General features: G+C 71.4%; 47 protein-coding genes and 1 riboswitch (2 of these 48 cut by a window edge). Of the genes, 25 read left to right on the top strand and 22 right to left on the bottom strand.

Annotation, left to right across the window (positions count from 1 at the left end):
* Positions 1 to 1840, bottom strand: partial view of a tetratricopeptide repeat protein gene (locus LG388_RS05860; protein WP_225781931.1) — the 5' portion only. Its footprint begins 791 nt before the window's first position; the window shows 1840 of its 2631 coding nt (coding positions 1-1840); it begins with the start codon at positions 1838 to 1840; its stop codon lies beyond the left edge, outside the window.
* Positions 1841 to 2287: 447 nt separating this feature from the next.
* On the opposite strand from LG388_RS05860, the gene LG388_RS05855 reads away from it, so the two are divergent.
* The 4 genes from LG388_RS05855 (at position 2288) to LG388_RS05840 (ending at position 5399) form a co-directional block, all read left to right on the top strand.
* The gene (locus LG388_RS05855; RefSeq protein ID WP_225781930.1) at positions 2288 to 3199 is read left to right on the top strand and encodes an SMP-30/gluconolactonase/LRE family protein; all 912 of its coding nucleotides are present in this window, start codon (positions 2288 to 2290) and stop codon (positions 3197 to 3199) included.
* A 13-nt stretch (positions 3200 to 3212) separates the two neighbouring features.
* On the top strand, positions 3213 to 4079 hold the full coding sequence (locus tag LG388_RS05850) for a LysR substrate-binding domain-containing protein (protein ID WP_225781929.1): 867 nt from the start codon (positions 3213 to 3215) through the stop codon (positions 4077 to 4079).
* A gap of 196 nt (positions 4080 to 4275) precedes the next feature.
* Positions 4276 to 4779 (top strand): GNAT family N-acetyltransferase, encoded by a 504-nt coding sequence (locus LG388_RS05845; RefSeq protein ID WP_225781928.1) that lies wholly within the window; start codon positions 4276 to 4278, stop codon positions 4777 to 4779.
* Between the two features lie 146 nt (positions 4780 to 4925).
* Positions 4926 to 5399 carry a GNAT family N-acetyltransferase gene (locus LG388_RS05840; RefSeq protein WP_225781927.1) on the top strand — a complete coding sequence of 158 codons (474 nt, stop codon included), beginning with the start codon at positions 4926 to 4928 and terminating at the stop codon, positions 5397 to 5399.
* A gap of 117 nt (positions 5400 to 5516) precedes the next feature.
* Here the strand turns inward: LG388_RS05840 and LG388_RS05835 are convergent, their stop codons facing one another.
* A complete protein-coding gene (locus LG388_RS05835) occupies positions 5517 to 5774 on the bottom strand; it encodes a hypothetical protein (RefSeq protein WP_225781926.1) in 258 nt (85 codons plus the stop codon).
* A 278-nt stretch (positions 5775 to 6052) separates the two neighbouring features.
* Between LG388_RS05835 and LG388_RS05830 the strand changes: the two genes are divergently transcribed.
* The 5 genes from LG388_RS05830 (at position 6053) to LG388_RS05810 (ending at position 11555) form a co-directional block, all read left to right on the top strand.
* Positions 6053 to 7573: an FAD-linked oxidase C-terminal domain-containing protein gene (locus LG388_RS05830; protein ID WP_225781925.1), complete on the top strand. Its 1521-nt coding sequence runs from the start codon at positions 6053 to 6055 to the stop codon at positions 7571 to 7573.
* A 7-nt stretch (positions 7574 to 7580) separates the two neighbouring features.
* Entirely contained in the window at positions 7581 to 8768 is a 1188-nt protein-coding gene (gene glcE, locus LG388_RS05825; RefSeq protein WP_225781924.1) for a glycolate oxidase subunit GlcE, read from the top strand.
* A gap of 16 nt (positions 8769 to 8784) precedes the next feature.
* Positions 8785 to 9627, top strand: a complete 843-nt coding sequence (locus tag LG388_RS05820; RefSeq protein WP_225781923.1) for a YoaK family protein — start codon at positions 8785 to 8787, stop codon at positions 9625 to 9627.
* 29 nt (positions 9628 to 9656) lie between these two features.
* On the top strand, positions 9657 to 10898 hold the full coding sequence (gene glcF, locus LG388_RS05815) for a glycolate oxidase subunit GlcF (RefSeq protein ID WP_225781922.1): 1242 nt from the start codon (positions 9657 to 9659) through the stop codon (positions 10896 to 10898).
* A gap of 135 nt (positions 10899 to 11033) precedes the next feature.
* Positions 11034 to 11555 (top strand): carboxypeptidase regulatory-like domain-containing protein, encoded by a 522-nt coding sequence (locus tag LG388_RS05810; RefSeq protein ID WP_225781921.1) that lies wholly within the window; start codon positions 11034 to 11036, stop codon positions 11553 to 11555.
* A gap of 84 nt (positions 11556 to 11639) precedes the next feature.
* Here the strand turns inward: LG388_RS05810 and LG388_RS05805 are convergent, their stop codons facing one another.
* From LG388_RS05805 to metH, 4 genes are all read right to left on the bottom strand, one after another.
* Positions 11640 to 12074, bottom strand: a complete 435-nt coding sequence (locus LG388_RS05805) for a GtrA family protein (protein ID WP_225781920.1) — start codon at positions 12072 to 12074, stop codon at positions 11640 to 11642.
* Positions 12067 to 13032 (bottom strand): glycosyltransferase family 2 protein, encoded by a 966-nt coding sequence (locus LG388_RS05800; RefSeq protein ID WP_225781919.1) that lies wholly within the window; start codon positions 13030 to 13032, stop codon positions 12067 to 12069. Before LG388_RS05800 ends, LG388_RS05805 begins: the two co-directional genes overlap by 8 nt.
* A complete protein-coding gene (locus tag LG388_RS05795) occupies positions 13029 to 14918 on the bottom strand; it encodes a hypothetical protein (protein WP_225781918.1) in 1890 nt (629 codons plus the stop codon). The genes LG388_RS05800 and LG388_RS05795 overlap by 4 nt, the downstream gene beginning before the upstream one ends.
* Positions 14919 to 15116: 198 nt before the next feature.
* Positions 15117 to 17855 (bottom strand): methionine synthase, encoded by a 2739-nt coding sequence (gene metH, locus LG388_RS05790; RefSeq protein ID WP_225781917.1) that lies wholly within the window; start codon positions 17853 to 17855, stop codon positions 15117 to 15119.
* Positions 17856 to 17882: 27 nt separating this feature from the next.
* Positions 17883 to 17978, bottom strand: a riboswitch (S-adenosyl-L-homocysteine riboswitch).
* Positions 17979 to 18178: 200 nt separating this feature from the next.
* Here metH and LG388_RS05785 point away from each other — a divergent pair.
* The 4 genes from LG388_RS05785 to LG388_RS05770 all read left to right on the top strand — a co-directional run bounded on the left by LG388_RS05785 (position 18179) and on the right by LG388_RS05770 (position 21848).
* Positions 18179 to 18973, top strand: coding sequence for an ABC transporter ATP-binding protein (locus tag LG388_RS05785; protein WP_225781916.1), 795 nt, complete (start codon positions 18179 to 18181; stop codon positions 18971 to 18973).
* Positions 18970 to 19749: an ABC transporter permease gene (locus LG388_RS05780; protein WP_225781915.1), complete on the top strand. Its 780-nt coding sequence runs from the start codon at positions 18970 to 18972 to the stop codon at positions 19747 to 19749. Before LG388_RS05785 ends, LG388_RS05780 begins: the two co-directional genes overlap by 4 nt.
* Before the next feature lie 28 nt (positions 19750 to 19777).
* The gene (locus LG388_RS05775; RefSeq protein ID WP_225781914.1) at positions 19778 to 20776 is read left to right on the top strand and encodes an ABC transporter substrate-binding protein; all 999 of its coding nucleotides are present in this window, start codon (positions 19778 to 19780) and stop codon (positions 20774 to 20776) included.
* Between the two features lie 88 nt (positions 20777 to 20864).
* Positions 20865 to 21848 carry a LysR family transcriptional regulator gene (locus LG388_RS05770; RefSeq protein ID WP_225781913.1) on the top strand — a complete coding sequence of 328 codons (984 nt, stop codon included), beginning with the start codon at positions 20865 to 20867 and terminating at the stop codon, positions 21846 to 21848.
* Here the strand turns inward: LG388_RS05770 and LG388_RS05765 are convergent.
* The 3 genes from LG388_RS05765 to LG388_RS05755 form a co-directional block, all read right to left on the bottom strand.
* Positions 21827 to 22828: an aromatic ring-hydroxylating dioxygenase subunit alpha gene (locus tag LG388_RS05765; protein WP_225781912.1), complete on the bottom strand. Its 1002-nt coding sequence runs from the start codon at positions 22826 to 22828 to the stop codon at positions 21827 to 21829. The two genes, LG388_RS05770 and LG388_RS05765, sit on opposite strands and share 22 nt — an antisense overlap.
* An 88-nt stretch (positions 22829 to 22916) precedes the next feature.
* Positions 22917 to 25220: an ATP-dependent DNA helicase DinG gene (gene dinG, locus LG388_RS05760; RefSeq protein ID WP_225781911.1), complete on the bottom strand. Its 2304-nt coding sequence runs from the start codon at positions 25218 to 25220 to the stop codon at positions 22917 to 22919.
* 323 nt (positions 25221 to 25543) lie between these two features.
* Positions 25544 to 25984, bottom strand: a complete 441-nt coding sequence (locus tag LG388_RS05755; protein ID WP_225781910.1) for a PACE efflux transporter — start codon at positions 25982 to 25984, stop codon at positions 25544 to 25546.
* 100 nt (positions 25985 to 26084) lie between these two features.
* Between LG388_RS05755 and LG388_RS05750 the strand changes: the two genes are divergently transcribed.
* On the top strand, positions 26085 to 26966 hold the full coding sequence (locus tag LG388_RS05750) for a LysR family transcriptional regulator (protein ID WP_225781909.1): 882 nt from the start codon (positions 26085 to 26087) through the stop codon (positions 26964 to 26966).
* Positions 26967 to 27098: 132 nt separating this feature from the next.
* Here the strand turns inward: LG388_RS05750 and LG388_RS05745 are convergent, their stop codons facing one another.
* Both LG388_RS05745 and LG388_RS05740 read right to left on the bottom strand, forming a co-directional pair.
* Positions 27099 to 27944, bottom strand: coding sequence for an SH3 domain-containing protein (locus tag LG388_RS05745; protein WP_225781908.1), 846 nt, complete (start codon positions 27942 to 27944; stop codon positions 27099 to 27101).
* Between the two features lie 107 nt (positions 27945 to 28051).
* Positions 28052 to 29131: a homocysteine S-methyltransferase family protein gene (locus LG388_RS05740; protein WP_225781907.1), complete on the bottom strand. Its 1080-nt coding sequence runs from the start codon at positions 29129 to 29131 to the stop codon at positions 28052 to 28054.
* 79 nt (positions 29132 to 29210) lie between these two features.
* Here LG388_RS05740 and recC point away from each other — a divergent pair, with 79 nt between their 5' ends.
* The 3 genes from recC to recD are packed head-to-tail and all read left to right on the top strand — an operon-like array spanning position 29211 to position 39006.
* The gene (recC, locus tag LG388_RS05735; protein WP_225781906.1) at positions 29211 to 32867 is read left to right on the top strand and encodes an exodeoxyribonuclease V subunit gamma; all 3657 of its coding nucleotides are present in this window, start codon (positions 29211 to 29213) and stop codon (positions 32865 to 32867) included.
* Positions 32864 to 36769 carry a UvrD-helicase domain-containing protein gene (locus LG388_RS05730; protein WP_225781905.1) on the top strand — a complete coding sequence of 1302 codons (3906 nt, stop codon included), beginning with the start codon at positions 32864 to 32866 and terminating at the stop codon, positions 36767 to 36769. Before recC ends, LG388_RS05730 begins: the two co-directional genes overlap by 4 nt.
* The gene (gene recD, locus LG388_RS05725) at positions 36766 to 39006 is read left to right on the top strand and encodes an exodeoxyribonuclease V subunit alpha (RefSeq protein ID WP_225781904.1); all 2241 of its coding nucleotides are present in this window, start codon (positions 36766 to 36768) and stop codon (positions 39004 to 39006) included. Before LG388_RS05730 ends, recD begins: the two co-directional genes overlap by 4 nt.
* Positions 39007 to 39028: 22 nt before the next feature.
* On the opposite strand, the gene LG388_RS05720 is transcribed toward recD, so the two are convergent.
* The 6 genes from LG388_RS05720 to LG388_RS05695 form a co-directional block, all read right to left on the bottom strand.
* Positions 39029 to 39922, bottom strand: coding sequence for a class I SAM-dependent methyltransferase (locus LG388_RS05720; protein WP_225781903.1), 894 nt, complete (start codon positions 39920 to 39922; stop codon positions 39029 to 39031).
* Between the two features lie 275 nt (positions 39923 to 40197).
* Entirely contained in the window at positions 40198 to 40701 is a 504-nt protein-coding gene (gene msrB, locus LG388_RS05715; protein WP_225781902.1) for a peptide-methionine (R)-S-oxide reductase MsrB, read from the bottom strand.
* Between the two features lie 29 nt (positions 40702 to 40730).
* Positions 40731 to 41477 (bottom strand): peptide-methionine (S)-S-oxide reductase MsrA, encoded by a 747-nt coding sequence (gene msrA / locus LG388_RS05710; protein ID WP_225781901.1) that lies wholly within the window; start codon positions 41475 to 41477, stop codon positions 40731 to 40733.
* Positions 41478 to 41528: 51 nt separating this feature from the next.
* Complete coding sequence (locus LG388_RS05705) at positions 41529 to 41765, bottom strand: pentapeptide MXKDX repeat protein (RefSeq protein WP_225781900.1); 237 nt, start codon at positions 41763 to 41765, stop codon at positions 41529 to 41531.
* 102 nt (positions 41766 to 41867) lie between these two features.
* The gene (locus LG388_RS05700) at positions 41868 to 42668 is read right to left on the bottom strand and encodes a molybdopterin-dependent oxidoreductase (RefSeq protein ID WP_225781899.1); all 801 of its coding nucleotides are present in this window, start codon (positions 42666 to 42668) and stop codon (positions 41868 to 41870) included.
* On the bottom strand, positions 42665 to 43327 hold the full coding sequence (locus tag LG388_RS05695; RefSeq protein WP_225781898.1) for a cytochrome b/b6 domain-containing protein: 663 nt from the start codon (positions 43325 to 43327) through the stop codon (positions 42665 to 42667). Before LG388_RS05695 ends, LG388_RS05700 begins: the two co-directional genes overlap by 4 nt.
* 98 nt (positions 43328 to 43425) lie before the next feature.
* Here LG388_RS05695 and LG388_RS05690 point away from each other — a divergent pair, with 98 nt between their 5' ends.
* The 3 genes from LG388_RS05690 (at position 43426) to LG388_RS05680 (ending at position 46564) form a co-directional block, all read left to right on the top strand.
* Positions 43426 to 44193, top strand: coding sequence for a response regulator transcription factor (locus LG388_RS05690; protein WP_225781897.1), 768 nt, complete (start codon positions 43426 to 43428; stop codon positions 44191 to 44193).
* Positions 44190 to 45674 (top strand): HAMP domain-containing sensor histidine kinase, encoded by a 1485-nt coding sequence (locus tag LG388_RS05685; protein ID WP_225781896.1) that lies wholly within the window; start codon positions 44190 to 44192, stop codon positions 45672 to 45674. The genes LG388_RS05690 and LG388_RS05685 overlap by 4 nt, the downstream gene beginning before the upstream one ends.
* Before the next feature lie 89 nt (positions 45675 to 45763).
* Positions 45764 to 46564, top strand: coding sequence for a hypothetical protein (locus tag LG388_RS05680; protein ID WP_225781895.1), 801 nt, complete (start codon positions 45764 to 45766; stop codon positions 46562 to 46564).
* 49 nt (positions 46565 to 46613) lie between these two features.
* On the opposite strand, the gene LG388_RS05675 is transcribed toward LG388_RS05680, so the two are convergent.
* Positions 46614 to 47612 (bottom strand): bile acid:sodium symporter family protein, encoded by a 999-nt coding sequence (locus tag LG388_RS05675; protein ID WP_225781894.1) that lies wholly within the window; start codon positions 47610 to 47612, stop codon positions 46614 to 46616.
* A gap of 70 nt (positions 47613 to 47682) precedes the next feature.
* On the opposite strand from LG388_RS05675, the gene LG388_RS05670 reads away from it, so the two are divergent.
* Positions 47683 to 48603: a LysR family transcriptional regulator gene (locus LG388_RS05670; RefSeq protein ID WP_225781893.1), complete on the top strand. Its 921-nt coding sequence runs from the start codon at positions 47683 to 47685 to the stop codon at positions 48601 to 48603.
* A gap of 42 nt (positions 48604 to 48645) precedes the next feature.
* Here LG388_RS05670 and LG388_RS05665 read toward each other — a convergent pair whose 3' ends face one another.
* Both LG388_RS05665 and LG388_RS05660 read right to left on the bottom strand, forming a co-directional pair.
* A complete protein-coding gene (locus LG388_RS05665; protein WP_225781892.1) occupies positions 48646 to 50034 on the bottom strand; it encodes an FAD-binding oxidoreductase in 1389 nt (462 codons plus the stop codon).
* Positions 50035 to 50228: 194 nt separating this feature from the next.
* A protein-coding gene (locus LG388_RS05660; RefSeq protein ID WP_225781891.1) for an IS5 family transposase occupies positions 50229 to 50995 on the bottom strand; the annotation gives its coding sequence in 2 pieces (ribosomal slippage) (positions 50229 to 50680 and positions 50680 to 50995; 768 coding nt in all).
* Between the two features lie 184 nt (positions 50996 to 51179).
* Here LG388_RS05660 and LG388_RS05655 point away from each other — a divergent pair.
* Complete coding sequence (locus tag LG388_RS05655) at positions 51180 to 53255, top strand: PhoX family phosphatase (protein WP_225781890.1); 2076 nt, start codon at positions 51180 to 51182, stop codon at positions 53253 to 53255.
* Positions 53256 to 53361: 106 nt separating this feature from the next.
* On the opposite strand, the gene LG388_RS05650 is transcribed toward LG388_RS05655, so the two are convergent.
* Positions 53362 to 54552 (bottom strand): murein transglycosylase A, encoded by a 1191-nt coding sequence (locus tag LG388_RS05650; protein ID WP_225781889.1) that lies wholly within the window; start codon positions 54550 to 54552, stop codon positions 53362 to 53364.
* Between LG388_RS05650 and LG388_RS05645 the strand changes: the two genes are divergently transcribed.
* The 3 genes from LG388_RS05645 to LG388_RS05635 all read left to right on the top strand — a co-directional run bounded on the left by LG388_RS05645 (position 54551) and on the right by LG388_RS05635 (position 56500).
* Entirely contained in the window at positions 54551 to 54724 is a 174-nt protein-coding gene (locus tag LG388_RS05645; protein ID WP_225781888.1) for a hypothetical protein, read from the top strand. The two genes, LG388_RS05650 and LG388_RS05645, sit on opposite strands and share 2 nt — an antisense overlap.
* Positions 54725 to 55082: 358 nt before the next feature.
* Positions 55083 to 55742 (top strand): OmpA family protein, encoded by a 660-nt coding sequence (locus LG388_RS05640; RefSeq protein WP_225781887.1) that lies wholly within the window; start codon positions 55083 to 55085, stop codon positions 55740 to 55742.
* 170 nt (positions 55743 to 55912) lie between these two features.
* Entirely contained in the window at positions 55913 to 56500 is a 588-nt protein-coding gene (locus LG388_RS05635; RefSeq protein ID WP_225781886.1) for an OmpA family protein, read from the top strand.
* A gap of 139 nt (positions 56501 to 56639) precedes the next feature.
* Here LG388_RS05635 and LG388_RS05630 read toward each other — a convergent pair whose 3' ends face one another.
* A protein-coding gene (locus LG388_RS05630) for a response regulator transcription factor (RefSeq protein ID WP_225781885.1) crosses the window boundary here: on the bottom strand, positions 56640 to 56684 show its 3' end. 588 nt of this gene lie beyond the right edge of the window; the window shows 45 of its 633 coding nt (coding positions 589-633); its start codon lies off the right edge, out of view; it ends in the stop codon at positions 56640 to 56642.

Below are 56684 nucleotides of genomic sequence, written 5' to 3'. Positions count from 1 at the left end.
GGCGGCCCTCGAACAGCCAGACACGGTCTGCGGAAGCGAGGTTGCCGGTCTCGCGCGCGGTGTCGAGCTCCAGCCGCGGCGCCACGGCCTGGCGGTGCCGCGCGGCGGTGCGCTGCACGACGCCCTCGTCGTCGGCGTCGTGCGTGAGCGAGGCCAACACGCTGCGCGCGGCGCGCCATTCCTGGGCGGTCATCAGGGCGTCGGCCTGGCTGGCGCGCGCATGCAGGCTCTGCGGGTCGTCGGCCAGCACGGCCCGGTACTGCGCCATTGCTGCTTCGGGCCGCTGGCGCCGCAGCGCCGTGGTGGCCGCGCCGGCGCGAAAGCCGGTGTTCATGCCAGCGGCCGCCTGCAGGCGCGCGAAAAGCGCCTGCGCCTGCTGCAGCTGGTCGCCCATCAGCAGCAGCTGTCCCTGGGTGTCCTGCAGCAAGGTGTAGTCGGGGTTGGGTGTCTGCGCCAGCGGCGCCTGGCGCAGGAACAGGGGCGTCTCGGCGCCCAGGCGGTCCAGCAGCGCCTGCGCGTCGTCGAAGCGGCCCGCGTCCGCATAGGCGTAGACCAGGCCCACGCGGGCTTCCCACACCGCGTAGTCCGCCGGGTTGGCGCCGGCCAGCGCCTGTTCGTACCGCCGGACCGCGTCGTGCGAGCGGCCGGCCAGGGCCAGGGCGCGCGCCGCCGCCACCTGGGCGTGGAAGGGCGGCTGCACGCCGGGGCGGGCCAGGCGCTCGTACAGCGCGATGGCGGCCGGCGCCCGGCCGCGCTCCACCTCGCCCAGCACCTGGTCCGCCTGCAGCTGCAGCAGCAGGGCGTCCCAGGCGGCCCGCTGCGCCGCCGGGGCCTGGGCCGCCTGTGCCGCATGCCGCGCCTGAGCGTCCTGCAACTGCGCCACCACCTCGTCCAGCGGCTGCAGGCGCTGCGGGCCCAGGCGCAGGTCGCGTTCGGTCACGGCCCAGCCCAGCCGCTGGCCCAGCGCGCCCTGCTCCAGCGTCGCCAGTTCCAGGGCCGAGAACAGGCTCGGGCGCGCCTGCTGCAGGTGCTGCGCCTGCGGCCAGGCCGCCGCCTTGCCGCCGCTTTGCGCCAGCAGCAGCACGCTCTGGCGGCGGGCATAGGCATGGTCCGGCGCCAGTTCGAGCAATTGCTGGTACAGGCCGAGGGCCTGGATCCGCTGCTGCTGCGCCAGTGCCAGCGCGGCCTGCAGTTCGAGCAGCGACACGCGTTCGTGCGTGGGCACGGGCGCGGGCCGGGCCAGCCGCTGTTCCAGCTGGCGGGCGCCTTCCACGTCGCCGGTGTCCAGGTGCCAGAAGGCAGCCTGGTAGAGCGGCTCGCGCGCCTGCGGCATGCGCTGACGCCAGGTCTGGATGGCCTGGCCCTGCAGCGCGGTGTCGGCGCATTGGCGCGCCGCGCCCACCAGCGCCGCCAGCGCATAGTCGGCCACCGCGTCGAGCCCCGCGGCGCGGCCCAGGGCGGCGGCGTCGCAGGCGCGGCCCAGGTCGGCCGCCAGCACGATGGCGTCGGAGGCCAGGCGCGCATGCGGCGCCGCAGGGGCCGGCGACTGCGCCAGCCACGCCTGCAGTTGCGCGAGCACCGCGCCCGGAGCCAGATGGCCGTTGCGGCGGGCCGCGATCAAGGCGTCATGCGCCGCGCTGGAATAGGGCGCGGCCGGGCCGTCCGCCGCCACGGCAGGGGGCGAGCCGGCCTCTTGCGCCGTGGCGGCCACGCAGCCGGCGCAGGCCCACAGCAGCGTGAGCCCGCGCAGGCGCGCCGCCGCGCCCCGGCGCAATGCCGCAGCCGGCCGGCTGTCCAGCGGCGTTCGCCGATTCGCAAGTAGAGGCCGATGCAGTGTCATGGGTGGGGGTGCCACGGTTGCGCAGCGGGCTGGCCAGGCATGGCGGGGGCACTTGTGCCTGCCGGTGACCGCGCCGCTGTGCGCCGGCCCGGCACGACCGCAACGCCCGGGCGCTATGAAATCAGATGTAGTACTTTGTACTCATGCATGTCGTTCTTATGAAACAACATGCAGCGTCTTGGCGGCTGGCAGGCAGCGCGGAGCGATGCCGTGTTTTCGAGGAAGAGGCGCAGCGGGCAGCGTCCGGCAAGGCCCCGGCGCCGCCCCGTTCGAGCAACATTTGGATGCATAGATTGAAATAGAAAGTTCTAAGTTCGAGAACTTTTCGACAGAGGCAGTCCAGCCATCCGGCGCCAGGGCCCGCTGTTCCCACGGCCCTTGGCGCCGGTCGGCCGCCCAAGCCCGCCGCCGCCCGCACCGCCCACGCTCGCCCGCACAATGGCGGGCATGTGGACTGCGCTCACTCACAGCCTCTGCGAGCTCGGCGAATCGCCCTTCTGGCATCCGCACGAAGGCGCGCTGTACTGGCTCGACATTCCCGGCCGCGCCCTGCTGCGAACGCGCGGCGTGCTGAACGCCGACGTGCCAGTCGAACGCTGGCCGATGCCGCAGGAGCCCGGCTGCATCGCGCCCGCGCGGCGCGGCGGCCTGGTGGTGGCGCTGCGCGACGGCGTCTACCGCGCCCCGAGCTGGGGCGGCGCGCTGCAGCTGATGGCGCCCGCCCCGCACGATGCGGCGACATTGCGGTTCAATGACGGCAAATGCGACCCGTTGGGCCGTTTCTGGGCCGGATCGCTCAACGAGCCCAAGACCGCGCGCGACGCCACGCTGTATTGCCTGGACGCGCGGGAAGGGCGGCAGCCGGCGCTGCAGCCCATGCTGAACGACGCCATCACCGCCAACGGCCTGGCCTTCACGCCCCGCACGCTCTATTGGACCGACACACCCAGCCACGCCATCCGCGCCTGGGACTGGCAGCCGGTCACCAACACCCTGGGCGCCGCGCGCGTGCTGCACCAGTTCGCCGACAAGGCCGGCTGCGCCAGCGCCGGCCAGCCCTATGGCGGCCGGCCCGACGGCGCCACGCTCGACGCGCAGGGCCGGTACTGGGTCGCGATGTACGAGGGCGCCCAGCTGCTGTGCCTGGACGCCGAAGGCGCCGTGCAGCAATCGCTGCCCGTGCCGGCCCAGTGCCCGACCATGCCCTGCTTCGGCGGCGACGACCTGCGCACCCTGTTCGTCACCACCGGCCGAAAGGGCCGCCCCCCCGACGAGCTGCAGCGCCAGCCGCAGGCCGGCCATGTGTGGATGACGCGCACCGAGGTGCAGGGCGTCCCGGTCGACTTCTTCGACGACTGAGGGGGCATCGCCCATGCGCCCCATCCCGCCCATCCAGTGCCTGGTCACTTTCGAGCTGCTGGCGCGCCTGCGCAGCGCCAGCCGCACGGCCGACGAACTGTGCGTCACCGTCAGCGCCGTCAGCCACCGCATCCGCCAGCTGGAGGCGCACCTGGGCTTCAAGCTCTTTGCAAGGGGCGACTTCACCCTCACGGCCGACGGCACCGCCTACCTGGCCAATGTGCGCGAGGGCCTGGCTGCCTTCGGCCGCATGCCGCCGCGCGACGGCGCGCAGGCCGCCACGCGCCTGAGCGTGGCCGTCACGCCCACCTTTGCGCGGGTGTACCTGATGCCGCGGCTGGAGACCTTCCGCAACGCCTACCCCGAGGTGGAACTGACCTTCCAGGTCTCCATCCCGCTGCTGGACGTGACGGCCGAAGAGGCCGACCTGGAAGTGCGCTTCGGCCCGGGCCACTACGCCGACCGTGAGTCGCGCGTGGTCACGCACGACCGCGTCACGCCCGCGTGCAGCCCGAGCTACCTCAAGGAATTCGGCCCCTTCGAAGGCTTCGACACCCTGGCCGAACTGCAGCAGGCCCGCCTGATCCGCAGCCCGCTGGAGCCGTGGAGCAGCTGGTTCGCCGCCTGCGGCCTGGCCCTGCCCGAGCCCTACGTCGGCGCCCAGTTCAACGATCTGGGCCTGGTCTACGACGCCGCCGCCAGCGGCTTTGGCGTGGCGTTGGTGCGCGAGGAAATGGGCGCCGCCTGGTTCGACAGCGGCCGACTGGTGCGCCTGTCACCGCGCAGCGTGCCGGCGCCGAATGCCAATCACATCTGCTGGAAGCCGGGGACGCTGGAGCGGTGGGAGTGCGCGGCGTTCGTGGATTGGATGGTGGGGTAGGCGGAGATCTGCGCTGCACTCCATGCACCGCCCTTTCCATGCCGAAGAGCAGTCCGGGGCGTTGTGGCGATCCGTGGTTGCCAACCCTCCCATCGGGAGGGGCGACGCCTGATGAAGACATCCAACAGCCCGCATCATTCTTTCGCTTCGGCCTGCGCTGAAATCAGACCTTGAATCTCGCAATCGCCATTCACCCATGATCATTCGTACGGAAACAACCCTGGAAGATTCAGCGGCGATCGCTCGCGTGATCGAGCGCGCGTTTGCCAGCGCTGAACACACCAGCCATACAGAGCAGTTCATCGTCAGGGCGCTGCGCGCTGCTGGAGCTTTGACCGTGTCCCTTGTTGCGGAGAAAGACCGCAGAATCGTCGGTCACGTGGCGTACTCACCAGTCACCATCAGCAGCGGCGTCAAGGACTGGTACGGTCTGGGGCCTCTGGCGGTCGACCCCGATTTTCAATCTCAAGGCATTGGCGCCGCCTTGGTCCGTGCCGGAATCGAGCGACTGCGCACTCTTTCAGCCGCAGGTTGCGTGGTGCTTGGCGATCCAGCGTACTACGGGCGCTTCGGGTTCAAGGTGATGCCAGGTCTGGTGTATCCAGGGCCGCCATCCGAGTACTTCATGGCTCAAGCTCTCTCCGGTTTCCCGCCTCAAGGCGAGGTTGCCTACCATGCAGCATTCGCGAGCGAGGCCTAGGACCTGCTCACGCTATGGAAGGGGATCGCGTTGCTTCGCCAAGGGGCTGGGATGAGCTTCGCGACCCCTTCCATAGCGTGAACAGGCCCCAATCGTCGCATCGAGAGGACCGGCTCCGTCGAACCGGGGCTGGCCTGCCCTGCCGAATGTCAGGCAACATCAAGAACATGTCGCTACGGATCCAAGAAGTCCCTGTATCGGAGGCTCCCATCGAGCTTTTGCTGCTTGCCGATCCTTCGGAAGAGAAAGTCCGTTCCTATCTGCCCAGGTCACAGTGCTTCGTGGCTTCAAGCCACGGGGCGGTGGTCGGCGCAGGTGTGGTCCAGCCGCTTCGTGCGGGCGCACATGAGCTCATGAACATCGCCGTGCCGCCGCGCCATCAGAAATGCGGCCATGGCACGGCGCTCCTGAAATGGATGGTGGCGTTCTTTCGTGAATCTGGCGCCACGCAACTGGAGGTGGGCACCGGAACTTTTGGCTATCAACTGGCCTTCTACCAGCGGCATGGATTTCGGGCGACGCGCATTGACCACGACTTCTTCGTCAACAACTACCCGGAGCCTGTTTTCGAGAATGGGATGCAGCACTTCGATATGCTGCGTCTTACCCTGAGGTATTGAGACCATGCCGTCCAGCCATTTGCGCAAGTCGACGCTCGTTGCCGCCGATTTCACGAGCCCTTGATCACCGCCGCGGATCACCACAGATCTCCCCGGGGGGAGGCGGTGGGCGCGTGCTCAATCCGGCACGAACCGCGCGTTGAACTGCGCCACGTCCCCTTCCTCCTCCAGCGTCACGAGTTGTCCCATCTTCCCGTCCGACAGCCGGCAGGCGGCGAACAGGCTGTAGCGGCCTTTCAGGTCGTAGCTCGGCAGGTCGATCAGCGCATAGGGCTGCGGCACGAACACCTGGTGTTCGAACACGATGCGGTGCGCGTTGCGCGGCGAGGGGAAGAGCTTGTAGTCGGCGGTGTCGAAGGAGCGTGCGGTGGCCATGGCGGGATTCTCCGCGCTTTGGCCCAGGCGGCGCCCGGCAGCGCGCCGTGGGCGCCCCACGCGGGGCCAGCCGCCTGCCACGCGCCGGCATGCCGGCAGCGGCGCCATCGCCCAGCCAGCTTTGCTCAACACCGCTTGAAGAATCTTCAAACCGCCGCTGCCGCCCAGCGCCTACAGTGCCGCACCCTTCGCGACAGCTGCGCGCGGGCTGGGCCGTGCCATCATTGGCCAGCCCGCTGGCTGGGCGCGCGATGCGCCGGCCCCCAGGAGACCCCTCGATGAATGCCCCCGAATCCTCCGCGCAGGCCCAAGGCCTGCAGCGCGTCGATCGCGCCGAACGCGCGGCCCGCCAGGCCGAGGTGGTGCGCGCGCTGTCCGCGCAACTGCCCGCGCATGCGCTGCTCTGGCAGGCCGAAGACACCACGCCCTACGAATGCGACGGCCTCACGGCCTACCGACAGCGCCCGCTGGTCGTGGCCTTGCCCGAGAACGAGGCCCAGGTGGCCGCCGTGCTCAAGGCCTGCCATGCCCTGAAGGTGCCGGTGGTGGCGCGCGGCGCGGGCACCGGCCTGTCGGGCGGCGCCATGCCGCACGAGCTGGGCGTGACCCTTTCGCTGGCCAAGTTCAACCAGATCCTCGAAGTCGATCCCGTCTCGCGCACAGCCACCGTGCAGTGCGGCGTGCGCAACCTGGCCATCAGCGAAGCCGCGGCCCCCTACAACCTCTACTACGCGCCCGACCCATCGAGCCAGATCGCCTGCACCATCGGCGGCAACGTGGCCGAGAACTCGGGCGGCGTGCACTGCCTCAAGTACGGCCTCACGCTGCACAACGTGCTGCGCGTGCGCGGCTTCACGGCCGAGGGCGAGCCGGTCGAATTCGGCAGCAATGCATTGGACTGCGCGGGGCTGGACCTGCTGGCGCTGGTGATCGGCAGCGAGGGCATGCTGGCCGTGACCACCGAGGTCACCGTCAAGCTGGTGCCCAAGCCGCAGCTGGCGCGCTGCATCATGGCCAGCTTCGACGATGTGCGGAAGGCCGGCGATGCGGTGGCGGCCGTGGTGGCGGCCGGCATCATCCCGGCCGGGCTGGAGATGATGGACAAGCCCATGACCGCGGCGGTGGAAGACTTCGTGCACGCGGGCTACGACCTGAACGCCGAAGCGATCCTGCTGTGCGAATCGGACGGCACGCCCGAAGAGGTGGAGGAAGAGATCGGCCGGATGAGCGCCGTGCTGCGCGGCTGCGGCGCCACCGCCATTGCCGTGAGCGAGAGCGAGGAAGAGCGTCTGCGCTTCTGGAGCGGGCGCAAGAACGCCTTTCCCGCGTCGGGCCGCATCAGCCCCGACTACATGTGCCTCGATTCGACCATCCCGCGCAAGCGCTTGGCCGACATCCTGCTGGCCATCCAGCAGATGGAGAAGAAGTACGGCCTGCGCTGCTGCAACGTGTTCCACGCGGGCGACGGCAACCTGCATCCGCTGGTGCTGTTCGACGCCAACGATCCCGACGAGCTGCACCGCTGCGAGCTCTTCGGCGCCGACATCCTGGAAACCAGTGTGGCGATGGGCGGCACGGTGTCGGGCGAGCATGGCGTGGGCGTGGAAAAGCTCAACAGCATGTGCGTGCAGTTCACGGCCGAAGAAAACGCGCAGATGTTCGGCATCAAGCATGCCTTCGACCCGGCCGGCCACCTGAACCCCGGCAAGGTGATTCCCACGCTGCAGCGCTGTGCCGAATACGGCAAGCAGGTGGTGCGCGGCGGCGTGCTGCCGCATTCCGACCTGCCCCGCTTCTGATCGCCCCATGACGATGTTGAACGAATTCATCGACCGCATCCGCGCCGCGAGCGCCGACGGCACGCCGCTCGTCATCCGCGGCGGCGGCAGCAAGGACTTCTATGGCGAGCCCGTGCAAGGCGCGCTGCTGGACACGCGCGCGCTCACCGGCGTGCTGAGCTACGAGCCCAGTGAGCTGGTGGTCACGGTGCGCGCCGGCACGCCGCTGGCCGAACTCGAAGCGGTGCTCGCGCAGCAGAACCAGTGCCTGCCTTTCGAGCCGCCGCATTTCGCGTGGCAAGGAGACGGTGCGAGCGCGACCGTCGGCGGCATGGTGGCGGCGGGCCTGTCGGGCCCGGCGCGCGCCAGCGTGGGCTGCGTGCGCGACTACGTGCTGGGCGTGGGCCTCATCAACGGCCGCGGCGAGCAGCTGCAGTTCGGCGGCCAGGTGATGAAGAACGTGGCGGGCTACGACGTGTCGCGCGTGCTCGCCGGCTCGCTGGGCACGCTGGGCCTGATCACCGAACTGAGCCTCAAGGTGCTGCCGCTGGCACCGGCTGAAGCCACACTGGAATTCACCTGTACGCAGGCCGAGGCGTTGGCTCTGCTCAACGGCTGGGGCGGCCAGCCGCTGCCGCTGAACGCCAGTGCGTGGATTGCCGAAGCGGCCGCGCCCGATGCGCCCGACAGCGCACCGCGCCCCGGCGTGCTGTGGTTGCGCCTGCGCGGCGCCGTGGCGGCCGTGGAATCGGCCTGCCGCAGCCTGGGCGGCCTCGGCGGCCAGCTGCGCGCGCCCGAACAGGCGCAGCCCGTGTGGGCCGCGCTGCGCGACCAGCGCCTGCCCTTCTTCACCGATGCGGTGGCGCGTGGGCTGGCGCTGTGGCGCGTGTCGGTGCCCCAGACGGCGCCCGTGCTGGCGCTGCCGGGCCAGCCGCTGGTCGAGTGGCATGGCGGGCTGCGCTGGTACGCGCTGCCGGCGGACCAGGCCGATGCGGTGCGCGCCGCGGCCCGCCAGGTGGGCGGCCACGCCACGCTGTTCGTGGCGCCGCCGGGCGCGGCGACCGATGCCGCGCCGCCGCGCTTCGATGCGCTGAGCGCGCCGCTCGCGCGCATCCACGAAGGGCTGCGCCGCAGCTTCGATCCGGCCGGCATCTTCAACCCCGGACGGCAGTACGCGCGGGCCGCCATCGCTGCCACGGCGGACGTTGCGAGCTGAGCCGCGCCACACGCCCATGCGCCGCCTGCGCCAGCTCACCGGCCGCCATCGGCTGGCCCAGTCCGACCGGACGCTGGGCCTGCTGCTGGCGTTCAATGCGGGCGCCGTGAACGCGGGCGGCTTCCTGGTGCTGCACATGTACACCTCGCACATGACCGGCTTCACCTCGCAGGTGGCCGACGCGCTGGTGCTGGGCAATGTCACGCTGCTGCTCAATGCGCTGGGCGCCCTGCTGGCCTTCGTGGGCGGCGCGGCCGTGTCGGCCGTGCAGATCAACTGGGGCCGCCAGCACCGGCTGCGCCATCCCTATGCGCTGCCGCTGCTGCTGGAGGCGGCGCTGATGCTGCCCTTCGGCTTGATGGGGGCGATCACCCTGGGCTGGCACACGCCCTTCGCGGTGCCGCTCACGGTGCTGCTGCTGTCCTTCATCATGGGGCTGCAGAACGCGCTGTCGGCCAAGATCTCGGGCGGCCGCGTGCGCACCACCCACATGACGGGCCACCTCACCGACCTGGGCATCGAGCTGGGCAAGATGCTGTACTGGAACCGGCGCGGCGGCCCGGCCGGCTCGCCGGTGCGCCACAACCGCCAGCGGCTGCGCCTGTTCGGCGCGCTGGTGCTGATGTTCGTGGCCGGCGGCCTGGCCGGCGCGGCCGGCTTCAAGTGGCTGGGCTTCATCTGCGTGCTGCCGCTCGCGGCGCTGCTGCTGGCGCTTTCGCTGCCCCCCTTCCTGGACGATGTGCGCCGCTCGCGTGAACTGCGCGAAGGGCTGGCAGGCCTGGCCGTGCGCCTGCACCTGCGCCGGCCGGCCGCGGAGGCGCCCCGGACGGACACCGGTGCGCCCCCGGCGTCCCCCTGAACAGAACAGAACTTCAAGTCTTCCCCACCATGCAGACCGAACTCGCCCCCGAATTCCAAGGCACACCCGAAGGCGCGGAGGCCGAAGCCATCCTGCGCAAGTGCGTGCACTGCGGCTTCTGCACCGCCACCTGCCCCACCTACCAGCTGCTGGGCGACGAACTCGACGGCCCGCGCGGGCGCATCTACCTGATCAAGCAGGTGCTCGAAGGCGCCGAGCCCACGCGCGCCACCCAGCTGCACCTGGACCGCTGCCTGACCTGCCGCAACTGCGAAAGCACTTGCCCCAGCGGCGTGCAGTACGGCCATCTGGTGGACATCGGCCGCAAGATCGTCGACGAGAAAGTGCCGCGCCCGGCGGGCGAGAAGGCGCTGCGCTGGGCGCTCAAGGAAGGGCTGCCCTCGCCGCTGTTCGCACCCGCGATGAAGCTGGGCCAGGCGGTGCGCGGCCTGCTGCCCGAAAAGCTGCAGGCCAAGGTGCCGCCGAGGCAGGACGCCGGCCTGTGGCCCACGCGCAGCCATGCGCGCAAGGTGCTGATGCTGGCGGGCTGCGTGCAGCCCAGCATGTCGCCCAACATCAATGGCGCCACGGCGCGCGTGCTGGACGCGGCGGGCATCGAATGCGTGCTGCCGCCGGCCGCGGGCTGCTGCGGCGCGGTGAAGTTCCACCTGAACGACCAGGAAGGCGGCCTGGCGCAGATGCGCGCCAACATCGACGCCTGGTGGCCGTACGTGGAACGGGGCGAGGTGGAAGCGCTGGTGATGAACGCCTCGGGCTGCGGCGTGACGGTGCGCGAGTATGGCCATGCGCTCAAGCACGACACCGCCTACGCCGAGAAGGCCGCACGCATCAGCGCGCTGACGCGCGACGTCGGTGAGCTGCTGCCCGAGCTGGTGCCGGTGCTCAAGGAGCGCGTGCAGCCGCCCGCAGGCGTGATGGCCTACCACCCGCCCTGCACGCTGCAGCACGGCCAGAAATTGCGCGGCGGGGTGGAAACGCATCTGCGCGCGCTGGGCTTTTCGCTGCAGGTGGCGAAGAACGAATCGCACCTGTGCTGCGGCTCGGCCGGCACCTACTCGGTGCTGCAGCCCGAACTGTCGTACCAGCTGCGCGACCGCAAGCTGGGCCACCTGCAGCAGCTGCAGCCCGCGCGCATCGCCTCGTCCAACATCGGCTGCATCACGCACCTGCAAAGCGGCACCGCGCTGCCGGTGCGGCACTGGATCGAGTGGCTGGATGAGGCGCTGCAGCCGGCCGCGCCGGGGCTCTGAGCGCTGACCGCCTGCAGCAGCGGCGGGCGCCGGCGTTCGCGCCCGCCGCACAGCGGCCGTCGGCGTGCGACTACAGCCGGGGTGCGGCGCAGCGCGGAGCATGAGCAGCCTCTCCAGTGAGTTCAAGGAGCCGCCATGCGAACGACCCGTACTTCCACCGCCTCCCGCTCTTTCGCCGTCCTCCTGGCTGCGTGCGCGTGCGCAGGCAGCGCGCTGGCGCAGACGGCTGTGCCGGCACCGGTGGAAGTGGCGCCCCAGGCCCCGGCGCCGGCCGCGCCGCCGCCCGCCGTGACCTTGCCGGCACCGGCTGCCGCGCACGGCGCCCATGCGGGCGCGCCGGGCCATGGCGGCCCCATCCAGTGGCGTTGCGGCGGCATCGGCAGCGACGAGTCGACCGCCATGCGCGCCGCCATGAAGGACCATCCGCTGTCGCTGCTTTTCGCCCGCACCGACGGCGCCTACCTCGCCGACGTGCAGGTGGACATCCGCGGCGAGAGCGGCAACGCGCCCTCGCAGTCGCTGCGCGCCAGCGGTCCCGTGTGCCTGATCAACCTGCCGGCGGGCCGCTACGCGGTGGACGCCAGCATCGGCGGCCAGCGCAAGACGCAGACGGTGCAAGTGGGCGGCACGCCGCGCACGCTGGACTTCCGCTTCTGACGCCGGCGCCAGGCGCGGCGCGCATCCGGCCCGGCCTGCCCAGCCCGTCCGGGCCGGGCCTCGGGGCTTCTCGGTCCGAGGGTTTCAGGGTGTGCGGAAGATGAACCAGCGCGCCGACACGAAGTTGACCCCCATGCCCGCCACGCTGCCCACGGCCACGCCCAGCAGCGGCACCCAGGCCGCGGGCGGCAGCAGGTGCAGCGTGAGCGCGTAGACGCCGTAGTTCACGGCCGCGCCGCCCAGCATGGCCAGCAGGTAGGTGCCGTACTCGCGCCGCAGCGCGCGGCCGCCGCGCGCCGCGCCGTCGGCGAAGGTGTAGCGCCGGTTGAACAGCCACGTGGCCGTGGCCGCGGCCCAGAAGGACAGCACGCGCGCGCCGTACCAGCCCAGGAAGGGCGCCAGCAGGTACAGCACGCCCGCATCGACCCCGAAACCCAGCACGCCCGCCACGCCGAAGCGCATCAGGCGCTGCAGCGTGCTCAGGGGGGAGGGCTCGGGTGACGAAGCGGGTTCAGGCATCGCGGCCGTGCGCCGCGCCGCGCGGGCCCGGGATCAGCAGGTATTGCAGCCGCTTGGCCTCGCGCCGGCCAATTGTCACGGTGCGCAGAATCGCGGCGCAGGCCACCGACATCATGGCGCCGACCATCATGCCCGTGACCAGCACGGCCGTGGGCACGCGCGGCACCAGGCCGGTGTCCAGCCAGGTGATCACGAGCGGAATGGCCAGCGCCACCGCGCCGACCGTGAGCAGTGCTGCGATCCACAGAAAGAACTGCCGCGGGCGCTCGCTGATGAACAGCTTGGTGATCGTCATCAGGATGCGCCAGCCGTCCCGGTAGGTGGAGAGCTTGCTGACCGATCCTTCGGGCCTTGAACGGTACAGCGTGGGCAGCTCGGCCCAGGGCAGGCGCAGCTCCAGCGCGTGCACCGTGAGTTCGGTCTCGATCTCGAAGCCGTGCGACTGCGCCGGGAAGGACTTGGCATAGCGGCGCGAGAACACGCGCAGGCCCGACAGCATGTCGCTGAACTGGCCGCCGAAGATGCTGACCACCGCGCCCGTGAGCATGCGGTTGCCCCAGCGGTGGCCGCGCCGGTAGGTGGCGGCGTCCTGGTGGTCGTCCTGGCGCGCGCCCACCACCATGTCCAGGTTGCCCGCGATGAGCATGTCGATCATCTCGCCCACGCGCGAGAGGTCGTAGGTGGCGTCGCCATCCACCATCACGTAGATGTCGGCCTCCACGTCCGCGAACATGCGGCGCACCACGTTGCCCTTGCCGCGCAGCGGCACATGCGTGACCACCGCGCCCGCGGCGCGGGCCACGGCGGCCGTGTCGTCGCTGGAGTTGTTGTCGAAGACGTGGATCTGCGCCTGCGGCAGGTGCTGGCGGAACTCGGCCACGGTCTGGCCGATGGCCAGCGCCTCGTTGTAGCAGGGGATGACGGCCGCGATGCGCAGCGGCGAGGGTCGGTCGGTCATGATGGGCGGGACGAGGGTGGAAAGGCCCGCACGCGATAGATGCGCGTGCCCTTCTGGTCCTGAAGCAGCTCGAAATGGTCCGTGAAGCCGGGTTGGCTGTCGAGGATGGAGACGGTCGGCGTGTGGATGGCGATGGTACCGAAGCCTGCGGCCGCCAGGCGGCGGCCCATCTCGGCGGGCGGCTGCATCACGAAGTCGGCATAGCGCCAGGGGCCGAACATGTCGCCCCAGGCGGGCTGGTGCGCGAAGTAGATCGCATCGGACAGCGCCACGATGTAGAGCTTGCCGCGGCGGTGCGCGTTGGCCCATTGCAGCGCCTCGTAGCCGGGCACATGGCCGCGCAGGAAGGCCTCGCGCGTCTCGGGCGTGGGCGACACCGCGCGCGCGTGCTGCACGAAGCGCTGCCCGCCAGCCAGCGCCAGCACGGCCAGCAGCCCCACGGTCGCCACGCGCGGCGCAGCGCCTTGCGCCAGTGCGGGCAGGCGCCGCTGCACGGCTTGCGCGCCCCACAGGCCCAGCTGCCGCCAGCCGATGGCGCCCAGCCAGGCCAGCAGCGGGAAGGAGGCCGTCATGTAGCGCGGGTAGCGCGAGGTCAGCACCCAGATCACGAGCGACCAGACGCCGAACACGAAGGCCGCGCGCACGGCCGGCCGCGTGGACGGCGCGCGCCAGAAGACGCTGAACGGCACCGCCAGCAGCGGCCACAGCATGATGTTGGGCAGGCTGGCATGCGCGCGCACGTCGTTCACCTGGTTCACGTAGTCGGCTTCGTTCCAGTTGGTGAAGCCGAAGACGCGCGCGCCGATGGGGTTGAAGGGATCGCCGGTCTGCAGCCAGTTGCGCGCATACCAGTAGACGCAGGGCAGCAGCAGCGCGGCCAGCGCAACCGCCAGCCGCGTGGGCCGGCGTTCGCGCCACAGCACGAACAGGCCCAGCAGCGGCAGGAAGGTGAGCGCCTGGTACTTGCTGCCCAGGGCCACGCCCATGAGGAAGCCGGCCAGCGCCAGCCAGCCGAGCGGCCGAGAACCCGAGCCCCCAGGGCCAGACTGCGCCTGGCCCGCCCCCCTAGGGGGGCGAGGAAACTTGGGGCGGCCCGGCGTTTCCTCGGCCGGCGCGCAGTGCCAGGTCCACAGCGCTGTGCAGGCGGCCAGCACGAACAGCGCCACGCCCATGTCGATCAGCGCATTGCCCATCTCGCCGATGGCCAGCAGGATCACGGCCGCGATGCAGGCGGTGATGCGGTCGCTGTAGGCCAGCGCCAGCCGGAAGACGATGGCGGCCGACAGCCAGCCGGCCAGCGCGTGCAGCAGGTGCGGGAACACGTCGCCGGCGAGCGGCAGCGCGGCCGCGTAGAGCAGGTTGTAGTTGTAGGGGAACCAGGGGTAGCGCAGCCAGTCGTGGATGCCCAGCGCACCGGCCGCCGCGGTTTCGCGCGCCCAGGGCAGGTGGTACATCAGCTCGTCGAAAGCATGCGGGGGCGACAGGGGCTCCGACAGGGACACGATCAGCGCGCCCAGCGCGACCCAGTTCGCCACGCGTTGCGCGCGCGTCAGGCCAGCCGGGGGCCAGGTCCGCAGGCGGCCCCAGGCCGCACGCAGCTGCGCCAGGGCCGCCAGCCCGCCCGCACCCAGCAGGGCCAGCACGGCCGGCGGGCGCAGGCCGCCCACCAGCGCCAGGGCCTGGAAGGCGCAGATGTACAGCCCCAGCCCGAGCGCCGCCGCCATGGCCAGGCCCAGCCAGGGGTCGGCCGCGGCCGGGTCGGCGCCCGGCCCCTGCGGCGCCCGCAGGCGCGCCCACAGCAGCTGGCCCGCGCCCCAGGCGGCGAACACACACAGGGCCAGCATCGCGTAGTGCTGGCCCGCGAAGATCAGTTGTTGCAGAAACAAAATGGCGATCCCGGGAGGCCGGACCTCTCGCGCTTCAAGGCACTGGAGGCTTCGAGGTGGACGTGCTGTCGTGAACAGCCGCCCTGGCGATGCAGCGCTGACTTCCCCAGGGCACCCGAGGATCTGGCTCTGCCAAGCCTCTGGGTGCGCCCCTTTCGCGCAGCAGAAGGGGGAGCCGCGAAGCGGCCTGGGGGTTGTTCACAAATTCGGTGCCAGCAGCCGCGAGAGCGTCGCTTCGTCCATCTGGCGCCGCGCCGCCTGGTCGGCCAACTGGTCGGCGCCGATTTTGCCCACATTGAAATACTTGGCGTCGGGGTGCGACAGGTAGAAGCCGCTCACGCTGGCCGCGGGCGTCATGGCCAGGCTTTCGGTCAGGCCCATGCCGATGTCGGCGCACTGCAGCAGCTCGAACATCGGCCCCTTGACGCTGTGATCGGGGCAGGCCGGGTAGCCGGGCGCGGGACGGATGCCGCGGTACTGTTCCTTGATGAGCTGCTCGTTGTCCAACTGCTCGTCGGCCGCGTAGCCCCACAGGTCCTTGCGCACGCGCTGGTGCAGCGCCTCGGCGAAGGCCTCGGCCAGCCGGTCGGCCAGCGCCTTGAGCATGATGGCCGAGTAGTCGTCGAGGTCGTCGATGAACTGCTTTTCCTTCTTCTCGGCGCCGATGCCGGCCGTGACCGCGAACACGCCGACGTAATCGGCCACGCCGCTGTCCCGGGGCGCCACGAAGTCGGCCAGGCAGCGGCTGGGCCGCATCACGCCGCCCACGGCCTGCTTTTCCGTCTGCTGGCGCAGGCCGTACCAGGTCAGCGCGGCCTGGCTGCGCGTCTCGTCGGTGTAGAGCACGATGTCGTCGTCGCGCTCGGTATTGGCCGGCCAGAAGCCCACCACGCCGCTGGCCGTGAGCCAGCGGCCTTCGATCAGGCGCTGCAGCATGCGCTTGCCGTCGGCATACACGCGCACGGCCTCGGTGCCCACGACCTCGTCCTTGAGGATGGCGGGGAAGGGGCCGGCCAGGTCCCAGGTCTGGAAGAAGGGGCCCCAGTCGATGTACTGCGCCAGTTCGGCCAGGTCGTAGTTGCGGATGAGGCGCCGGCCCAGGAACTTGGGGCGCGGCGGCTGGTAGCCGGTCCAGTCGATGGGCGTCTTGTTGGCCCGTGCCTTGGCCAGTGGCCACAGCGGCACCTGCTTCTTGTTGGCGTGCTGCTCGCGCACCTTCACGTAGTCGGCGTTGAGCTCGGCGATGTAGGCACTGGCCTGCTCGGACAGCAGGCTCTGCGCCACGCCCACGCTTCGCGAGGCGTCGGGCACGTAGACCACGGGCCCTTCGTAATGCGGCGCGATCTTCACGGCCGTGTGCACGCGGCTGGTGGTGGCGCCGCCGATCAAGAGCGGAATCTTCTTGATGCGGAAGTGCTCGTCCTTCTGCATCTCGCCGGCCACGTACTGCATCTCCTCGAGGCTCGGCGTGATCAGGCCCGACAGGCCCACGATGTCCGCGCCCTCGACCTTGGCCCGGGCCAGGATCTCGTGGCACGGGACCATCACGCCCATGTTCACGACCTCGAAGTTGTTGCACTGGAGCACGACCGTGACGATGTTCTTGCCGATGTCGTGCACGTCGCCCTTGACGGTGGCGATGACGATCTTGCCCTTGCTGCGCACGTCGCGGCCGGCCGCCTCGTCGCGCTTCTTCTCTTCCTCGATGTAGGGGATCAGGTGCGCCACGGCCTGCTTCATCACGCGCGCCGACTTGACCACCTGCGGCAGGAACATCTTGCCGGCGCCGAACAGGTCGCCCACGACGTTCATGCCGTCCATGAGCGGGCCTTCGATCACGTGCAGCGGCCGGCCACCCTTGGCGAGGATGGCCTGGTACGCCTCTTCGGTGTCCTCGACGATGAAGTCGGTGATGCCGTGCACCATGGCGTGGGCCAGGCGCTGCTCCACGGGCACCGGCGCCTCGGGCGTACCGCGCCATTCGAGCTTCTTGCTCTCGTCCTTGGCGCCGCTCTTGGCGCTCTCGGCGATCTCCACCAGGCGTTCGCCCGCATCGGGCCGGCGGTTGAGCACCACGTCTTCCACGCGTTCGCGCAGGACGGGCTCGATGTCGTCGTAGACGCCGACCATGCCGGCGTTGACGATGCCCATGTCCATGCCGGCCGCGATCGCGTGGTACAGGAACACGGTGTGGATGGCCTCGCGCACGGGGTCGTTGCCACGGAACGAGAAGCTCACGTTGGAGACGCCGCCCGAGACCTTGGCGCCGGGCAGGTTCTGCTTGATCCAGCGCACGGCCTCGATGAAGTCGACCGCGTAGTTGTTGTGCTCCTCGATGCCCGTGGCCACCGCGAAGATGTTGGGGTCGAAGATGATGTCCTCGGGCGGGAAGCCCACCTCGTCGACCAGCACGCGGTAGGCGCGCTCGCAGATCTCGATCTTGCGCGCGAAGGTGTCGGCCTGGCCCACCTCGTCGAAGGCCATGACCACGGCCGCCGCGCCGTAGCGCTTGACCAGGCGCGCCTCGTGCTTGAACTTCTCCACGCCTTCCTTCATGGAGATCGAATTGACGATCCCCTTGCCCTGGATGCAGCGCAGCCCGGCCTCGATGACCTCCCATTTGGAGCTGTCCACCATGATGGGCACGCGCGCGATGTCGGGCTCGCTGGCGATCAGGTTCAGAAAGCGCACCATGGCGGCCTTGCTGTCCAGCATGGCCTCGTCCATGTTGACGTCGATGACCTGGGCGCCGTTCTCCACCTGCTGGCGCGCGACCGACAGCGCCTGGTCGAACTGGCCGTTCAGGATCATCCGGGCGAAAGCTTTCGAGCCGGTGACGTTGGTGCGCTCGCCCACGTTGACGAAGAGCGAGCCTTCGCCGATGGAGACCGGCTCCAGGCCGGACAGGCGCATGGGGGAAACGGGTTGGGAGGACATGGGGCGACTCACCTGGAAGCGACGGGGATCCGGTGAGCGTCGTTGACCGCAGCCGCGCCGGGCGCGGCCCCTTCCGAGCCTGACGGCCGGCACAGGCCGGCGGTTGCAACGCTCCTCGGACGGGCGCGGAATTTTATCGCTGCCTCGCCGCATGGGCCGATGCGGGGGCATCGATGCCCGGCGCGCCATACGGCAAACGCCATAGCGGCTATGGCGCAAACGCAAATTGCCGCTGCGGGGGCGGCTGCGAAGAATGGACCGGCATCAAGGAACGATTCGTGCATGGCGGTGGGCTCCACCGTCTGCCTTGCCTCCCATCGACCATGCGCCGCGAACCCGCGCCGACCGCCCCTTTCATCCGCATCGCCGGTGTCGGCAAGCGCTTCGGCTGCCGCGAGGAGCCCACGCAGGCGCTGCAGGGCGTGTCGCTCGACATCCCCCGCAACAGCTTCGTCTCGCTGGTCGGCCACAGCGGCTGCGGCAAGTCCACGCTGCTGCGCATCGTGAGCGGGCTGGAGTCGGCCAGCGAGGGCGAAGTGGCCATCGACGGCCTGTCGCCGCGCGCGTACGGCCGCGACCGGCCCATGGGCTTCGTGTTCCAGGAATCGGCGCTCATGCCCTGGAAGTCCGTGCTCGACAACGTACGGCTGCCGCTGGACGTGCTGGGTGTCGGCATGCCGGCCGAGCGCGAGGCCCGCGCCTGCGCCTTCATCGAGCTGGTGCGCCTGGCGGGCTTCGAGCACCACTTCCCGCCGCAGCTGTCGGGCGGCATGCGCCAACGGGCCTCCATCGCGCGCTCGCTGGCCTATGCGCCCGAGGTGCTGCTGCTCGACGAGCCGTTCGGCGCGCTGGACGACTTCACCCGGCGCGAGATGGGCGACGAGCTGCTGCGCATCTGGGCCGAGCGCCAGTGCACGGTGCTGTTCGTGACCCATTCGCTCAGCGAGGCGGTGCTGCTGTCCGACCAGGTGGTGGTGCTGGCCCCGCGGCCGGGCCGCATCCAGCAGGTGCTGCCCATCGACCTGCCGCGTCCGCGCGACGCCGGCGTGCGACGCAGTCCGCGCTTTGCGGCCTATGTGGCGCAGCTGGAAACGATGATCTTCGGAGGTCGTGCATGACCCGCCAGCCGTGGCCCGCGGGCTGGCGCCACGCGTTGGCGCCCACGCTGCTCTTCCTGCTGGTGGGCCTGGCCTGGGAGGCCGGCGTGCGCCTGGCCGAGGTGCCGCGCTTCCTGCTCCCCGCGCCGAGCGTGGTGCTGCAGCGCATCGCTGCGGATTGGGGGCCGCTGAGCCTCAATGCCGGCGTGACCATGCTGGCGGCGCTGCTGGGCTTCGTGATCGGCACCCTGGCGGCCGTCCTGGTGGCGGTGTTGTTTCTGTACTCGCAGGCGGTGGAACGCGCGATGTTCCCCTGGGCCATCATCATCAAGACGGTGCCCATCCTCGCGGTGGCGCCATTGCTCACCATCTGGCTGGGCTTCGGCCTGGCGCCCAAGGTAGTCATTGCCGCGATGGCCTGCTTCTTCCCGACGCTGGTCAACGTCACGCGCGGCCTGCGCAGCCTGGACCGCAACCTGCTGGACTTCATGACCGTGATCCAGGCGCCGCCGCTGCAGCTGTTCTGGCATGCGCGGGTGTACGCCGCGCTGCCGTACCTGTTCTCGGCCATGAAGATCACCACCGGCATGGCCGTGATCGGCGCCATCGTGGCCGAGTTCACGGGCGCCAACGTCGGCATCGGCACGCTGATCGTCAATGCCGGCTACCAGCAGGACACGGCCATGCTCTTTGCCGCCATCGGCCTCACCTCGCTGGCCACCGTGCTGCTGTTCTACGGTGTGTGCCTGCTGGAGCGCCTGGCGCTGTACTGGCCTGGCGCCCGCCTCGATCACTGACTCCTTCCCAACGCTCCAGCCCCCCACCATGAAAAACGCTCGCACCGCTTCTTCGCAACGCCTCCGTGGCACACACGCGCTCGTGGCCGTGGCGGCCGCACTGATGACCTGTGCGGCCCCGGCCGCGGAGAAAGTGAGCCTGCGCGTGTCCTGGCTCATGAATGTGCAGAACGCCGGCTACGTGATGGCCAAGGAGAAGGGCTTCTATGCCAAGGAGGGCCTGGACGTGTCGATCATGCCCGGGGGGCCCAACATCAATTCCACCACGATGGTGGCATCGGGCCAGAACACCTTTGGCACCAACGACGTGAGCGCCGTGCTCTACGGCAATGCGCAGGACATGAACCTGGCGGTCGTCGGCGCCTGCTTCCAGAAGTCCCCGGCCGGCGTGCTGTCCCTGGCCGCGTCCGGCATCCGGACGCCCAAGGACCTGGAAGGCAAGACCCTGGCCTACAACGAAGGCGGCCCGTGGCACTACACCCGCGCCATGCTGGCCCAGGCCGGCGTGGACATGAGCAAGGTGCGCACGGTGGTCGCCATCGGCAACGAGGTGCTCATGAACGGCACCGTGCAGGCCAAGACGGCTTTCGTCGTGAACGAGCCCATCGCACTCGAGCTGCAGGGCTACCCCACCGCCACGCTGGCGGCCGCAGACTACGGTGTCAACGCCTATGCCGAAGTGGTGTTCGCGCAGGCGAAGACCGTGGGCGCCAAACCTGAGCTGGTGCGCAGCTTCATGCGGGCCACCGCCCAGGGCTGGGACTACGCGCTCAAGCACCAGGACGAGGCCGTGGCCGCCGTGCTGGCGCTCAATCCCACGCTCAAGCCCGAGCAGCAGAAGCGCCAGTTGGCGCTGCAGGAGTCCTTCATCCGCTCGGCCCACACCGAACAGCACGGCCTGTGCAGCTTCGAGCCGGCCAAGATCGGCGAGGCGGCGCAGATCCTCACGACCTATGGCGGCCTGAAGCCAGGCATGGCCATCGAACCCATGCTCCACCCCCAGTTCGCCGACCAGCGCGCACGCTGAAGCGGGGGCTCGGTGGGGCCGCGCATGGAATGTTTCTTGCGTTCCGCTTTGATGCCCACGGCGGCCCCACGGACGCCGGCGCGCCACGATGGACCTCAGCCCCGCCACGCTTTCTCTCGACATCAAGGCCCTGCGCACCTTGGTCGTTCTGCTGCAGGAAGGCAGCGTCACGCGCGCCGCCGAACGTCTGGGCCAGCCGCAGCCGGGCCTGAGCCTGACGCTGCGCCGGTTGCGGGAGGTCTTCGGCGATCCGCTGCTGGTGCGTGAGGGCAATCGCCTGACGCTGACCGGGCGTGCCAGCGAGCTGCTGGAACGGCTGCCGCACATCCTGCAGGAACTGGAAGGCGCCGTGCGGCCCGTGAGCGGCTTCGACCCGCGCCACAGCCAGGCACGCTTCAGGCTGCTGCTGGGCAACTGCTTCGAATCGGGATTTCTGCCCACCATCATTGCGCGCATCCGCGAGCAGGCGCCCGGCGTAGGCGTAGATGTGGCGTCGCTGCCTTCGCTGGACCAGGTGGCGCAGTACATGACGTCTGGCCAGCTGGACATCGCGCTGGGCAACTGGCCCACGCCGCCACCGAGCATGCGCCGCGCGCCGCTGTTCGAGTCCGAGTACGTCTGTGTCGTGCACGCCGGCCACGCCTTGCATGCCGCGCGGCCCCTGACCCTGGCGCATTACCTGCAGGCGCAGCACCTGTCGCTGTCGCCCGTGGTCACGCCCACGCTGAACCCGGTGGATGCCCGGCTGGCTGCGCTGGGCCTGACGCGCAACGTGGTCGCGTCGGTGGCCGAATACGGCCATGTGGCGCAGTTGCTGGCCCGCACCGACCTGGTCTTCACCACCAGCCGGCGCCTCGCGCAGCATCTGGTGGCGCAGGGGGCGCCGCTGCCGCTGGCCTTGCTGGAGATGCCGCCGGAGTTCGGCGCCATGCAGTTCTACAGCCTGTGGCATGAGCGCAGCCACCGCGCGCCCGCGCACCGGTGGCTGCGCGGGCTGATCCTGCAGGCCGCCCACGATGCGGCGGTGCCGGGGCCGCCGGCCGTGCCGCTTCAGCCCGCTGGGGTCGCCTGAGCGACGCTCAGGTCGCGCAGCATGCGCCGCATGGTCAGGCCGGCACGGTCGGCCGCCATGTGCAGTTCCACCCCTTCCGAACGGTCCAGCGGCACCTCGGGGTCGGTGCTTTCCAGCACGGCGCGATCCTCGTCGGTCACCTCGCGGTCGTAGGCCACCACCACCTCGGCCGGCACATCTTCCTCGCGGTCGTTGCGCACCACGAATTGCGTGAAGCGGGTGTGCACGTCATCGATGGGCGTGAGGAAGGAGCACAGGATGTGCACCAGCCCGTTCGGATAGTGGATGTGGCCGACGCGAGAGAACGGGAGGTGGAAGCGGTTGCGGGTGGCGCGGGTGGTCTCGTCCTCGTCCATGGCCAACGCCGACTTCATGTGCTCGGCATTGGTCACACGGAAGTCGTTGCGGAACACGAAGCCGTCCGGCCTCTCGTCCAGCGTGAAGGGCTCGATGCGCGGGTCGTCGGTGCCAAAGGTGTTGCGGTGCACGAAGCTGATGTGCGCCGGGTCGAAGGCGTTCTCGATGATGCGCAGCGCGCTGGTGCGCCAGACTTCGTGGAACTCGTGCACCTGGCGCCAGCCCTGCGTCGCCAGCTCGGCAATCTCGGGAATGTCGAACAGCGGCTCTTCCAGCGCCACCCAGACGTAGCCGTAGCGTTCGGTGCAGCGGTAGGCATTCACGCCGAAGGGGGTGGGGCGGTCTTGCACCACCTGCGGCACGCGGATGCAGTGGCCGTCGCCGTTGAAGGTCCAGCCGTGGTACGGGCAGACCAGGTTGCCGTTGTTCACCTGGCCCAGCGACAGCTTGGCGGTGCGGTGCGGGCAGCGGTCCTGCACCGCGCGCACAAGGCCCTGGCCGTCGCGCCACAGCGCCACGGCCTCGCCCAGCAGGCGCGTGCCGAAGGGCTTGTCCTGCACGTCGCCGCTGCGGGCCACGCAGTACCAGAATTTTCGAAGCAGGGGGGTGTCGCACGCACGCATGGAGGCGCTCTCTCTAGTGGTTCTGCGGCGACTCTAGGGGGCACCCTCCAGGGCGGCAATTCGCTGCGCCCCATACGCGTTATTGCGGTCAGACATGGCCGAGCGCTGCCTGCGCGGCGTCGGCGGGCCGTGGTGCGGTGGGCCGCTCGTCCGGCAGTTGCACCCGCGTCAGCGCAAAGGGCGGCAGCCCCTGCAGCAGCCGCTGGCCGTAAGGGGTGCGCAGCAGCCGGCGGTCGTAGCAGTACACGCGGGCGCGGTCGTCCTCGCTGCGGATGGCGCGGCCCACCCATTGGGCCAGGCGGATGGCTGTGGCCGGCACCACCAGTTCGGTGAACGGGTCGCGCCCCTGCGTGCGCAGCCATTCGGCGCGCGCCTGGCTCACGGGTTCGTCGGGCGAGGCGAAGGGCAGCTTGGCGATGAACACGCTCTCGCACAGCTTGCCGGGCAGGTCCAGCCCTTCGCCGAAGGACTGCATGCCGAAGATGATGGAGGGCAGACCCTCGGCCACGCGCGCGCGGTGCGTGGCCAGCAACTGCTGGCGGGGCAGGGCGGTCTGCAGCAGCACGCTGGGCGCCAGCGCGGCGGGCAGGGCCAGCGTGGCTTGGCGCATCTGCTCGCGCGAGGTGAAGAGCACCAGCGCGCCATGCCGCACCTCGGCCAGGTCCTGCGCCAGCGCGCGGCCCAGCTGGGCGACGTAGGCGCCGCTGTCGCGCGGATCCGCGCCGGTCTCGGCGGCCAGCAGCCGGCCCTGCGCCGCATAGTCGAAGGGACTGGGCACTTCCAGCGTGGTGGCGGCTTCGTCGCCGTACAGGCCGCTTTCGCTCAGGAAGAAGTCGAAGCGCCCGCAACTGGTGAGCGTGGCCGAGGTCAACACCGCGCCGCGCACGCGCGACCACAGGTGCTGGCGCAGCAGGCTGCCGGGCAGCACAGGGCTCGCATGGGCGCGGATCAGCGGCGGCGCCTGCTCGCGCGGCTCCAGCGTGAACCACTTGGCGGTGGGCGCGGCGCCCGTGCCCGGCTCGGGTTCGCGCAGCAGCAGGCGCGCGGCGTCCAGCGTCTGTTCCAGCCGCGGCGCGAGCGCGCCCAGCTTGGCGTACATGGCCGACAGCTTGCGCGCCAGCGCGGGCTGGTCGCGCATCTCGGCCCGCAGCGCGGTGGCGATGGCTTTCAGGATGGTGACGAAGCCGTCGGCATGGTGCGCCACGCGGCCCAGCGGCCCGGCCAGCTCCTCGGGCAGCCGGCCCTGGGGCACGCGCGCCTGGGTGGGGCCGCGGCCCGCAAGACGACTCGAATCAGGAGGCGTGTCGGCATGCAGCAGGTCGCCGTACAGGTCGATCACCAGGCGTTCGGTTTCCTGCAGGGCCTCGCGCATGCGCATCGCGTGTGCGGGAATGTCGGCCACCTCGCCCACTTCCATGCGCACGCCCACGCGCATGGCGCGCTGCGCCAGGCGCTCGACCCAGGCATGCTCGCCCAGGTCCATGCGGCAGCCGAACTGGCCCAGCGCGATGCCGGGCAGGTGGTGCGCCTCGTCCAGGATCAGCAGGCTGTTGTCCAGCTCGGGCAGCTGGCGCGTGCCCAAGGTGGCCAGCAGCAGGTCGTGGTTGACCACGATGACCTGCGCGCCCACCAGCGTCTTGCGGCGTTCGTAATAGACGCAGTGGGCGTAGGCGGGGCAGTGTTTGCCGCTGCATGAGGCGGCATCGGCCGCCATCGGCATCCAGGCCTGCGGCGCGGGCGGGGTGTCCAGCGTGTCGCGGTCGCCGTCCCAGGCGCCGCTGGCCAGGGCCTGGGCGATGGCGCCGTAGTAGGCGCGCTGGGCCGCCTGCTCGTGCGCCGGCGCGGGGCGTGCGGGCGCGTCGGCCCAGTCGGCGAACAGGTCGTCGTCGCCGCCTTCTCCCTCGCCGGCTTCGTCATCGGGGTCGGCCGCCAGGCCGGTCAGGCGCTCCAGCTTCTGCTGGCACACATAGCGACCGCGGCCCTTGGCCAGCGCGAAGCGGAAGGGATGTGCCATCTGCGCGGCCAGTGCGGGCAGGTCCTTGTGCACCAGCTGTTCCTGCAGCGCCACGGTGGCGGTGGAGATGACGACGCGCGTGTTGCGCGCCAGCGCCAGCGCGATGGCCGGGGCGCAATAGGCCAGCGATTTGCCCACGCCGGTGCCGGCCTGGATGACGGCGATGGCGCGGTTGGGTTCGAGGCCGTCCACCGCGGTGCCGTCCTCATCCCCGGCGCCTTCCGGCTGGCCCAGGTCGGCGCCCGCCAGGGTCCGGGCCACCTGCTCGGCCATGCGCCGCTGGCCCGGGCGGCTGCGCAGGCCGGGTGCGGCCTGCAGCACTTCGTCAAAAGCCTGCAGGGCGGCTTCGGCCCATGCGGCCTTTTGCTCGGAAGACATGGAGAGAGTGTAAAAGTGGGCCCCCACGCTCCCCTCGCTTTGCGAGGTCCGCTGCCCCCCGAGGGGGCGCTCGCCGCCTCGGGGCGGCCCGGCGGCGGCGGGACAAGGCCCCACGCTCCCCCGCTTCGCGCGGTCCGCTGCCCCCCGAGGGGCGCTCGCCGCCTTGGGGCGGCCCGGCGGCGGCGAGTGGGGCCCCCACGCTTCCCACGCTTCGCGAGGTCCGCTCCTTCCGAGCGGGATCCCCGGTCGGCTCCAAAAAGATCGGCCTCCTGCGATCGAACTTCGCGGAGTCCGGTGCGCGCTCGGCGCAGCGCGTGGAAGGCTCAGGCGGCTTGCGCCGCCGGCGTGCTGGCCGAGGCCGGCAGCCCGAACACGCGGTCGAAGCACCAGTTGAAGACGAAGGTGTAGACGAGGAAGAAGATCAGCAGGGCGGCGTCGAAGAGCAGCGCCTCCCACAGGCTGATGCCCAGCCACCAGGCGAACAGCGGCACCAGAATCGCGGCCAGGCCGCCTTCGAAACCCAGGGCATGTGCCACGCGGCGCCTGACCGAGCGGCCGCGTACGGGCTGCCGGGCCTCCCAGGCCTCGAACAGGGTGTTGAAGACCAGGTTCCAGACCACGGCGACCACCGACGAGGCCACCGCCAGCGCCGTGGACTTGCCCGCGCCCGCGCCGGACAGGGCGGCCAGGCCGATGCTGGCGAAAAGGATGGCGAAGCCCTCATAGAGGCTCACATAGACGATCTTGCGGCGGATGCCTTGCATGGAAAACAACCTGGTCGGTCACAACGATGGCCAGACTTTATGACTCCATGATTGAAAGAAAAAGTCAACTCATTTCAATTTGACTGATAGATTGGCGGCCATGGCTTTCACCACCGACAGCGTCCATGTGTTCCTGGCCGTGCTGGACCACGGCTCCTTTTCCGCCGCTGCGCGCGCGCTGGGCCGCGTGCCCTCGGCTGTGAGCATGGCGGTCGCGCACCTGGAGGCGGAACTGGACCTCGTGCTTTTCGACCGCACGGGCCGTGAGCCGCGCCCCACAGCCGCCGCGCGGGCGCTGGAGCCGCAGGCCCGGCAGATCGCGCTGCAGCTGCGTGCGCTGGATGCGCATGCGCTCTCGCTCCACCAGGGGCTGGAGGAGCGGCTGACCCTGGCCATCGCGCCGGAACTGATGTCCGCGCGCTGGAGTGCGCCGCTGGCCCAGCTCGCGCAGGAATATCCGCTGCTGGACGTGGAGGTGCTGGTCGCCCCGCAGGCCGATGCGCTGGGCCTGCTGCACACCGGCCGGGCGCAGCTGGCGCTGGTGTTCGAGCGGCCCACCCTCGACGGGCGCGAGGGCTTCGTGCAAGTGGGCGGCGAAACGCTGGTGGCGGTGGCCGCGCCCGGTCACGCGCTGATGCACCATCCCGGCCCGCTGGGCGAAGCGCATCTGGCGGCCACGCGGCAGATCGTGATCGCGGGCCGCGACGGCGGCGTGGCGGACCCGCGCGTGCTGTTCGGGCGCCACCTCTGGCACACCGACAGCCCCGAGGCCGCCTGCGGCCTGCTGGAGGCGGGCCTGGGCTGGGGCTGGCTGCCGCGCAGCATCGTGCAATGGCGCCTGGACGCGGGCGCGCTGGCCCTCTTGCCGCTGCGTGAACTGGACAACGCCACGCCGCTGTGCGTGGACGTGGTCTGGTCCAACGAGCGCCCGCGCGGGCTGGGGGCCCGGCGCTTCGTGGCCTTGCTCAGCGCCGAGCGCTGATCTCAGGCTCGCGAGCGGCCGCAGGCGGCTCTGCGGCCTGGCCGCAGGCGTCCTCCTCGTGGCGATGCGTGCGACGCCGGCGCGGCGGCAGGGCGCCGGAACGGACGCGGGCGCAGCCGTGCCTTCTCAGGGTCAGGGCCGGTCGCCCAGCGGCACATGCGGGCGAGGCGCCACCGTGCCGCGTGGCAGCCCCGGCGGCAGGCCCTGCGGCGGCGGGCCGCTTCCATTGGGGTTCGGCCGGCCTTCCCACCCGGGCGGGCGGGGCGCGGCCCGTCGGGCCGGGGCGGACGCGGGGCGTCGTTCCATTGGGGCGGGCGCGGCCGGTCGGGCGGTCGTTGCCAGCCCGGCGGCCGGTCGGGCCGGTCCGGGCGCTCCAGCCGGGTGGGCGATCCGGGCGGTTCCACTGGGGTGGGCGGTCCGGTCGCCCTTGCCAGCCCGGCGGTCGCTGGGGCGGAGGCGGCGGACGCCAGTCGGGCCGTGGAGGCCGCGGCTGCCAGGCGATGGGCGGTGGCGGGGCGGCCGCCAGCCGGCCACGGGCGGGGGCGGCGGGCGGTGGCCCCACCAGCGCGGCTCGCGGTACCAGGGCCGGTCGCGGTAATGGTCGCTCCAGTAGCTGCCCAGCGAGAACGCGACGATCGGCACGCCGATGGCGGCGCCGTACTGGGCCAGCGGCACGGGCGATCCGCCCCAGGGGTAGTCCAGCAGGCTGGCCGCCACCCAGCCGCGCAAGCCGTCGGGCAGCACCACGTCGCACCAGCCATACCCGGGGGTGCAGCCCACCACGTCCAGCGACTGGCCCGGCCGCAGCCGCACCACGGTGGGGTAATCGGTGGACGGACCGGCGCGCAGGTTGACCGCGGACCGCGTGAAGGCCGGCTCGGCCTGCGCAGCCAGGGGCCAGAAAACCAGCGCCGCGGCCAGCAGCCAGGCGCTGCGCAGGCCGGGGAAGAGAAACAGTGACCAGCAGCGGATGTTCATGGCGAACTCCTGGGGGAATCGCTGCCAGCGTGAGGCCCGGCCCAGGGGCTGTCAATCAGCCGAGCGGCCGTGCGCGGGCGCTCATCGCCTGCCACTGGGGCACGGGCTCAGGCCGCCTCGCGGTAGAAGCGCGCCTGCGGCAGGCCGCGCGGGGCCAGCGGCGCCACGGCCTGGCCGATGGCTGCGATGTGGTCCGGCGTGGTGCCGCAGCAGCCGCCCACGATGTTGACCAGCCCCTCGGCCGCGAACTCGTGCAGCAACTGGGAGGTGTCGGCCGGCGTCTCGTCGAAGCCGGTGTCGCTCATCGGGTTGGGCAAGCCGGCATTGGGGTAGCAGCTGATGAAGGTGTCGCCCGCCACGCGGTTCAGCTCCTGGATGTAGGGGCGCATCAGCGCCGCGCCCAGCGCGCAATTGAGGCCGATGGCCAGCGGCTGCGCATGGCGCACGCTGTGCCAGAAGGCCGTCACCGTCTGGCCCGACAGGATGCGGCCCGAGGCGTCGGTCACGGTGCCGCTGATCAGGATGGGCAGGCGCTCGCCGCTGGCCTCGAAGAATTCGTCGATGGCGAAGAGCGCCGCCTTGGCGTTGAGCGTGTCGAAGATGGTCTCGACCAGCAGCACGTCGGCCCCGCCCTCGACCAGGGCCTGGGTCTGCTCGTAGTACGCCTGGCGCAGGGTCTCGAAGTCGATGTTGCGCGCGCCGGGGTCGTTCACGTCGGGGCTGATGCTGGCAGTCTTGGGCGTGGGGCCCAGCGCGCCCGCGACGAAGCGCGGCTTGTCGGGCGTGCTGTACTTGTCGCAGGCGGCGCGGGCCAGCCGGGCGCTTTCGAGGTTCATCTCGCGCGCCAGGTGCGCCATCTCGTAGTCCTCCTGCGCGATGGTGGTGGCGCCGAAGGTGTTGGTCTCGATCAGGTCGGCGCCGGCCGCGAGGTAGCGCTCGTGGATGTCCGAGATCACGTCGGGCCGCGTCAGCGACAGCAGCTCGTTGTTGCCCTTGACGTCCTTGCGGAAGTCCTTGAAGCGCTCGAACTGGGAGGCGAAGGGGCCCCTTATCCCTTCGCCGCGGTACTGCGCTTCGGTGAGCTTGAAGCGCTGGATCATGGTGCCCATGGCGCCGTCGAGGATGGCGATGCGCTCGGCCAGGATGGCGGGCAGCTGCTGGGCGCGGGTGTAGGGGGGCAAGGACATGCGGCGATTGTAAAAACGCGAACGCTGCCCGGTCGGCTGTGGGGTTGCGCCACGCTAGCATCGGGCTCGACCCTTGCGCATGACCCTTTCTTCCGCTTTGTCCTCCCCGCTCCAACCCGGCCTCATGGTCCTGCACGGCAACCGCCCCGAGGACCTGCGCGCGCTGCTGGTGGCCTGGCTGCGCGCGCATCCGCTGGCGCCGCTGGAGAACGAGGTGGTGCTGGTGCAGAGCAACGGCATTGCGCAATGGCTCAAGCTGGCGCTGGCGGCGGACCCGGGCGATCCGGCCGGCGGCGGGCTGGGCATCACGGCGGCGATGGAGCTGCAGCTGCCGGCGCAGTTCCTCTGGCGTGCCTACCGCGCCGTGCTGGGGCGCGATTCGGTGCCCGAGCGCTCGCCGCTCGACGAGGCGCCGCTCACCTGGCGCCTGATGCGCCTGCTGCCCGCGCTGCTGGCGCAGCCCGGTTTCGAGCCGCTGGCGCGCTTCCTGGAAGACGGCCGGACGCGCATCGCGGTCGATGGGCGCACGGCCGCGCCGCCCGCCTGGCCCGACGACCTCGCGGCCCGCAAGTGCCACCAGCTCGCGCAGCGCCTGGCCGACCTGTTCGACCAGTACCAGGTCTACCGCGCCGACTGGCTGCAGGACTGGGCGCAGGGCCGCGACCGGATCCAGACCCTGCGCCATGGCGCGCACGACCTGCCCGAGGACCAGTGCTGGCAGGCGCGGCTGTGGCGCGCGCTGCTGGCCGACGTGGGGCCCGAAGGCCTGGCCGGCAGCCGGGCCGGCGTGCACCAGCGATTCCTCGATGCGCTGGCCGCGCAACCGGCGCTGTACGCGCCCGGCCTGCCGCGCCGCGTGGTGGTGTTCGGCATCTCCGCGCTGCCGGCGCAGACGCTGCAGGCGCTGCACGCGCTGGCCGGCCAGGTGCAGGTGATGCTCTTCGTGCACAACCCCTGCCGGCACCACTGGACCGACATCGTGGCCGACCAGGACCTGCTGCGCGGCGCCTACAAGCGCCAGGCGCGCCGGCCCGGCATGCCGCTCTTGCTCGACGAGGCCGCGCTGCACCAGCATGCGCATCCGCTGCTCGCGGCCTGGGGCAAGCAGGGGCGCGACTACCTGCACCTGGTCGACAGCATTGACGAGCCCGAGCGCTACCGCGCCGCCTGGCAGGGGGTGGGCGCGGGGCGCATCGACCTGTTCAGCGAGGACGAGCCGCCGGCACACGGCCTGCTCCAGCAGTTGCAGGACGACATCCTGAACCTGCGCCCGCTGGCCGAGACGCGCGCGCTTTGGCCGGCGGTGGTGCCCGCGAAAGACCTGTCGCTGCGCTTTCACAGCACGCATTCCGCGCAGCGCGAGGTGGAGGTGCTGCACGATCAGCTGCTGGCGCGCTTCGACGCCGACCCCACGCTGCAGCCGCGCGACGTGATCGTGATGCTGCCCGCCGTCGATGCCTATGCGCCGCACATCGAGGCCGTGTTCGGCCGCCTGCCGCGCGGCGATGCGCGCCACATTCCCTACACCGTGGCCGACCAGGGACCGCGCGGGCAGGAGCCTTTGGTGGTGGCGCTGGAGCTGCTGCTGCGCCTGCCCGACAGCCGCCTCACGGCCAGCGACGTGCTGGACCTGCTGGAGGTGGGGGCGTTGCGCCGGCGCTTCGGCCTGGCCGATGAGGCGCTGCCCACGCTCAACCGCTGGATCGCCGGCGCCGGCGTGCGCTGGGGCCTGGATGCGGCCCAGCGCGAACAGCAGGCCCTGGGCGCCGCGGGCGAGGTGAACAGCTGGCGCTTCGGCTTGTCGCGCATGCTGCTGGGCTATGCGGTGGGCGAGGGCGCAGGCGGGCGCACCGGCTTCGACGGCATCGAACCCTACGGCGAAGTCGGCGGGCTGGACGCCGCAGCCGTCGGCCCGCTGGCCGCGCTGCTGCGCGCGCTGGAAGACGCGCTGCAGCAACTGGCCGCGCCCGCCGCGCCCGCCGGCTGGGCCGAGCGGCTGCGCGCGCTGCTCACGACTTTCTTCGCGCCCGCCGAAGCGCGCGAGCAGTTGCGCATCCAGCAGCTGCAGCAGGGCCTGGACGCCTGGCTGGACGAATGCAGCGACGCCGGCTTCTCAGAGGAATTGCCCTTGGCCGTGGTGCGCGAACGCTGGCTGGCCGCGCTGGAAAGCCACGGCCTGCAGCAGCGTTTCATGACCGGCGGCGTGAGCTTCTGCACCCTGATGCCCATGCGCGCGATCCCCTTTCGCGTGGTCTGCCTGCTGGGCATGAACGACGGTGAGTTTCCGCGCCCCGCGGTGCGGGCCGATTTCGACCTGATGCAAAGCGACTGGCGCCCCGGCGACCGTTCGCGCCGCGACGACGACCGCTACCTGCTGCTCGAGGCGCTGCTGTCGGCGCGCGACCAGCTCTACATCAGCTGGGTCGGCCGCGACGTGCGCGACCACAGCGAGCGGGCGCCCAGCGTGCTGATCGGCCAGCTGCGCGACCATGTGGCGGCTGGCTGGCGCCTGGCCGGCCACGAGGAGAAGGCCGATGCGCTGCTGCCCGCGCTGAGCACCGAACACCCGCTGCAGCCCTTCAGCCCGCGCTACTTCGCGCCTGACGCGCCGCCCGCGCCCGCGCTCGACGGCTTCTACAGCTACGGCCGCGAATGGCAGGCCGCGCACGGCGCGCAGGATCCCGCCCATGCGGCAGGAGAAGCCGCGCTGCCCCCGGTCCAGCCCGAGCGCGCGCTGTCGCTGCGCCAGCTGGCCGACTTCCTGGCCCAGCCGGTGGAGGCCTTCTTCGCGCAGCGCCTGCAGGTGCGCTTCGACGCCGACGACGAGGAAGCGCTGGACGACGAAGTCTTCGCGCTCGACGGCCTGCAGAACTGGCAGCTGGAGGCCGAGCTGCGCGCCGCGCTGCAGCCCTGGGCCGATGCGCAGCCCTCGCCGCGTGCCGCGCGCGCCCAGATCGATGCCGCGCTGGCCGAACACCTGGCGCCGCTGCTGCGCGCCGGTCGGCTGCCGCTGCGGGCCTTCGGCGAGCTGGCCGCGCAGCAGCTGGCGCGCGCCCTGAGGCGCACGCTGGAGCACTACCTGGACGCGCGCGTGCAGTGGCCCCGGCCCGAGCCGCAGGCCCATGCGCTGCGCTGGGCCGACAGCGCCAGCGGCCTGCGCGTGGAAGACGCGCTGCCGGCGCGGCACCTGCCGGCCGATGTCGGGGACGAGACCGCGACCCCCGCCCACATCGCGCTGGCCAACGGCCGCCTGCACCGCGGCCAGGAACTGAGTTGGCAGCACATCGTGCGCCACTGGCCCGCGCACCTGGCGCTGCAGATCGCGGCCGGCCCCACGCGCACCGTGCTGGCCAGCGAGACCGGCCTGGTGCGCCTGGCGCCGATGGACGCGCGCGCGGCGCAGGCCACGCTCGCCGCCCTGGTGCAGGGCTGGGCCGAGGGCATGCGCCAGCCGCTGCCGCTGGCCTGCCGCACGGGCTTCATGGCGCTGATCGAAGACGATGCCGGTGGCCGCCGCACGGCGCAGACCTACGACGGCAACTTCCAGATGAGCGGCGAGGGCACGCGCACGGCGCTGGCGCGCGTGTACCCCGACTTCGCCCGCCTGCAGGCGGCGCAGACCGCGCCCGGCGAAGGCTTCGACCATTGGGTGCAGCAGCTGTACCGGCCGCTGTGGGACGCGATCGAGAGTGCGAAGCCGCAAGCCGGGGACGTGGGCGAGGGGGAGCCGGAATGAGCGCCGACGTGCAGACCCTGGACCCCCTGCGCTTCCCGCTGCACGGCCAGCGCCTGATCGAGGCCAGCGCCGGCACGGGCAAGACCTTCACCATCGCGCTGCTCTACCTGCGGCTGGTGCTGCAGCACGGCGGCGAGGCCGCGTTCGCGCGCGCGCTCACGCCGCCCGAGATCCTGGTCGTGACCTTCACCGAAGCCGCCACGCAGGAGCTGCGCGACCGCATCCGCGCGCGCCTGGACCAGGCGGCACGCGTGTTCGCCGACGAGGCGACGGAGCCCGACCCGCTGCTGCTCGCGCTGCGCGCCGACTACCCGCCCGAGCAATGGGCCGCCTGCGCGCACCGCCTGCGCGTGGCCGCGCAGTGGATGGACGAGGCGGCCGTCGCCACCATCCACGGCTGGTGCTGGCGCATGCTGCGCGAACACGCCTTCGACAGCGGCAGCCTGCTGCGCCAGGAACTGCAGACCGACCTGCGCGCGCTGCAGCAGCAGGTGCTGCACGACCACTGGCGCCGCCACTACTACCCGCTCGATGCCGTGGCCAGCCGCGCGCTGCTGAGCTGCTTCAAGACGCCCGACGCACTCTGGCAGGCCGTGCAGCCACTGCTGCGCCGCGCCGACGCGGCGCTGCGCCACCAGGGCGCGGCGCTGGACACCGGCCCCGATCCGCTGGCCGAGCTGCAGGCGCTGGGCGCCGCGCAGGCGCGCGCCGAAGAGCTGGAGCAGGCGGCGCGCCGGCTGTGGCGCGCCGACCGCGCCGCGCTGGAGGCGCTGTGGCAGGCCGCCCGCCCGCAGCTCAACGGCAACAGCTACCGCGGCAAGGACGACGACGCCACCTTCGACGGCTGGCTGCAGGCGCTGGCCGCCTGGAGCGAGGGCGGCGAGGCGCCCGACAAGATGGCGCGCTTCGGCCACAGCGGCGCCAAGCTCAAGAAGGGCGCCGCCTTGCCCGAGCACCCGGCGCTGCAGGCCATCGACGCCTGGCAGGACGCGCAGGCCGGTACCGTCGATGACGGGCTGCGCGCGCGCCTGCTCGCGCATGCCGCGCGCGAGATCGCTGCCGCGCTGGCGCAGGAAAAGCTGCGCCGCGCCGAACTGGGCTTCGACGACCTGCTGCAGCAGCTGGACCGCGCGCTGCACCGCCGCGGCGGCGAGGCGCTGGCCGCGCGCATCCGCACGCAGTTCCCGGTCGCGCTGATCGACGAGTTCCAGGACACCGACCCGGTGCAGTACCGCATCTTCCGGCGCATCTATGCGCACGAGGGGGCGGCGGCGGAGGCGGCTGCACCCGGAGATGAACGTGCCACCGCGCTGATCATGATCGGCGACCCCAAGCAGGCCATCTACGCCTTCCGCGGCGCGGACATCCGCACCTACCTGCGGGCGCGGCGCGACACGGCGGGCAGGCCAGGAGCGCGCCGGGCCGCCCCAAGCGCTCCTGACCCCCTCGGGGGGCGGGCCGGGCGAAGCCCGGACCTGGGGGGCATGTATGCGCTGGGCACCAACTACCGCAGCACAGATGCCGTGGTGCGCGCCGTCAACGCGCTGTTCACGCGTGCGGAAGAAGGCCCGCGCGGCGCCTTCCGCTTCCGCACCGAGGGGCCGGAAGGCCGTGACGACCCCGTGCCCTTCGTGCCCGTGCAGGCCCAGGGCCGCAAGGAGCATCTGCAGATCGACGGTCAGCCGGCCCCCGCGCTCACGCTGTGGTCGCAGGCGCCCGAAGGCGAGGGCGCCGACACCGTCGGCATGGGCCTGTACCGCGCCTGGCAGGCCGAGGTGGCGGCCAGCGAAGTGGTGCGCTGGCTCACGGGCGCCGCCGACGGCCGCACGGGTTTCGTCGAAGACGGCAAGCCTTTCAGGCCCCTGCGCCCGGCCGACATCGCCGTGCTGGTGCGCAGCCGCACCGAGGCGCAGGCCATCCGCGATGCGCTGTCCGCGCGCGGGCTGCGCAGCGTCTATTTGTCCGACCGCGAATCGGTCTTCGGCACGCCCGAAGCGGCCGACCTGCGCCACTGGCTGCGCGCCTGCACCGAGCCGGCCGACGAAGGCCTGCTGCGCACCGCGCTGGCCACGCGCACGCTGGGCCTGCCGCTGGCCGAGCTGCACCGCCTGCGCGAAGACCAAGCCGCGTGGGAGGCGGTGGCCTTGCGCTTTCGCGAGCTGCATGCGCTGTGGCAGCGCCGCGGCGTGCTGCCCATGCTGCACCAGCTGCTGCACGACTTCGAACTGCCCGCCCGCTGGCTGGCGCAGGAAGGCGGCGAGCGCCGCCTGACCAATGTGCTGCACCTCGCCGAATGGCTGCAGCGCCGCGCGGTGGAGCTGGACGGTGAACACGCGCTCCTGCGCGCCTTCGCCGAGCGCCTGGCCGACCCGGAGGGCGAGGAAGACGTGCTGCGCCTGGAAAGCGACGCGGCGCTGATCCAGGTGGTGACCATCCACAAGTCCAAGGGCCTGGAATACCCGCTGGTGCTGCTGCCCTTCATCGCGGGCTGGCGCGAGTCGCGCAAGGACAGCAGCCGGGCCGTGGGCTTCCATGACGAGGCGCTGGACGCGCCCGTGCTGGAGCTGGACGGCAAGGACGCCGCCGCCGCCGCGCGCGCGGGCGAGGAGCAGTTGGCCGAGGACATGCGTCTGCTGTACGTGGCCCTCACGCGCGCCCGCCACGGCCTCTGGCTGGGCGTGGCGCCGCTGGCCAGCGGCCTGGCCAAGTCCATCCAATTGGAGCGCGGCGCATTGGGCCAAGTGCTGTCGCCGCAGCAGCCCGTGCGCACGCTGGCCGACTACCGCGCCGCGCTGCAGGCCCTGGTCGCGTGCAGCGACGCCATCGCCGTGCGCGAGGCGCCGGCGCTCGATGCGGCGCGCTGGCAGGCGCCGCCGGTGCCGCCGACCGTCGCCGCGCGCCTGCCGCGCCGCCGCGGCCATGCGCCCTGGTGGATCGCGAGCTATTCGGCGCTGGTGCAGCAGCTGGAAGCCGAGCCGGGCGGGCCCGCGCGCGACGCCGCGCCGGCGCCGGCGCTGGAGCCCGAAACGGCCCGCCAGGCACAGGTGCTCGAAGACGCCGCGCCCGACGATGCCGAAGGCGCCGCGGCGCTGGCGGCCGATTCGCCCGCGCCCGTGCTGGCCGAGGCCGCCAGCTGGCATGCCTTCCCCAAGGGCTCGGAGCCCGGCAGCTTCCTGCACGGCCTCTTCGAATGGTGCGCGCTGAACGGCTTCGCCCGTGTGGTGCAGGCGGGAGCCGGCGCGCAGGCGCTGCGCGACCTGATCGCGCGCCGCTGCGCCGTGCGCGGCTGGCAGGCCTGGATCGAGCCGCTGTGCGAATGGATGCCGCACTGGCTGCAGATGCCCATCGCGCTCACGCAGGCCGTGCCCGATGCCGCGCCGGTGGCGCTGGCCGACCTCACGCAGTACCAGACCGAGATGGAGTTCTGGCTGCCCGTGCATGCGGCCGACACGCGGCGCATCGACGCCCTGGTCCACGCCCACCTCTTGGCCGGCGCACCGCGCCCGGCGCTGGCTGCCACGCAGCTCGCGGGCATGCTCAAGGGCTTCATCGACCTGGTGTTCGAGCATGAAGGCCGCTACTGGGTGGCCGACTACAAGTCCAACTGGCTGGGCGCCGACGCGCAGGCCTACACGGCCCAGGCGCTGGAAGGCGCGCTGCTCGCGCACCGCTACGACGTGCAGGTGCTGCTGTACGTGTTCGCGCTGCACCGCCTGCTGGCCACGCGCCTGCCCGACTACGACTACGAGCGCCATGTGGGCGGCGCCGTCTACCTCTTCCTGCGCGGGGCCGATGCGCCGACGCAGGGCGTGTTCGCCACGCGGCCGCCGCGCGCGCTCATCGAGGCGATGGATGCACTGTTCAGCGTGCCTGCGGGTGCCGATGCCGGAGCCGATGCATGAGCCAGATCGATCTGTTCGGCGACCTGCCCGAGCTGCCGCGGCCCGCTCCCGCGGCGGCACCTGCCCCGTCGCGCCCTTCGGCCCGGTCGACCTCCACACCCGCCAGCCTCCGCGGAGAAGCGCGTGCCGCCGCGCCGTCCCCCGGGGCGTCGAGCGATGGGGACGCGCTCCTCGCCGACCTCGACGCCTGGGTCACCCAGGGCTGGCTGCGCGAGCTGGACCGCAGCTTCGCGCTCTTCCTGCGCCAGCTCGATCCGCAGGCCGGCGTGCCCGTGCTGCTGGCCGCTTCATTGGCCAGCCACCAGCTGGGCCGTGGCCATGTATGCCTGGACCTGCCCGCCGCGCTCGCGCAGCAGCGCCTGAGCCTGGCGCTGCCGCCCGAGGGCGCGCGTGCGGGCGCCACGCGCGACCCGGAGCATTGGTTGCGGGCGCTGGATCTGAACCTGTGGCAGACCGCGCTGCGCAGCAGCCCGCTGTGCGCCGACGGCAAGCGCCCCGAGGCCGGCGCCACGCCCCTCGTGTTGGACGGCCCGCGCCTGTACCTGCGCCGCTACTGGCAGTACGAGCGCTCGGTGCGCGCGCACATCGACGCTCGCCTGGCGCCCGACCCCGTCGCGCCGGCCGAACGCATCCGTCCCGTGCTGGATGCCCTGTTCGAGGCCCCGGCACCCGACTGGCAAAAAATGGCCTGTGCCCTGGCCCTGCGCCAGCGCTTTGCCATCGTCACGGGCGGGCCGGGCACGGGCAAGACCACCACTGTGGTGCGCCTGCTCGCGCTGCTGCAATCGCTGGCGCTGGACGACGCGGGCGGCGATGCGGGCCGCGCCCTGCGCATCGAGCTGGCCGCGCCCACCGGCAAGGCCGCCGCACGCCTGGCCGACGCCATCCGGGGCGCGCTCGACCGCTTGCCCTGGCACCGCCTGCCGCATGGCGAGCAGCTGCGCGCGCAGGTGCCCGACCAGGCCACCACGCTGCACCGCCTGCTCGGCAGCCGGCCCGACAGCCGCCGGCTGCGCCACCACGCGGGTCGCCCGCTCGCGCTGGACGTGCTGGTGATCGACGAAGCCTCGATGGTGGACCTGGAAATGATGCAGGCGCTGCTGCAGGCCCTGCCGCCGCGCGCGCGCCTGGTGCTGCTGGGCGACAAGGACCAGCTCGCCTCGGTGGAGGCGGGCGCCGTGCTTGGCGAGCTGTGCGCGCGCGCCGAGGCGGGCCACTACGACGCCGGCACGGTGCAGTGGCTGCAGGCCGCCACCGGCCAGTTGCCGCCGCCCGACCTGTGCGATGCACAGGGCCGGCCGCTGGACCAGGCCGTCGCCATGCTGCGCGTGAGCCACCGCTTCACGGCCGACAGCGGCATCGGCCAGCTGGCGCGGGCCGTGAACGAGGGCGACACCGCCGCTGCGCGTGCCTGGCTGCGCAAGGGCCTTGCGGACCTGCGCACCTGCCGCCTGAACGCCGCGCCCACGCCCGCCGCGCCGGGCGATGCGCTGCGCCAGCTGATCCTGGCCGACGTGCCCGCCAGCGTCGAAGGCGCCGACCCGCGCCAGCCCGTCGGCGCGGCCCACTACCTGCGCCTGATGCGCGAGACCCGTCCGCCGGCCGATGCCCCGCAGGCCCGATGGGACGCCTGGGCCGCCGGCCTGCTGCGCGCGGCGGGGCGCTTCCAGCTGCTGGCCGCGCTGCGCGACGGCCCCTGGGGCGTGAGCGGCCTGAACGCCACGGTGGCCCAGCTGCTGTGCGAGGCCGGCTGGTTGGCCGGCACGCAGGGCTGGTTCGCGGGCCGGCCCGTGCTGGTCACGCGCAACGACCATGCGCTGGGCCTGATGAACGGCGACGTGGGCCTGGTGCTGGACCGGCCGGCCCGGTTCGACGCCTCCACCGGCCGGCCCGAGGCCGATGCCGGCTTGGCGCGCCGCGTGGCCTTCGCTGCGGCCGACGGCAGCGGCGGCGTGCGCTGGGTGCTGCCCGCGCGGCTGCCGGCCGTCGAGACCGTGTTCGCCATGACCGTGCACAAGTCGCAAGGCAGCGAATTCGCCCACACCGCGCTGGTGCTGCCCGATGCGGCCAACCCGGTGCTCACGCGCGAGCTGGTCTATACCGGCATCACGCGCGCCAAGGAATGGTTCACGCTGGTCGCCGGTCCGAACGGTGACCGCGTGTTCGGCGAGGCCGTGGCGCAGCGGGTGATGCGGGCGAGCGGCTTGGTGGCGCAGCCGGGCGAACCGAACGCCTGAGCCCCGGGGCGCTCACCCCTTTTCAGTGGCGCGAGGCGATCATCAGATGCCCGATGCCGGGCATCCGCAGCCCGTCCGAGCGGTCGTCGAAATAGCGGGCCTGGATCTGCGAATAGGACAGGTCCGTGACCGTGTCGAACCCGAGGTCCCGGACGGCGGCCACCAGCGGCGCCGGATCGAAGCCGGGCCCCACCGGCTCACCGCGCGCGGCACCGAGCATGCGGATCATCGCGGCCAGCGGGCGGTCTTCGGCCTGCACGTGCGCCGCCGACACCGGGTATTCGAAGACGATTTCGCTGCCGGGCGCGGCGCCGGCCACCGCCTTCAGGGTGGCGTAGAAGGAGGGCTCGCTCAAATACCAGACGACGCCCATCCACGAGAAAAAGGCCGGCCGCGCCAGGTCGAAGCCTGCGGCCTGCAGACGGTCGAAAAGCGACTCTTTCTCGAAATCGATGGCCACGAAATGAAGCGAGTCCCTTTCGGAAATACCGAGTTCCTGCAATCGGGCGCGCTTCCATTCCTGCGTGGCCGGGAAATCGACCTCGAACACGGTGCAGCCTTCCAGCTCCCGCGCCAGGCGGTAGGCCGATGAATCGAGCCCGGCCCCCAGGATCACGTACTGGCGAACGCCCCGCGCCAGGGCCTCGCGAAGCCGCCCCTCGGCGATGCAGCTGCGCACGGCAATGGCCGCACGCGTGTCGCGCATCAGCGCCTCGCCCGAGGAGCCGGGCAGGCGGGCGGCCAGTTCGCTGCCGATTTTCCCCGTCACCTGCAGCAGCTCGTCGGCGGAGTTCAGGCCGCCCAGGCGAAGTGCCAGCGAGTCTTCCAGGAGTTTGGGGGCGTGGTCCAGCTGATGATGCGCGGCGCGCATCAAGGCGGCGAAATCTGCGGTGGCGCTGCGCACACCAGTTTCCATGGGTTCCCTCTTGCTTCGATCGTGGTCAGAAATTCCGTGCCGGTTTCAACCATGACCCGACTCGGAGCGCCAGAAGATAAGAAGGGATCGGAGAAATTTCAATAAAAAAGAATGACCTCGGAAATTCGGGTCATTTACCTTTGGAAATATTCAAACTTTCTAATTAAGAACCTCATTTCCATCGGGCATGGCGCGAAGGCTGGGCCCGACGCGCGAGCGCAGATAGCGGTCCAAGGCAGCCCTGGTCTGGCCGCCACAGGCCCGGCCCCAGCGTTTCAGCCGGCGGCTGGCGCGCCCGGTGTGAATCCCAGCGCCAGCCCGTTCATGCAATAGCGCAGCCCGGTCGGCCGCGGCCCGTCGTCGAAGACATGGCCCAGGTGCCCGCCGCAGCGGGTGCACAGCACCTCGTCGCGCACCATGCCGTGGCTGCGGTCGGTCTTCTTTTCCACCGCCTCGGGCAGGGCGCGCCAGAAGCTGGGCCAGCCGGTGCCGCTGTCGAACTTGGTGGCCGACGAGAACAGGGCCTGCTGGCAGCCCGCGCAGTGGAAGGTGCCGGCCCGCTTCTCGTGGTTGAGCGGGCTGGAGTAGGGGCGCTCGGTGCCCGCCTGGCGCAGCACCTGGTACTGCTGGGGGGTGAGCTGCGCCCGCCATTCGGCCTCGGTGCGCGTCACGGCATAGGTCTGGGCGGCGCGGGCGGTGGGCAGCAGCGCGGCCCAGCCGGGCCCGGCCAGCAGGGCACCGGCGCCCAGCGTGTGGAGGAAGTCTCGGCGTGGCGTCATGGGGAGGGGCTCCTCGTGCGGGTTCGCGCTCAACCGCGCGCCCGGACCAGCACCGGCTGTTCGCGGTAGAGCGCGGGGAACAGGCGCTTCAGGTTGTCGCGCTTGGGCAGGTCGTGCAGGGCGATGTAGGGCTGGCGCGGGTTCCGCGTCATGTAGTCCTGGTGGTAGGCCTCGGCTTCGTAGAAGGGTTTGTCGCGCTCGAGGGTGGTGACGATGGGCGCGCCGAAGCTGCGCGCCTGCTCGAGCTGGGCGATGCGGGCCTGCTGCGCGTTCTGCGCGAAGATGGTAGAGCGGTACTGCGTGCCCACGTCCGGCCCCTGGCGGTTGAGCTGGGTCGGGTCGTGCACCACCGAGAAGTAGATCTGCAGCAACTGGCCGAAGCTGAGTTCGCGCGGGTCGTAGTGGATGCGCACCGATTCGGCATGGCCGGTGCGGCCCGAGCCGATGGCGTCGTAGTTCGCCGTGCGCGCCTCGCCACCCGCGTAGCCCGACACGGCGCCCGTCACGCCCCTGACGTGCTGGTACACGCCCTGCACGCCCCAGAAGCAGCCGCCGGCCAGCACGGCGGTGTCGGAGCCGGCACTGGAGGCGCCGCTCAGGAGGGCACCGCCATCCTGGGGCGGCGGCAGGCGCACGGCCTCGCCGGCCGCAGAGGCGGCCCGCGCAGGCAGTGCCTTCCAGGCCACCAGGCCGCCGCCCAGTGCCAGTGCGAGGGTGGCGACCGCGTGTCGGCGCGAGGGGCCTGGGGCACGGCGTGTGTCGGTCAGAGGGTTCATGGCAGAGTCTTTCTGTGCAGGAGCGGGCAGGGCGGATTGGTTCAAACCTTGTCAGGGCTTCATCGCATCCTTCTTCATGCCGTCCTTCGCCATGCCGTCCTTGGCCATGGCGTCCTTGCCCATCGTGTCCTTCTTCATCGCGTCTTTCTTCATCGCGTCCTTGGCCATGCCGTCCTTGGCCATCGACGATGGGGCCATGGCGTCCTTCTTCATCTCGTCGGCGGCCAGGGCGGCGGTGGCGCCCAGGGCCAGGCAGGCGGCGAGCAGGGCGGTGCTGAACTTGTTCATGAGGAGCTCCTTGAGGGGATGAGTGCTGAGGGGGAGTGAAGGGGGCGCGGGTTCCTGTCTGAACGCCGCCGCCCGTGTCGCAGGCGCCGGGGGCCGAGGCCCTCAGCTGCCTCCGAACCAGTTGTAGCCCTGGTCTTCCCAGTAGCCGCCAGGGTTCGTGTTCGTCACGAAGAGCGCCTGGATGTGTTTGGGGTTCTTGTAGCCCAGCTTGGTGGGCATGCGCAGCTTGACCGGGAAGCCGTACCGGGGCGGCAGCGGCGCGCCGTCCCAGTCCAGCGCCAGCAGGGTTTGCGGGTGCAGGGCGGTGGGCATGTCGATGCTGGTGTGGTAGTCGTCCGCGCACCGGAAGCCGACGTACTTTGCCGTCGTGTCGGCGCCCACGCGGGCCAGGAAGTCGGAGAAGCGCACGCCGCCCCAGCGGCCGATGGCGCTCCAGCCTTCCACGCAGATGTGGCGCGTGATCTGTTCGTGCTGCGGCAGGGCACGCAGCGCGGCGAGGGTCCACGGCCGCCTGTCGGCGACGAGGCCACCCACGTCCAGCCGCCAGCGGTCCGCGTCCACCACGCGCACCTCGTCCTCGCCGTAGTAGGCGTTGAACGGAAAGGGGCGCGTGATCATCGAGGCCGGGTAGGTGGGCGCCAGCCGCGTCGGGTCGAAGAGCCAGCCCTGCACGCCGTCGTTGAAGCGCGAGACGCGGCCCAGCGCGGCCTCCACGCTGGCGGAGTCGCTGAGGCTGCAGCCGCTGAGCATCGACAGGCCGCCCAGCGTCAGCGAGCGCTGCAGGAAGGCGCGGCGCGCGGGGGCCTCGATGCGGCGGCCGATCTCGCGGCGGGCCTCGGTGAGGGCGGCTTCGGCGTCCAGCGCCGACAAGGCAGGCAGGGGGGGACGACGGAAGAGTTTCATGCGCGTTCCTTGATCGTCGGGGCCACCGGGCCCGCGGCATCGGTGCGGCCGGCCCGGCCGCTGAGCATGGCCTTCAGCGTGCGCGGCACCAGCATCACCATGAGCAGGTGCACCGCGACGAAGCCGACCAGCCCCGCCATGGCGAAGAAGTGCACGCGCCGCGCGGCTTCGTAGCCGCCCATCAGCTCGCGCAGCAGCGGAAACTGCACCGACTTCCAGAGCACCAGGCCCGACAGCACCAGCAGCACGGTGTCCAGCATCACGAACAGGTAGGCCGCGCGCTGCACGCTGTTGTAGTGGCGCGGGTCGGTGTGCGTCAGCGCGCCGCGCAGCGCGGCCTTGAGGTCGCGCCAGAGGCCGGCCGGCGTGAGCGGGAAGAAGCGGCGGGCCAGGCGGCCGGTGGCGAGGTTGAGCAGCAGGTAGACCAGGCCGTTGGCTGCCAGCAGCCACATCGCCGCGAAGTGCCACTGCAGCGCACCGCCCAGCCAGCCGCCCAGGGTCAGAGCGGCCGGGAACTCGAAAGGGAAGAAGGGCGCCGCGTTGTAGATGCGCCAGCCGCTCGCCACCAGCACCAACACGGCCAGCGCGTTGAGCCAGTGGCAGGCGCGCAGCCAGCCGGGGTGAATCGGCGTGTCGGTGGGTGAATGGGCGTTTGGCATGGGGCGCAGTGTGGTGCGCACCCCCTTGCCGTTTCATCACGGAAAGTTCAATTAATCGTGACAACTCGGGCGCCGGCTTCGGCCCACAATCCGGCCCCATGGACACCCCCAAGCGCGTGCTGATCGTCGAGGACGAAGCCCATATCGCCGAACTGATGCGCATGCACCTGGCCGACGAGGGCTATGCCGTCACCCACGCGGCCGACGGCCATGCCGGCCTGCAGGCCCTGGCGCGCGGACCGTGGGATGCGCTGGTGCTGGACCTCATGCTGCCCGGCGTGGACGGGCTGGAGATCTGCCGCGCCGCGCGCGCCCACAGCGCCGTGGGGCGCTACACGCCCATCATCATCACCAGCGCGCGTTCCAGCGAGGTGCACCGCATCCTGGGCCTGGAGCTGGGCGCTGACGACTACCTGGCAAAACCCTTCTCGGTGCTGGAACTGGTGGCGCGCGTGCGCGCGCTGCTGCGGCGCAGCGAGGCCATGGCGCGCAGCGCGCGCGTGGAGGCCGGCCGGCTGGAGGTGGGCCAGCTGGCGCTGGACCCGGTCACGCGCGAGGCCTGGGTCGAGGGGCGCGCCATCGACCTGACGCCGCGCGAGTTCGACCTGCTGCACTTCTTCGCCCGGCACCCGGGCCGCGTGTTCTCGCGGCTGGAGCTGCTCGACAAGGTCTGGGGCTACCAGCACGACGGCTACGAGCACACCGTCAACACCCACATCAACCGGCTGCGCACCAAGGTGGAAGCCGACCCCGGCGCGCCGCGCCGCATCCTCACCGTGTGGGGGCGCGGCTACCGGCTGGTGGCGGGCACTGGCGCCGAGGGCGAGGCCGCCCCTGTGGACGCGGCCACGGAGCCGCCGCCATGAAGGCCTGGACGCTCTCGCGCCGCCTGTCGCTGGTGTTCGCGGTGCTGCTGCTGGCCTGCTCGGGCGTGTCGGCCTGGCTGCAGATGGCGGCCAGCGAGCGGCAGGAACGCGAGGTGACGCAGCGCCTGTCGCTGGGCCTGGCCGCGCACATCGCCGGCCATGCCGAGCTGATGCGCCCGCAGGGCCTGGACCCGATGGCGGTGCGCCGCCTGTTCGACATGCTGATGGCCGTGAACCCCAGCGTCGAGGTCTACCTGCTCGACCCGGCGGGCCGCATCGTGGCCCAGGCCGCGCCGCCCGGGCACCTGAAGCAGGACCGTGTGGACCTGGCGCCGGTGCATCGCCTGCTGGCCGGCGCGGCGCTGCCGGTGCTGGGCGACGACCCGCGCATGCCTCCTGGCAGCCAGGGCGGGGGCAAGGTGTTCAGCGCCGCACCGCTGCGCGTGGACGGGCGCGACGCGGGCTATGTGTACGTGGTGCTGTCGGGCGAGGAGCGCGACGCGCTGAACGCGCACATCGCCGCGGGTTCGGCCCTGCGCATCACGCTGTGGGCGACGGCGCTGGTGGCCCTGCTGGGGCTGGTCGCCGGCCTGGTGGCTTTCCGCTCCATCACGCGGCCGCTGCGGCAGCTCACGGGCGCGGTGCAGGACTTCGAGCGCGAGGGCGTGGCGGCCTTCGGCCGCACGGCCCCGGCGCTGCAGGCCGTGGCGCGCGGGCAGGACGAGATCGGCGTGCTGGGCCAGGCCTTCGAGCGCATGGCGCGGCGCATCGACGCGCAGTGGCAGGAACTCACGGCGCAGGACCAGCAGCGGCGCGAGCTGTTCGCCAACATCTCGCACGACCTGCGCACGCCGCTCACGTCGCTGCACGGCTACCTGGAGACGCTGCGCATGAAGGCCGAACAGCTGGACGCCGACGAGCGCCGCCGCTACCTGGACATCGCGCTGGGCCAGAGCCGCAAGGTCGGCCGGCTGGCGCAGGAGCTGTTCGAACTCGCGCGGCTGGAGTACGGCGTGGTGCAGCCCGAGAAGGAGCGCTTCGCGCTGGCCGATCTGGTGCAGGACCTGTTCCAGAAGTTCGAGCTGGCCGCCGAGGCGCGCCGCCAGCGCCTGGTGGCCGACATAGCGCCCGGCCTGCCGGGCGTGACCGCCGACCTGGCCATGATCGAACGCGTGCTCACCAACCTGCTGGACAACGCGATCCGCCACACGCCCGAGGGCGGCGTGATCACGGTGCGGCTGCAGACTGCGGCAGGCAGCGGCCGCGCCGGCGTGCAGGTGGAGGTGGCCGACACGGGGCCGGGCATCCCCGACGCGCTGCAGCCCGTGATCTTCACGCGGCCGGCCTTCGCCACGCGCGGCGAGCGCGGCGGCGGACTGGGGCTGATGATCGTGCGGCGCATCCTGCAGCTGCACGGCAGCGACATCCGCCTGGTGCCCCGGCCCGGTGCCGGCGCGGTGTTCGCGTTCGGGCTGGAGTAGGCCGGTGCGCCGAGGCGCTATCGTCGGCCGTGTGCGGCCCGCCCCTGCGTCGCTCTGCCTGGATCCGTTTTCCTGCTCCTGCTCCTGCCATGCTCAGTCAGCTCGCCTTCGAACAACAGCGCCTCTTTCTTGTGCTTTCGGGCACCCACGCCGGACCGGCCCTGATCGACCCGGCGGACCGCGTGCGTGCGCTGGTGCTGGAGCTCACGCGCCCGCCCGAATGGTCGGTGCTGGGACGTGTCTGGCAGGGCGTGCAGGCGGACCTGGGGCTGCCGGCGCCCGGCATCGCCGTGTCGGGCGTGGATGCGATGCAGCTGTGGTTCTCGCTGGCCGAGCCGGTGCCGGCCGCGCGCGCCCGCGCCTTTCTGGAGGGGCTGCAGCGGCGCTTTCTGGCGGACGTGGATGCGCGCCGTGTGCGGCTGTGGCCGGCGGTGCAGGACGTGGCTTCGTCGGCCCGGCCCGTCCATGCCGCCCTGGTGCCTGCGCGGCAAGCCTCGGGCGACTGGTCAGCCTTCGTGGCGCCGGATCTGGCCCCCGTGTTCGGCGACACGCCGTGGCTCGACATTCCGCCCAACGAGGAAGGGCAGGCGAATCTGCTGCGGGCGCTGGAGCCGATGGCGCCCGCCGACTTCGAGGCGGCGCTGGCGGCATTGGCGAATGCGGCGGAAGAAGGCGCGCTGCCGCCGGCCGCTTCGGAAACCGCTGCAACGCCTTCCCCGGCGCATGGCGGGCCATCGGCGCCGCAGGGCCGCGCGTCCGCGCCGGCCGCCGCCGTCACGGATCATCAGGAGCAGGCGCGCCTTTTCCTGCGCCAGGTGATGCAGGACGAGGGCGTGGCCCTGGCGCTGCGCATCGAGGCCGCGAAGGCGTTGCTGCAGCCGGGGCGCTGAGCGCTGCCGGCGCCGGCGGCCCCCGTTGCGCTCCCGGGAAGGCGCCGCTTCAGGCCCGCTCGGGCAGCGCGGCCGGCACCGCGGACTCCTCGCGCTGCGCATAGCGCCGCGCCACGTAGGCGCACAGCATCAGCTGCATCTGGTGGAACAGCATCAGCGGCAGCACGATGGCGCCGGCCACGTTGGCGGCGAAGAGCACGTTGGCCATCGGCACGCCGCTGACCAGGCTCTTCTTGGAGCCGCAGAAGACGATCGCGATCTCGTCTTCCTTGGAAAAGCCCAGGCGCCGGCTGCTCCATACCAGCAGGCCCATCACCAGCGCGAGCAGCACGGCGCAGACCAGCGCCAGGCCGGCCAGCGCAGGCAGCGGCATCGCGGTCCACAGGCCGTCGTTGACTGCATGGCTGAAGGCCGCATACACCACCAGCAGGATCGAGCCCTGGTCCACCCACTTGAGCACCGCCGCGCGGCGCTTGACGAAGCCGCCGATGACCGGCTGCAGCAGGTGCCCGGCGATGAAGGGCAGCAGCAGTTGCAGCGCGATGCGGCCCACGGCCGCCAGCGGATCGCCCATGCCGGCGTTCTGGCCCAGCAGCACGCCCACCAGCAGCGGCGTGAACACGATGCCCATCAGGGTGGAGCCCGAAGCGGCGCAGATGGCGGCCGGCATGTTGCCGCGTGCCACCGAGGTGAAGGCGATGGACGACTGCACCGTGGAGGGCAGGGCGCACAGGAAGAGCACGCCGATGTACAGCTCGGGCGTGACCAGCGGCGACAGCACGGGCTTGAGCGCCCAGCCCAGCAGCGGGAACAGCACGAAGGTGGCGCCCACCACCATCGCGTGCAGCCGCCAGTGGCCGATGCCGGCCAGGATGGCGGCGCGCGACAGCTTGGCGCCGTGCAGGAAGAACAGCAGGCTCACCGCCGCCGTGGTCGCCCCGCCCAGGCCCTGCGCCACCGCGCCGCGCGCGGGCAGCAGGCTGGCCAGGGCCACGGTGGCCAGCAGCAGGAGCATGAAGTTGTCGGGCAGGAAGCGGGGGCGTTGCATGCGCCGTATTGGATGCCTGCGCGGCCCAAAAGAGAAATTGATTTGACTGATCTATTTATGATGCAGCTGCATGAATGTGACCCTGCGCCAGCTCCAGGTGTTCCAGGCCGTGGCGGCCCTGGCCAGCTTCACGCGCGCGGGTGAGCAGGTCGGGCTCACGCAGCCGGCCGTGAGCCGCGCCATGCACGAGCTGGAGCAGCAACTGGGCGTGCAGCTGCTCAATCGCACCACGCGCGAGGTGGTGCTGACCGACGCCGGCCGCAGCCTGGCCGGCGGACTGGAAGGCGCGCTGGACCAGCTGAACGCCGTGCTGCAGGAAGTGCAGGGCCTGGTCACGCAGCGCCGGGGCCGCGTGCGCGTGGCCAGCAGCCCCACCCTGTCGGCGCACCTGCTGCCGGCCTGCATCGCACGCTGCCGCAGCGAGCATCCGGAACTGGAGCTGGTGGTGCTCGACCGCATCCAGCAACTGACGCTGCACAGCGTGCGGCTGGGCGAGGTGGACTTCGGCGTGGTGGTGGACCCGGGCGAGAACGACGACCTGCACATGCAGACCATCCTGTCGGAGTCCTTCTGCCTGGTGTTGCCGCGCACGCACCGGCTGGCGCGCAAGCGGGGCGGCAAGGGGGCGGTGCGCTGGTCCGAGCTGGCCGGCGAACCGCTGGTGCTGCTCGATCAGGCCTCGGGCAGCCGCCGCCTGATCGACCGTGCGCTGGCCGACCAGGGCGTGCAGGCCCAGGTGGCGCAGGAGGTAGGCCACCCCACCACCATCTTCCGCATGCTGGAGGCGGGGCTGGGCGTGTCGGTGGTGCCGCGGCTGGCCGTGGCACGCGGCGACCTGATCGATCTGGTGCAGCGCCCGCTGCTGCCGCGCGTGGACCGCGACATCATGCTGGTGCACCGGCGCAACCGCGCGCTGGCGCCGGTGGTGCAGGCGGCCTGGGACCTGGTGGCGCAGGTGGCGGGTGAGCTGCGGCAGCGCGAGTCGACGTAGCGCATCGCGCCGGGTGGGCCCGGCGCTTCCGACGATTGCGTTTCAGTCCAGCACTTTCCCCGGGTTCATGATGCCCTTGGGGTCGAGCGCGGCCTTGATGGCGCGCATGGCGGCCAGTTCCTGCGGCGTGCGGCTGGCGCCCAGGTAGGGCATCTTGTGCGTGCCGATGCCGTGTTCGGCCGACACGCTGCCCTGGAACGCGGCCACCGTGTCGTACACGATGCGTTCCACGCCCGCTTCGTCATGGCCCACGGTGCCGCCATCGACCGAGATGTGCAGGTTGCCATCGCCCACATGGCCGAAGAAGACGGCGATGTGGCCGGGCCAGCGTGCGTCGAAGGCGGCGCGGCAGCGCTCGGCGAAGCGGCCGATCTCGGCCATCGGCAGGCTGACGTCGAAGTTGATCGGCGGGTGCATGTTCGTGGGCAGCTCGGCCGTGGCCTCGCGGATCTTCCACAGCATGGCGGCCTGTGCCCGCGACTGGGCGATCACGGCGTCCTGCACCTGTTCGGCCTCCATCGCCTCGCCCAGCAGTTCTTCGATCGCGCCGCGCAGTGCCTCCTCGTCGCGGCCGGTCACGTCGATGAGCGCGGCGAAGGCATGCGGCGCGTCGAAGGGCTCGCGCAGCGACTGCCATTGCAGCGAGGCGGCGACGAAGTCGCGCCACATGAGTTCGAAGGCCGCCACGTTGCCGGCAAAGCGCTGCTGCAGGCGGCCCAGCAGCGCGAGCGCGCTGTCGAAGTCGGCCAGCGCGACCAGCGCCGTGACCTGCGCCGCCGGGGCGGGCCGCAGGCGCAGCACCGCGCGCGTGATGACGCCCAGCGTGCCCTCGGCGCCGATGAACAGCTGCTTGAGGTCGTAGCCCGTGTTGTTCTTGATCATGGGCCGCAGCATGGGCAGCACGGTGCCGTCGGCCAGCACCACTTCGAGGCCCAGGCATTGCTCGCGCATCATGCCGAACTGAAGCACGCCGTTGCCGCCCGCGTTGGTGGCCAGGTTGCCGCCGATCTGGCAGGAGCCGCGCGCGCCCAGGTCCACGCCGAAGCGCAGGCCGCGCTCGGCGGCCGCTTCCTGCACGGCCTGCAAGGTCGCGCCGGCCTGGGCGGTGAGCGTGGCCGCGGCGGCGTCCACCGATTCGATGGCGTTCATGCGGTCCAGCGAGAGCGCGATGCCGCCGGCATGCGGCACGGCCGCGCCGGCCAGGCCCGTCAGGCCACCCTGCGGCACCACGGGGACGCCGTATGCGTGGGCAAGCCGCAGCACGGCCGCCACTTCCTCGGTGCTGCGCGGGCGCACCAGAGCCAGCGGCCGCACAGGCGCCGCGCCGCTCCAGTCGCTGTGGTGGCGCGGCGGGATGGCTTCGCCCGTGAGGACGGCGCCGGCGCCCAGGGCTTGCGCCAGGGCGTCCGGCAGCGCGCTGGAGTCAGGCATGGCGGGCCGCCTTTCCGGGGGCAGACGACGAGGAGGCGAGGGGTGCGGTCCGCACACCGGCGGGCGGGAAAAGGGTCATGGGAATCATGGGGAAGGCGCATGCAGTTTCCGGGCCGAGACCGCGGAACCCCGCGGCGGGGCCGCTCGCTGTGGCCCCCGGTGGCGTCGCGGCAGGTGCCGCAGTCTAGGGCGTGTTAACACAAACCTCGAAGCCCGTCAGCCACCAGCGCGAAGCTGATGAAGCCGAGGAACATCGCGTCGAGCTTCTCGAAGCGCGAGAAGATACGGCGGTAGCCTTTGAGCCGCCGAAACAGCCGTTCGACTTCGTTGCGCCGCTTGTACATCTCACGGTCGTATTCCCAGGGGTCGAGGCGCTTCCTCGTTGGCGGCACAACCGGGATGAAGCCCAGGTCGAGCGCCAACTGCCTCGTCTCCTTGCCTTCGTAGGCTCGGTCCATGAGCAGGTGCACCGGCCGACTCGTTGGACCGAGAGTCTGGAGCAACCGCCTTCCTTCGGCCGCATCGTGTGCCTGCCCGGGCGACAGGCAGAACGTCACGGCCGTTCGAGCATCCGCGGCAACCAGATGAACCTTGGTGTTCCATCCGCCTCGGGACTTTCCAATGGCTTGCGGTCCGTTTTTTTTAAAGCCCCGGTTCCATCGGGATGCACCTTGACGCTGGTGCTGTCCAGCGACACGGCCTCGATGCGGATGCGCACCACCTGCTCGCGCTGGAGTTCCTCGAACATCCTGTCCAGCACCCCCGCCTTGGCCCATCGGCGCATGCGGGTGTAGACCGTGTGCCAGTTTCCGAACCGCTTTGGTAGGCCGCGCCACTTGCAGCCATGCTCGGCCACGTACAGCACGGCATTGACGACTTGCAGGTTGGTCATGCTGACATTGCCGCGTTGCCTCGGAAGGCAGTGCTCGATGAGCGCGAATTGCTTGGCGGTGATCTCCATGCTCGCCAGTGTCAATCACAACTTGAATCATCGCAATTAGTGTTAACAGTCCCTAGGCGTTCGCGCCGTCTTGGGCCCGGCGACGGGCCGCGCTGACACGCGTTTGACTTTTTACTGTCATGCGCGCTTCCTAGACTGCCCGCGCCCGTCGAGCCCCTCGACATCACACAGAGCGAACTGCCCCATGAGCCAATCGATTTCGGACAAGGTCGTCCGCAACAGCAGCGCGAACGAACCTTTCAGCGCCATCCTGGAAAAGAACCTGTCGCGTCGCGCCGTCACGCGCGGCGGCCTGGGGGCCGCGCTGGCCGCCATGACCGGCGTGGGCCTGACGGCCTGCGGTGGCAGCGGTGGCGGCGGCTTCCCCGTCCTGCCTCCTGCACCCGCGCCGGCCCCCGCGCCCGAGCCACCCAAGCTCAAGCTGGGCTTCGATTCGCTGCCTCCCTCGATGACCGATGCCTGCGTGGTGCCGGCCGGCTACGTCGCCCAGGTGCTGGGCGCCTGGGGCACGCCGCTCAACGACAAGGCCGCACCCTGGAGCAAGGACGGCAACAACAGCTCCGAGGACCTGCTGAACTCCACCGGCATGCACCACGACGGCATGCACTTCTTCCCGCTGCAGGGCAGCTCGACCGAAGGCCTGCTGGTGGTGAACCACGAGTACATCGACGAGAAGGCCCTCCATCCGAACGGCCCGACCCAGGTCGACGGCAAGCGCCCCGCCGAGGAAGTGCGCAAGGAGATCAACGCCCACGGCGTGGCCGTGATGCACGTGCGCCTGGAAGGTGGCCGTTGGGCCATCGTCAAGAACTCGCGCTACAACCGCCGTTTCACCTCCGCCACGCCGATGGCGCTGGCCGGCCCCGTGGGCCGCACGGACTGGGTCAAGACGCCCTTCTCTCCCGATGGCACGCAGGTGCGCGGCACCAACAACAACTGCGGCAACGGCACCACGCCCTGGGGCACGTACATCACGGCCGAAGAGAACTGGGCCGCCTGCTTCGTGAACACCGGCACCCTGCCCGACCACCAGAAGCGCGTGGGCGTGCCCACCAAGACGGGCCGCTACCTGTGGGAAACCGCTGCCGGCGACCGCAGTGAGCAGCAGGGCGAGTTCGCCCGATTCAACGTCACCGCCACCGGCGCGAGCGCGACCGAGGACTGGCGCAACGAGGTCAACGGCTTCGGCTACCTGGTCGAGATCGACCCCTACGACCCGGGCAGCATCGCCACCAAGCGCACGGCCATGGGCCGCTTCGCGCACGAAGGCGCGGCCTACGGCAACCCGGTCGAGGGCAAGCCGCTGGCCTTCTACAGCGGTGACGACTCGCGCTTCGAATACATCTACAAGTTCGTGTCCGACGCCAAGTGGGACCCGAAGGACGCCACGCGCACCGACCGCCTGGCCGTGGGCGCCAAGTACCTGGACAAGGGCACGCTGTACGTGGCGCGCTTCGACGCCGACGGCAAGGGCGTCTGGCTGCCCCTCACGCCGAATGCCGCCGGCAAGGACGGCGGCAAGCTCGGCGACAAGTACAAGACGATCGAAGAGATCCTGATCAACACGCGCGGCGCGGCCGACTTCGTGGGCGCCACGCCCATGGACCGCCCCGAGTGGACGGCGGTGCACCCGACCAACGGCGACGTCTACCTCACGCTGACCAACAACACCAGCCGCAACGCCACCACGGGCACCAACCCGGCCAACCCGCGCCTGAACAACGTCAACGGCCACATCATCCGCTGGCACGACGCGGCCGATTCGAACAGCTTCCAGTGGGAGATCTTCGTCTTCGGCTCCAATGCCGACGCGGACGCCGACACCAACCGCTCGGGCCTGACGGCGCTCAACCAGCTGGCCAGCCCCGACGGCATCGCCTTCGACGACCGGGGCATCCTCTGGATCCAGACCGACAACGGCATCGACGGCGGCCGCAACAACGCCGTGGCCAAGGCGACCAACGACCAGATGCTGGCCGTGATCCCCGCGCCGCTGGCCGACAGCAAGGGCACGGGCCCGGCCATCAACAAGAGCAACCAGGCCGAACTGCGCCGCTTCTTCGTCGGCCCCAACGAAGCCGAGATCACCGGCTTTGCCTACACGCCGGATTTCACGAGCATCTTCCTGAACATCCAGCACCCGGTGAACTGGCCCGCCTACGACAACGACGACGCCACGGCCCTGCCCAGCGGCAAGGTCCGCCCGCGCTCGTCCACGGTGGTCATCCGCAAGGCCGACGGCAAGCCGGTCGGCGTCTGAAGGAACACCGGCCGCCACGAGCGCGCCGTTCCCCATGTGAGAAGGGCCGTGCCTTGGAGGCACGGCCCTTTTTTTGGGTGGCGAGGAGAAAGCCAAGGCAGGCGCGTCAGCGCCGCACCAGGCTGGCCCCCGTCGGGTCCATCCCGCGCGGCCACAGCGCCCACAGGCGCAGCGGCTGCTTCATGCGCGCGGCGAAGCGGCCGGCTTCCTCGCCGGTGCCCGCGAAGAAGTCGGCCCGCACCGCGCCGACGATGGCGCTGCCGGTGTCCTGCGCGACCACCAGCCGGTTCAGTTGCGCCACCGGCCCGCTGGAGGCCAGCCAGACCGGCGTGCCATAGGGAATGGCCTCGCGGTCTACGGCGATGGAGCGGCCCGCCGTGAGTGGCACGCCCTGCGCGCCGCGCGGGCCGAAGGCGGCGTCCACGTCCGACAGCGGCTCCTCGCGGAAGAAGACGTAGCGCGGGTTGGCCCACAGCATCTGCTGCACGCGCTGCGGGTTCTGCGCGGCCCAGGCCTTGACGTCCTCGGGCCAGCGGCCGATGGGCGACACGCCTTGCGACGACAGCCAGGCCTGCACGCTGCGATAGGGCTGTTCGTTGGTGCCTGCGAAGGCCATGCGCACCACCTGGCGGCGCCCGTCGGGCTCGGTGATGCGCAGCCGGCCCGAGCCCTGGATGTGCAGCATCAGCACGTCGATCGGGTCGGCCATCCAGGCGATCTCGCGGCCGCGCAGCGTGGCCTGCGCCTCGGGCTGTGTTTCGAGCTGCTGGCGCGTGTAGCCCGGACGCCCGCGCACCCAGCCCGCCGGCAGGGCATACAGCGGCACGGTGTGCGTCGCGGTCGGCACGCGCGAGGCGTCGAAGACCGGCTCGTAGTAGCTCGTCAGCAGCCCCTCGGTCTGGCCGGCGGGCGATTCCACGCGGTAGGGCTGCAGCTGCTCCATCAGGAAGGCGCGCTGCTCGGCATCGCCGGCGATGGACAGCCGCCGCACTTGCGTGCACAGCGGCGCGATGGCCGCGTTGGGCCGCTGGCAGTTGGTCATCAGCGCGCCCCAGGCCTCGTGCACGGGGTCCTCGGACCAGCCGGGCAGTTCGGCCCAGTCCACCGGGATCCAGCGCGTCTTCGGATGGGTCAGCGGGCCCGTCAGGGGCCCGGGCGTGGTGGGCGCGGGAACTGGCGAAGCCGGCGTCTGCGAGGGGGGCGCATCAGGCCCAGGGGTCTTGGGGCCGCTGGCGCATCCCGCCAGCATTGCTGCGATCATGCAGGTGGCCAGCAGCCCCCACTTTGCTTTTCTCATGCTCGTGATTTTGCTCGAAGCCCTCGGCGCGCTCGTTCTGCTTGTCCTCATCGTTTGGTGGACCATGTTCCACGGCCGCCGCCGGGGCGAACTGCCCGCCGATGACGCGCAGGCGCCCGACCCGGCTGCAGGCACGGCGGCGGATCCGGCGCGCGAACCGCCGCCCCGCTGACGCTTTCGCGCGCACCTGGCGGGCCGGCGTGTTCGGCGCCGCCACCTGCTGTCGGACGCCGCCGCGCCGCCGCGTGCGGGTGCGGCGCAACCTGCAGGGCCCGTCACGCAGCCGCGCCAGGGCTGCGTTAAGGTGGCTGCGTTGCGGAGGTCGCAGCCGAGGCCGCTGCCAGCGGAGCAGGAAAAATCCACGATCTGCGAAAAGCTCACACTTGGATACGCTGGCGACACGTGACAGACACGGATGGGCCCCGTTCTTCGGTTCTCATACGCATCGCCGCTCGGCACAGGTTCCCGATGGGAGCTGCCGGCGGGCCAACCGCCCCTGGTTCAGGGTCGTCACCTTCAGGAGAAAAAAGATGCAAAGCAGCAAACTCGTTCTGAGCACCGTCGCCATCGCCGTGGCCCTCACCGGCTGTGCCGGCATGAGCGACACCCAGCGCAACACCGGCATCGGTGCCGGCGTGGGCGCGCTGGGCGGGGCCGCCATCGGGGCGGCCACCGGCAACAGCCGTTCGGCCGCCGCCGGCGCGGCCATCGGGGCCGGCGTGGGCGCGCTGGGGGGCTACCTGTGGTCGCAGCGCATGGAGGCGCAGAAGCGCCAGATGGAGCAGGCCACGCAGGGCACGGGCATCCAGGTCTCGCAGACGCAGAACAACGAGCTGAAGCTGGCCATCCCGAGCGACGCCGGCTTCGACACCGGCCGCGCCGCGATCCGGCCGCAGCTCGCCGGCGTGCTGGACCAGTTCTCCGGCGGCCTGCGCAACAACCCGAACGCCGAAGTGCGCATCATCGGCCACACCGACAGCACCGGCAGCGACGCCATCAACAACCCGCTGTCGATCGAGCGGGCGGCGGCCACGCGCGACTACCTGGTCTCGCGCGGCGTGCGCACGCAGGCCATCCAGATCGACGGCCGCGGCTCGCGCGAACCCATCGCCAACAACAACACCGAGGCTGGCCGGGCCCAGAACCGCCGCGTCGAAATCTACGTGGGCGAGCGCCCGCCGCAAGGCTGATCGCGACTTTCGCTCACGCGCCTTACCCGCCGTGTGCGGGTGCAGGGCCGGCCGCACGGCCTCTTCGGAGGCACGCGGCCGGCCCTTCTTCGTTGCAGAATGCCCGGCCGCGCGCGACCGCTGTGAAGCGCGCGCCCCTTCGTCCAGAAGACCCCCACGAGGAAAGAGCGATGTCGAACCGATCGAAGCTGCTGGCTGCCGCTGCAGCCTGCATGGTGGTGCTGGCCGGCTGTGCCAGCCCCGAGCCCGCGCCGTCCCCGGCGCCTGCGCCCGCGTCCGCATCCGCGCCGCAGGCCGCGCCGGCTGCGGACGCGAACGCCTGGACGGCGCGCCTCGCCGCGCTGAAGTCCGCGCTGGAGGCCGCCACCCAGGGCCTGGGTGTGGGCATCGAGCAGACGGCCGACCACCAGCTCCATGTCGTGCTGCCGGGCGACCGTTCCTTCGACGCCGGCCGGGCGATCATCAAGCGCGACATGGCCGCGGTGCTGGACAAGGTGGCGCAGGCCCTGCACAGCGCGCCGCGCGCCCGCATCCTGATCGTGGGCCACACCGATGCCACCGGCAGCGAGCCGCTCAACGAGCGGCTGTCGCAGGCCCGCGCCAACAACGCGCGCAGCTACCTGTTCTCGCGCGGCGTGGGCGCGGATGCCGTGCGCACCGAAGGCCGCGGCTCGAGCGAACCCGTGGCCGACAACGACACCGCCGCGGGCCGCGCGCAGAACCGCCGCATCGAGATCTTCGTGCGCGACCGGGACTGAGCGAGCGCCGCCGGCCGGCGGCCGCGCGGCCCAGCCGCCCGCGGTGCCCCGACACGGGCGCCGGCCACCGCGCAGGCGCCCTGGGTGTCGGCGACAGAGCGGCGCCGCGCTCCAGCCGCCGCACTCCGAACGCCGCGTCTCACCCGCCGCGCAGCAGGTTCGCCAGCTCCACCGCCGACTTCAC

Source organism: Xenophilus sp. Marseille-Q4582, from assembly GCF_916700565.1.
GTDB lineage: Bacteria > Pseudomonadota > Gammaproteobacteria > Burkholderiales > Burkholderiaceae_C > Xenophilus.
The sequence above is the reverse complement of the archived record's forward strand: the minus strand, read 5'-3'. Positions and strand labels throughout refer to the sequence as shown.

Coding starts and splice junctions, on each gene's coding strand:
- LG388_RS05805 (WP_225781920.1), bottom strand. CDS start 12,074: ATGCCTGAACCCGCTTCGTCACCCGAGCCCTCCCCCCTGAGCACGCTG.
- LG388_RS05745 (WP_225781908.1), bottom strand. CDS start 27,944: ATGAACATCCGCTGCTGGTCACTGTTTCTCTTCCCCGGCCTGCGCAGC.
- glcF (WP_225781922.1), top strand. CDS start 9,657: ATGCAGACCGAACTCGCCCCCGAATTCCAAGGCACACCCGAAGGCGCG.
- LG388_RS05840 (WP_225781927.1), top strand. CDS start 4,926: ATGTCAGGCAACATCAAGAACATGTCGCTACGGATCCAAGAAGTCCCT.
- LG388_RS05845 (WP_225781928.1), top strand. CDS start 4,276: ATGATCATTCGTACGGAAACAACCCTGGAAGATTCAGCGGCGATCGCT.
- LG388_RS05750 (WP_225781909.1), top strand. CDS start 26,085: ATGGCTTTCACCACCGACAGCGTCCATGTGTTCCTGGCCGTGCTGGAC.
- LG388_RS05690 (WP_225781897.1), top strand. CDS start 43,426: ATGGACACCCCCAAGCGCGTGCTGATCGTCGAGGACGAAGCCCATATC.
- metH (WP_225781917.1), bottom strand. CDS start 17,855: ATGTCCTCCCAACCCGTTTCCCCCATGCGCCTGTCCGGCCTGGAGCCG.
- dinG (WP_225781911.1), bottom strand. CDS start 25,220: ATGTCTTCCGAGCAAAAGGCCGCATGGGCCGAAGCCGCCCTGCAGGCT.
- LG388_RS05685 (WP_225781896.1), top strand. CDS start 44,190: ATGAAGGCCTGGACGCTCTCGCGCCGCCTGTCGCTGGTGTTCGCGGTG.
- LG388_RS05835 (WP_225781926.1), bottom strand. CDS start 5,774: ATGGCCACCGCACGCTCCTTCGACACCGCCGACTACAAGCTCTTCCCC.
- LG388_RS05780 (WP_225781915.1), top strand. CDS start 18,970: ATGACCCGCCAGCCGTGGCCCGCGGGCTGGCGCCACGCGTTGGCGCCC.
- LG388_RS05635 (WP_225781886.1), top strand. CDS start 55,913: ATGTCGAACCGATCGAAGCTGCTGGCTGCCGCTGCAGCCTGCATGGTG.
- LG388_RS05770 (WP_225781913.1), top strand. CDS start 20,865: ATGGACCTCAGCCCCGCCACGCTTTCTCTCGACATCAAGGCCCTGCGC.
- LG388_RS05720 (WP_225781903.1), bottom strand. CDS start 39,922: ATGGAAACTGGTGTGCGCAGCGCCACCGCAGATTTCGCCGCCTTGATG.
- LG388_RS05705 (WP_225781900.1), bottom strand. CDS start 41,765: ATGAACAAGTTCAGCACCGCCCTGCTCGCCGCCTGCCTGGCCCTGGGC.
- LG388_RS05695 (WP_225781898.1), bottom strand. CDS start 43,327: ATGCCAAACGCCCATTCACCCACCGACACGCCGATTCACCCCGGCTGG.
- LG388_RS05810 (WP_225781921.1), top strand. CDS start 11,034: ATGCGAACGACCCGTACTTCCACCGCCTCCCGCTCTTTCGCCGTCCTC.
- LG388_RS05675 (WP_225781894.1), bottom strand. CDS start 47,612: ATGCAACGCCCCCGCTTCCTGCCCGACAACTTCATGCTCCTGCTGCTG.
- LG388_RS05820 (WP_225781923.1), top strand. CDS start 8,785: ATGCGCCGCCTGCGCCAGCTCACCGGCCGCCATCGGCTGGCCCAGTCC.
- LG388_RS05665 (WP_225781892.1), bottom strand. CDS start 50,034: ATGCCTGACTCCAGCGCGCTGCCGGACGCCCTGGCGCAAGCCCTGGGC.
- LG388_RS05670 (WP_225781893.1), top strand. CDS start 47,683: ATGAATGTGACCCTGCGCCAGCTCCAGGTGTTCCAGGCCGTGGCGGCC.
- LG388_RS05640 (WP_225781887.1), top strand. CDS start 55,083: ATGCAAAGCAGCAAACTCGTTCTGAGCACCGTCGCCATCGCCGTGGCC.
- msrA (WP_225781901.1), bottom strand. CDS start 41,477: ATGAACCCTCTGACCGACACACGCCGTGCCCCAGGCCCCTCGCGCCGA.
- recC (WP_225781906.1), top strand. CDS start 29,211: ATGACCCTTTCTTCCGCTTTGTCCTCCCCGCTCCAACCCGGCCTCATG.
- LG388_RS05855 (WP_225781930.1), top strand. CDS start 2,288: ATGTGGACTGCGCTCACTCACAGCCTCTGCGAGCTCGGCGAATCGCCC.
- LG388_RS05730 (WP_225781905.1), top strand. CDS start 32,864: ATGAGCGCCGACGTGCAGACCCTGGACCCCCTGCGCTTCCCGCTGCAC.
- LG388_RS05765 (WP_225781912.1), bottom strand. CDS start 22,828: ATGCGTGCGTGCGACACCCCCCTGCTTCGAAAATTCTGGTACTGCGTG.
- glcE (WP_225781924.1), top strand. CDS start 7,581: ATGACGATGTTGAACGAATTCATCGACCGCATCCGCGCCGCGAGCGCC.
- LG388_RS05830 (WP_225781925.1), top strand. CDS start 6,053: ATGAATGCCCCCGAATCCTCCGCGCAGGCCCAAGGCCTGCAGCGCGTC.
- LG388_RS05740 (WP_225781907.1), bottom strand. CDS start 29,131: ATGTCCTTGCCCCCCTACACCCGCGCCCAGCAGCTGCCCGCCATCCTG.
- LG388_RS05700 (WP_225781899.1), bottom strand. CDS start 42,668: ATGAAACTCTTCCGTCGTCCCCCCCTGCCTGCCTTGTCGGCGCTGGAC.
- LG388_RS05785 (WP_225781916.1), top strand. CDS start 18,179: ATGCGCCGCGAACCCGCGCCGACCGCCCCTTTCATCCGCATCGCCGGT.
- LG388_RS05755 (WP_225781910.1), bottom strand. CDS start 25,984: ATGCAAGGCATCCGCCGCAAGATCGTCTATGTGAGCCTCTATGAGGGC.
- LG388_RS05650 (WP_225781889.1), bottom strand. CDS start 54,552: ATGAGAAAAGCAAAGTGGGGGCTGCTGGCCACCTGCATGATCGCAGCA.
- recD (WP_225781904.1), top strand. CDS start 36,766: ATGAGCCAGATCGATCTGTTCGGCGACCTGCCCGAGCTGCCGCGGCCC.
- msrB (WP_225781902.1), bottom strand. CDS start 40,701: ATGACGCCACGCCGAGACTTCCTCCACACGCTGGGCGCCGGTGCCCTG.
- LG388_RS05850 (WP_225781929.1), top strand. CDS start 3,213: ATGCGCCCCATCCCGCCCATCCAGTGCCTGGTCACTTTCGAGCTGCTG.
- LG388_RS05800 (WP_225781919.1), bottom strand. CDS start 13,032: ATGACCGACCGACCCTCGCCGCTGCGCATCGCGGCCGTCATCCCCTGC.
- LG388_RS05680 (WP_225781895.1), top strand. CDS start 45,764: ATGCTCAGTCAGCTCGCCTTCGAACAACAGCGCCTCTTTCTTGTGCTT.
- LG388_RS05775 (WP_225781914.1), top strand. CDS start 19,778: ATGAAAAACGCTCGCACCGCTTCTTCGCAACGCCTCCGTGGCACACAC.
- LG388_RS05655 (WP_225781890.1), top strand. CDS start 51,180: ATGAGCCAATCGATTTCGGACAAGGTCGTCCGCAACAGCAGCGCGAAC.
- LG388_RS05645 (WP_225781888.1), top strand. CDS start 54,551: ATGCTCGTGATTTTGCTCGAAGCCCTCGGCGCGCTCGTTCTGCTTGTC.